The following is a 47,274-nucleotide window of genomic DNA, read 5'->3' on the forward strand; positions in this document are numbered from 1 at the left end:
GGGTGTCGAGCTTGTTGTTGGCCGCCGACGGTTTGACGGCTCCCGGGTCGGGCGCGGCCTGGGCGGTCGCGTCGCCCTTGTCGTCGCCGGTGAATCCGGTGACGGCGGCGGCGGCCACGGCGCACACGCCCATGGCGGCGACCGAGGGGACGGCGACGGTCAGCAGCGCCGACCGCTTCACCGGGCGCTTGCGGCCCCGGCCGCGGACGGCCTTGCCGGCGTCCGGCCCGGCGACCCGCCGCCCGGCGGGGGCCGCGGGGGTGACCGGCATGGCCTGCGTCATGGCCTCCGCCACGGCGGCGGCCTCGCCGTCCCCGGCGCCGGCGGCGTTGTCGAAGCCGCCGGTGTGGCCGAAGTGGCCGCCCTCGTCGGGGGAGTCGCCGTCGGTCCCGGGCCGGCCGGCCTCGAAAACGTCGGTGTCGAACTGCTCGCTGTCGTGCCGGCCGCCGTCGTGCCGGTCGGTGTCGGCGTGCGGGGTGTCGCCCCACGAAGCGGTGTCCCACAGGACGGTGTCCTCGGGCGGCGGGCCGGCCTGGGCCGGGATACCGGCGATGAGGTTCCGGTCCGTGGTCGTCCAGATCGCCGTGGCCTCGTGGTCGGCGGCCTCCTGGAGCGCGGTGGCCTGCTGGCCGCCGGTGTCGAAGGCGCCGGCGGTGTCGTACCCGACGGCGGCGTAACTCCCGGTGTCGTACGTGCCGGTGGGGTAGCTCCCGGTGTCGTACCCGCCGTGGCCGTAGGCGGTGGCTTCGTAGGCGGCCGTCTCGTACGCGGCCGCCGTGTCGTATCCGTGGGAGGCGTAGGCGGTCGCGTCCTGCGCCGGGGGCTCGTACGCGGTGTGCGCGTAGGGGTCGTAGCCCGCGGCGGCCGCGTGCGGGTCGGCGGCGGGGTAGGCGCCGCTGTCGTAGGCACCGGTCTCATAGGCGCCGGTGTCCCACTGCGCCGAGGCGTAGCCGCCGGTGTCGTAGGTGCCGGTGCCGTAGCCGGCGGAGTCGTACGCCCCCGTGTCGTACGCGCCGGTGTGGAAGGTGCCCGTGCCGTAGGCGCTCATGCCGTAGGCACCCGCGCCGTGCGTCCCGGTGTCGTACATCCCGGTGCCATAGGCGCCGGTGTCGTACATGCCGGTTTCGTACGAGCCGGGGAGCGAGCCGAAGAGCGGGTCGCCGTCGCCGTATTCGGCGCTGCCCGAGGGGGATTGCTGCTGCCCGTAGGTGTCGTAGGCCGGATAATGCGCATACGAGGCGTCGGAAGTGGATCCGGTCGGGAGCGGGGCCCCCGATGGGTGACGGTCGTTCACCAACTTCTCTTTCGCCTCGGCAGCAGGAGAATTAGCGGCGACTGTACCCGGCGGTACGCGGCGGCGACAATCTTCAACAGGTTTTGGGCTCGGCGAGACCGGGCATTTGGCCGCCTTTCGGCAGTCCCCATGCGAGCTCTTGGCACCCCGTTCGACGTTTGTTCGACAATGCGCCACGATCGGAACGGTCCCGCGGCGTCGTTCCGGCGGTGCGCGGGACCATGATCGGGCCGTCGTTCCGTGGCGGAGTCAGGCCACCGATATGACGTCCGCCGCTCCTTCCGCCGGATCCGCCGAGGCCAGCGCGTCGCGTATGCCCGCGGCGACGGTGCCGTTGACCGGCAGGGCGAGATGTCCGACACCGGCGACATGCACATTGAACGCATGCAAATCCGGGTGATTGATTCTGGCCGTAGTGGGGGGAACCATCACCCGGTCCTCCTCGCTCCAGAAAGCGACAAAGTGCGTCCGGCAATGCGGTGCCGGAAGCGACAACTCCGCAATCACGTCGGAATCCGGCCGCATCTGGCGGACGATCGGGTGCGCCGACATCAGGGGCGCGATGCCCGTGCCGGAGTGCGGGGTCCCGAGCGTGATCACCGTACGGACGCGGGCGTCGCCGCCGAGCCGCTGCACGTAATAACGGGCGATGAGACCGCCCAGGCTGTGGCCCACGATGTCCACCCGGCGGTGACCGGTCCGGGCGCAGACTTCCTCCACATGCCGGCGCAGCAGCTCGGCCGCCTTGCGCAGATCACAGGTCAGCGGGGAGTAGTTGAGCGCCTCGACATGACGCCAGCCGTGCCGGTGCAGCGAGCGGCGCAGCAGCAGGAAGACGGAGCGGTTGTCGATGAAGCCGTGGAGCAGGAGGACCGGTGGATGGGCCCGGCCCTCGGTCGGCAGCATCGACGGCGCGCCGGGCGCGGACGGCATGGACGGCACGGACTGCGGCGCCGGGTGCCCTTCCGGGGGGCCGGTCGCGGGGTGCGGGGCGGCCCCCGGTGCGGGGCGCTCCTGGGAGATGCCGGTGGGGTAGAGGAGGAGATGACCGGCGAGCACCGCCAGCTCCACGACCGTGCTGCGCACGAGCAGGGAAGAGGCACGGGTGGGGAGCCGGCGGGCGCGCCGGAGCGGCTCGGTGAAGAGGCGCGCGAACACCAGGGGTGCGGAGAGAAAGGGCAGGGCCTGCATGGCCGACCTCCCGAACGGCACGCGGGAGGCGGCTTCGACCCCCGTATGCCCTCGTGGGAAGCCATGCGCAGCGACGGCGGACATGCGGCGTGCCCGCCCTGATGCGCGCCCGGCGGCGCGGTGGCCCGGCTGCGACTCCCCGAGCGCCCGCCCCGCGCGTACGGATCCGCCCGGCCATGGCGTCACGACACGCGGAACACGGCGCGTAGCGAACGTGTCCCGTGTGTGATTTCCCCCTCCCCGGATGTCACGAAACGGCTGGGTACGGGATGCTGGCGATAACGTTCGTTCACGCTCGTGGCCGCCGGATCGCGGTCGCGCGATCGATTGTCGGCTCGGCGGCACCACAGTGCCGTGCATGGCTTGGAGGCAGTGATGAGTGTGGCTCGGCACGACGGAGCGCAAGCGGGGAACCAGGGCGCGGCGGGCAGGTCGGGTCCGATCCGTGTGGTCGTGGCCAAGCCGGGCCTGGACGGGCACGACCGGGGCGCCAAGGTCATCGCGCGGGCGCTGCGCGACGCCGGTATGGAGGTGATCTACACCGGGCTGCACCAGACCCCGGAGCAGATCGTCGACACCGCGATCCAGGAGGACGCCGACGCGATCGGCCTGTCCATCCTCTCCGGCGCGCACAACACCCTCTTCGCGAAGGTCATCGCCCTGTTGGAGGAGCGCGACGCGGCGGATATCAAGGTCTTCGGCGGCGGCATCATCCCCGAGGCCGACATCCCCCCGCTCAAGGCGCAGGGCGTCGCGGAGATCTTCACGCCGGGCGCGACGACGGCCTCGATCGTGGAGTGGGTCAACGCGAACGTCCGCTCGCTGGCGGTCTGAGGCATCCGGGACGCCTGAGACCGGCGCCGCGGCCGGCGGCGGCGCCGACGCCGGTGGGTCGGCTGCGGGAGCGGCCGGGGTGCGGGTCGGGCGTCTCCTCATGAGGCGGGCGGTCATGAGGCGGGCGGTCATGGGGCCAGGGGCTGTCGGGTGGTGCGGGGATGGGTAGCGGCCGCGCCGATGGCCTCACCGACTGCCCCGGCCCCGGCCCCGGCCCCAGCCCCGGCCTCGGCTTCGGTGTCGGTAGCGGTGCCCGCGTGGGCGTCGGCGGGGTCGGCAACCGGGCCGTGGAGGTCCGGGGCGTCCGGGCTGTGGTGGCCGGTGGGTGGTGGGGCGGCGAGTTCCGCGTGCATGGTGGCGCGCAGGCGCAGGGTGCCGACCAGGCGCTGGAACGCCTCTGCCCAGTAGCCGCCGGAGCCCGGTGAGGCGCCCTCGGGCTCGTCCGTGACGGCGGTGAGCATGTCGAGACGGTCCGCCGCGGCCGGGTCCAGGCAGCGTTCGGCCAGGCCCATCACCCCGCTGAAGCTCCAGGGGTAGCTGCCCGCGTCCCGGGCGATGTCCAGCGCGTCGACGACGGCGTCGCCCAGTGGCTCGGCCCAGGGGACCGCGCACACGCCGAGCATCCGGAACGCCTCCGACAGGCCGTGGGCCGCGATGAACTCCGCCACCCACCCGGCCCGTTCGGCATCCGGCAGCACCGTCAGCAGCTTCGTCAGGTCCCGCGACGAGCCGGCCGGTGCGACCTCGGCGGCCTGGGACGGTGCGCCCGGCGCGCCCAGCAGCGCCCGCGCCCAGTCGGCGTGGTGCTGGCGCACGGCGGCGCGGCACCAGGCGTCGTGCAGTTCCGTCCGCCAGTCGTCGCCCACCGGGAGTGCGACGATCGCCGCGGCGTCGCGGCCCCCGAACCGGTCGTACCAGCCGTCCAGCGGTGCCGCCTCCACCAACTGGCCCAGCCACCAGGACCGTTCGCCGCGTCCGGCGGGCGGTTTGGGTGCGACGCCGTCCCGCTGCATGCCCGCATCGCACTCGTGGGGAGCCTCCACGGTGATCGCCGGCGCACCCGCCGTACGGTCCGGGCCGACGCAGGTGTGCGCACGCTGTGCCATCCGGGCCGCGAGGGCGGACCCGGGGAGTGTGGAGAGCAGCTCGGCGGCCGTGGCGCGGACGTTGCGGCTGCGGTCGGACAGCGCCTGTTCGAGGAAGGGCTCATCGGCCGCGGAGAGGCCCTCGCGCAGCGAGTCGAGGAACATCAGACGGTCCTCGGCCCGTTCCGTGGACCAGGTCGTGGACAGCAGTGCCAGGCCGGTCCGCGGGTCCTGGCGGCGCAGCGCGGTCAGCAGCGCGACCCGCTCGGCGAACAGGCCCTCCTCCCACTGGCGTTGCACGCCGGCGGGGTCCTCGTCATCCGGGAGCCCGGCCGGGCCGCCGATCCCCCGGAGGGCGAACTTCCACTCGGCGTTGAGCCGGGACAGCCACAGGGCGCGCGGCCCCGCCAGCGCCAGCGCGGCGGGCCGCAGGTCCGTACGGGCACGGGCGGCGTCGAGGAGCGCGGGCAGCAGAGCCTCCGGGGCGCGGTAGCCGTACGCACCGGCGGCGGCCAGCCATTGGGGGAGCAGCTCGGTGAGGTCGGGGGCGGTGCCGCGGCGGCTGCCGCCTCCGGTGCCGCGGTCGGCGAGCAGCAGGGACAGCCGGCGGCGCGCGGCGGGCGGCAACGGGGGCCGCGGGTCCGCGGGGGCCGGGGCGGGGCGCTCACCGGCGGGTGCGGGGCGGAGCGCGGCGCGCCGGCGCACCGTGCTCACCGCGGCCGCGTCGAGCAGTGCGGCCGCGGCGCCCTGCCCGGAGCGCACCGCCACCGGCGGCGTCCGCCGCTCGGTCCCGAGGAGCGCGGCGCTCACGAGCTCGTCCCAGGGAGCCGGGGAGGTCGGGGCGGCCAGGGCAGTCGGGGTCGCCGCGGCAGTCGAGCCGGCCGGAGCGGGAGGAACGGGAGCAGTGGGGACGGAAGTGGCGGGAGCGGTCGGGTCGGTGGGGCCGGCGGGCGTGGGTGACGTACGCGTGGGTGACGTGGGCGTGGTGGTGGTCGTCATGCCCTTCCTCCGGGTTTCGGTGGTGGACGGCGTGCGCGGGTGGCGGGAGGTCGTGGCCGGCGGGGCGGCGGGGTCCCGGGTCACAGGGACACCGGGGACGGGTCCCATACGGTCAGCGGCAGGAAGCCGCGGTGGCCGCATTCGCCGAAGACCGTGATCGGCGCGCCGCCCGATATGGCGGCCAGCTGCCACAGGCCCGTACGGCCCAGGCAGCGCGGATCCAGCGGGAGCGCCGACTCGCCGTCCGCGTCGGCCAGTTGCCAGCTCTCGCCGTCGGGGCCCGGGACCGGGGTGACCTCGGAGAGCACCACCGGCCAGGAGTCCAGCCACGGGTCGTCGCGCAGCGCGTCGCCGTACGCGGCCAGGGCGGCATCGACGCCGCAGCCGGGCGGTACGGCCCCCGGGGCCGCCGGGGCGTGCCGCTCGCCCAGGACGGCGCGCAGCGGGCGGGCGCCCGGGTAGTAGGCGAGGTCCGCATCGAGCAGTAGACCGGGCGGCAGGGCCAGGTCCAGAGGGCGGTTGGCGGCGCCGAAGGAGAGGTGCAGCGCCATCCGGCCGGTCCGCTCGCCGCGCAGGAAGATCTTGCGGGTGATCAGCCTGCCGTCGTCGGTGTCCTGCTGGGCGAGCACCAGCCAGCGGTCCCGGACCGTGCTCGCCTCGGGGCCGGCCAGCAGATCCGCCGCTTCCGTGGTCAGCCCGACGCGCGAGCGGACCGTTGCCGCCAGGGGCGCCGGCAGCCGTTCGATACCGAGGAACCCCTGGTCGAGGAGGTGCAGCAGGGCGCACTCCTCCAGCAGCCGGGCCGGCCAGTGGGGACCGGAGGCCACCGCCGACCCCAGCTCCCGTACGCGCGAGGCGAGCCCGGGCGCCTGGGCGTCGACCATACGGGCGGCCGTCTCGTCCCAGGAGCCCCCGGGGCCGCCGCCCGGCCGGGAGAGTCCGCCGTCTGCGTGGCCGGCGGCGGCCAGGCCGGACTGCAGCAGGTCCTCCAGGCGCTGCTCCAGCTCCGTCGCACCGGCGCCGATCCGCTGCATCCGGCGCTCCGCCCGCCGCTTCGCCGCCTCCGGGTCGGCCGGCGTGCGCGCCGCGCCGCCGCCCGAGGCCGGGCCGGCGGAGCGTTCTTCGCGCGCACGGCGTCCCGCCAGCCACTCGCCCGCCCACTGCGCCGGTTCCCCCGCCGCCACCTCCGGGCCGCCGCCCGCCCAGAGCAGCAGCAGCCCCAGCGCGTGCTTGCACGGGAACTTGCGGCTCGGGCAACTGCACTTGAAGGCGGGACCGTTGAGATCCACGACCGTTTGATACGGCTTCTTGCCGCTGCCCTTGCACTGTCCCCACACCGCGCTCGCGTCCGCGCCCGATTCCGACCACGGTCCCGGCGCCGCGAGCTTGCCGCCCGCCTTGCGCGAAGCCTCGTCAGGCGCCAGTGCGAGCACCTGATCCGTCGTCCAGCGTTCCCCCTGCGGATTCATGTCATCGACGCTACGACGCCCCACTGACAATCGTCGTCGGCGGTGGTGAACTCGCAGCTCAGGATGGGTTTTTCGGGGGATTGTCAGTGGCGTGGTGCAGGCTTGTCCACGCAAGCGGCCGCAGGGATTTCGCCGGTCCCGGCCGCATACGTTGCGACGAGGGGGAACCATGTCCGAGAAGAGCTTCACGACGACGGACGACGAGATCGATCCGAGCGGTGGGACGACGCCGCACGCCGCGGGCGCCGAGGCGCTGCGGCCGCACGCCGAGGACAGTTTCGCGGACGAGCTGAAGGCCCTCGCGGCGGCCGACGACCGGCCGCGGCCCGAGCGCTGGCGGCTCTCGCCGTGGGCGGTCGCGACCTACCTCCTCGGCGGCACGCTCGCGGACGGCACGGTCATCACACCCAAGTACGTCGGCCCGCGCCGCATCGTCGAGGTCGCCGTGACGACCCTCGCGACGGACCGCGCCCTGCTCCTGCTCGGTGTGCCCGGCACCGCGAAGACGTGGGTGTCCGAGCACCTGGCGGCGGCCGTCAGCGGCGACTCCACCCTGCTCGTCCAGGGCACGGCCGGCACTCCCGAAGAGGCGATCCGCTACGGCTGGAACTACGCCCAGCTGCTCGCGAACGGCCCCAGTCGCGAGGCACTGGTGCCCAGTCCGGTGATGCGCGCGATGGCACAGGGCATGACCGCGCGTGTCGAGGAACTGACCCGCATCCCCGCCGACGTCCAGGACACCCTCATCACGGTGCTGTCCGAAAAGACCCTGCCCATCCCGGAGTTGGGGCAGGAGGTGCAGGCCGTCCGCGGGTTCAATCTGATCGCCACCGCCAATGACCGCGACCGCGGGGTCAACGAGCTCTCCAGCGCCCTGCGCCGCCGCTTCAACACCGTGGTCCTGCCGCTGCCCGCGACCCCGGACGAAGAGGTCGACATCGTCTCGCGCCGGGTCGAGCAGATCGGACGCTCGCTGGACCTCCCGGCCGGGCCGGAGGGGCTGGACGAGATCCGCCGCGTCGTCACGGTCTTCCGCGAGCTGCGGGCCGGGCTCACCTCCGACGGCCGCACCAAGCTCAAGTCGCCCTCCGGCACCCTCTCCACGGCCGAGGCCATCTCGGTGGTGACCAACGGGCTGGCGCTGGCCACCCACTTCGGTGACGGGGTGCTGCGCTCCGGGGACGTGGCCGCGGGCATCCTGGGAGCCGTGGTCCGCGATCCGGCGGCGGACCGGGTCGTATGGCAGGAGTACCTCGAAACCGTGGTGCGCGAGCGCGACGGCTGGAAGGACTTCTACCGTGCCTGCCGTGAGGTGAGCGCATGACCGGGCCGGTGCTGCTCGGGGTGCGGCATCACGGCCCCGGCTCGGCGCGGGCGGTGCGCGCCGCCCTCGACCAGTGCACGCCGGACGCGGTCCTGATCGAGGGGCCACCGGAGGCGGACGCGCTGGTGCCGCTGGCCGCCCGGGAGGACATGCGCCCGCCCGTCGCCCTGCTCGCCCATGCGCAGGACGACCCCGGCCGGGCGGCGTTCTGGCCGCTGGCCGAGTTCTCCCCGGAGTGGGTGGCGATGCGCTGGGCGCTGGAGCGCGGCGTCCCCGTCCGCTTCATCGACCTGCCCGCGGCGCACTCCTTGGCGACGGAGGAGAAGGACGACGGGAAGGGCAACGCGGCTGAGACGGAGGGGAAGGGACCAGGGGGAGCCGCGGGAGCTGCGGGAGCAGGGGGAGCGACGGGAGAAGACGAGAGGGCGGCCGATGCGGGACCGGTGACCGGTGAGGGGCCGGGCGGCGGGCGCCCGGGCGTCGGGCCTTCGGACGACGGGCCTCCGGCTGCCGGTCAGGAGCGGGACGCGGTTCCTGAAGCGGTTCCCGACGAGGCCGATGTGCGGGTCGATCCGATCCGGGTGCTGGCCGAGACGGCCGGGTACGACGATCCCGAGCGCTGGTGGGAGGACGTCGTCGAACACCGCGGGGGCGGGGCCGGAAGGGGGTCCGGGGCCGATGCGCTGGCCCCGTTCGCGGCGCTGGCCGAGGCCATGGGCGCGCTGCGCGAGGCGTACGGCGACGGCGGCCATGACCGTGACCCGGTGCGCGAGGCCCATATGCGGCTGCGACTGCGGGCCGCCCGGCGGGAGTTCGGGGACGGCATCGCCGTGGTGTGCGGCGCCTGGCACGTACCCGCCCTGGCGCGGCGCACCACCATGGCCGCCGACCGGCAGCTCCTCAAGGGCCTGCCGAAGGTGAAGGTGGCGGTGACCTGGGTGCCCTGGACGCACCGGCGGCTCTCCCGCCACAGCGGCTACGGCGCCGGCATCGCCTCACCGGGCTGGTACGGCCATCTCTTCAGCGTCCCCGACCGCCCCGTGGAACGCTGGCTGACCAAGGTCGCCGGGCTGCTCCGGGAGGAGGACTACGCCGTCTCGTCGGCGCATGTCATCGAAGCGGTGCGGCTCGCCGAGGGCCTGGCCACGGTACGCGGCCGCCCGCTGGCCGGGCTGACCGAACTCGACGACGCGGTCCGGGCCGTCATGGGGGACGGCACCGACGCGCCGTCCTCGCTGATCCACGACCGGCTGGTGGTGGGCGAGGTGCTGGGCGAGGTCCCGGAGGACGCCCCCGCGGTGCCCCTGCAACGGGACATCGCCCGCAGCCAGCGTACGCTGCGGCTCAAACCCGAGGCCCGGGAACGGGAACTGGAGCTGGACCTGCGCAAGGAGACCGACGCCGGCCGCAGCCGCCTGCTGCACCGCCTCCGGCTGCTCGGCATCCCCTGGGGCGAGCTGTGCCACTCCCGCGGCAGCACCGGCACCTTCCGGGAGACCTGGCGGCTGTGCTGGGAGCCCGAGCTCTCGGTGCGGGTCGCGGAGGCCGGCATCTGGGGCACGACCGTACGGGCGGCCGCCACGGCCAAGGCCGCGTCCGAGGCGTCGGAGGCGGCCGCGCTCGCCGAGGTCACGGCGCTCGCCGAGCACTGCCTGCTGGCCGAACTCCCCGACGCCCTCATGGTGGTGATGCGGGCACTGTCGGACCGCGCCGCACTCGACGCGGACGTGGGGCACCTCGCCCAGGCGCTGCCCGCCCTCGTCCGGTCCGTGCGCTACGGCGATGTGCGCGGCACGGACGCCGCGGCGCTGCGCGAGGTGGCGACGGGCCTGGCCGAGCGGGTCTTCGTCGGACTGCCGCCCGCCTGCCCGGGCCTGGACGCCGACGGAGCCGCCGAGATGCGCGGCCATCTCGATGCCACCCACCAGGCGGTCGGCCTCCTCGGCCGGCCGGAGACCGGGCAGCGGTCCGGACGCCAGGACCTGCGGACGCGGTGGACCGGGGTGCTGCGGGCGGTGAGCGCACGCGACGCCGTACCGGGCCTGATCCGCGGACGGGCGGCCAGACTCCTGCTGGACGAGGGGGAGTCGGGTGACGGGGGAGCCGAGCGCCTGATGGGGCTCGCCCTCTCGCCGGGCACCCCGCCCACCGATGCCGCCGGCTGGATCGAGGGGTTCGTCGGCGGCGGGGACGGCGGCATGCTGCTGGTCCATGACGAACGGCTGCTGGCGCTGGTCGACGGCTGGCTGACCGGGGTGCCGGACGCCGCGTTCACGGACGTCCTGCCGCTGCTGCGCCGGACCTTCGCGGAGTACGAAACCGGCGTGCGGCGCAGCCTCGGGGAACTCGTCCGCCGCAGCCCCGCGGCCCCCTCCGGCCACCCGGCCGGCGACCCGACGGACGCCGCCGCGCCCGGTTTCGGCCCCGGCCTGGACCGCGACCGCGCCGCCGCCGTCCTGCCCACCCTGCGCATGCTCCTGGGCATCGGGGCGCACGGCTTCGACGACGAGCCGGCCGCAGCGCCGGGCAACGCACCGGCCACCGCACCCCATTGCGCCGGCGGCGAGCCCGGCAACGCGCCGCATGACGCACACCCGGACACCATCCGACCGGCCGACGACCTCACGGGGGCACGGACATGACCCGCACGACACCGGACCCGACGGCACCGCACACGACCTCCGCCCCGGCGACGGCCCCCCATACGGCCCCCCATACGGCCTCCGTCCCGGCCACCACCGCCCCGGCGACGGCCACTCACACGGCCTCCGTCCCGGCCACCGCAGCCCGCACGGCCTCCGCCCCGGTGACCCCTGCGACCACCACCCCTGCGACCACCGCCGCGGACTCCACCCCCGCAACCACCCCTACGCCGTCCTCCACCCCCGCACCCACACCCACCTCCGAAGCCGAGCGGTTGCGGCGTTGGCGGCTGGTGCTCGGTGGGGGTGGGGCGGACGGTACGGGGTGTGAACTGCGGGGACGGGACGCGGCGATGGACGGGGCGCTGGCCTCGCTCTACGGCCGGGAGAAGGGCAACGGCGGCAACGGTCCCGGCGGCCGGCGGTCGGCGGGGCTCGGGGCCTCGGCGCCCGGGGTGGCCCGCTGGCTCGGCGACATCCGTACGTACTTCCCGTCCTCCGTGGTGCAGGTGATGCAGCGGGACGCCATCGACCGGCTGGGGCTGTCCGCGCTGCTGCTGGAGCCGGAGATGCTGGCGGCCGTCGAGGCGGACGTGCACCTGGTGGGCACCCTGCTCTCGCTCAACAAGGTCATGCCGGAGACCACCAAGGAGACCGCCCGCGCCGTCGTCCGCAAGGTCGTCGAGCAGCTGGAGAAGAAGCTGGCGCAGCGCACCCGCGCCACCCTCACCGGCGCCCTGGACCGCTCCGCCCGGATCAGCCGGCCGCGCCATCGCGACATCGACTGGGACCGCACGATCCGGGCGAACCTCAAGAACTACCTCCCGGAGTACCGCACGGTCGTGCCCGAGCGGCTGATCGGCTACGGCCGCGCGGCGCAGTCGGTGAAGAAGGACGTGGTGCTCTGCATCGACCAGTCCGGTTCGATGGCCGCCTCGGTCGTCTACGCCTCGGTGTTCGGCGCGGTGCTCGCCTCCATGCGGGCCCTCGACACCCGGCTCGTCGTCTTCGACACCGCGGTCGTCGACCTGACGGACCAACTGGACGACCCCGTCGATGTCCTCTTCGGCACCCAGCTCGGCGGCGGCACGGACATCAACCGTGCGCTCGCTTACTGCCAGTCCCGCATCACCCGCCCCACCGAGACCGTCGTCGTCCTCATCAGCGACCTCTACGAGGGCGGCATCCGGGACGAGATGCTCAAGCGGGTCGCGGCGATGAAGGCGTCCGGAGTGCAGTTCGTGACGCTGCTCGCCCTCTCCGACGAGGGGGCGCCCGCCTACGACCGGGACCATGCGGCGGCCCTCGCGGCCCTGGGCGCACCGGCGTTCGCCTGCACCCCGGACCTGTTTCCCGACGTGATGGCGGCCGCGATCGAGAAACGGCCGCTGCCCATACCGGACATGGCGGAGCAACGGTGACAGGACCCCCGGCGGGACTTGCGCGGCACCTGGCACCTCGTGCAAGGATCAGGCCATCGCTCGATCGCCCGCGACGCGCGTGACGCCGAGGCCGCATGGCCCGGCTGTCCCCGTCCGTAGGGGAAGGTCCCTCCGTGTCTGCTGTGTTCGTCCTGCCTGCCGCCGTGCGCCTGCCGCGCACGGTGGCCGCGCGGCGTGCGCTGCTGGCCGGGCTCTTCCTCGTGGGCTTCGTCGCCCTCGGCTTCGCCTTCGGTCCCGGCGCCCATGCCGCCGACCGCACGCGGAGTGCGGACCTGACCGGGGCGACCGCCCCGGCCAAGGCCGCGGCCGAGGCGTCCTCCCCGGACCGGGCCGCCACCCGGGACGGGGCGGCGACCCGCCTGCGCAGCTCCGGGTCCGCCCTCGAACAGCAGGGTGAGGCGTCCGGAGAGAAGCTCGCCGAGCGCACCCACGACGCGTCCGACGCGGTGGCGAAGGCCGTACGGCCCGCCGCGGAGCAGGCCGCTCCGGTCACCGGCCGGATCACCGAGCCGGTGAGCCGTGTCGTCCGGGAGGTCGGGGACTCGGCAGGCGCCGCGCTGCCCGTGCACCTGCCGTCCGGTGCGGGCACCGCACGCCCCGGAGACGGCGGGACGCATCACCACGGCCGTACGCCGGGCGACGCGCACAAGGCCGGCCGGCACACCGCCGACCAGGCTGCCGACGCGTCCGCCGTCCAGTCGTCGCACCTCGCCGGCGGCCTGCCCGAGCCGGCCGCCGAGCACCCCTCGGCCGCCGTCCACGAGCAGCACGCCCCGGGCCGCGACGGCCTTCCGGGCCCGTGCCCGCAGGCCCCGATGGCGCCTGCCTCGCACACCGCCGGTGACGGCCACGGTCCCCGTGCCGGGGACCAGCACGCCGCCTCCCCGGCGGACTCCCTGCGCTTCCGGCTGCTGCCCGGTGGCGTCCGCACGGCCGATGGCGCTCCGACGCGTCGGCGTGCCGAAGACATCCTCGAATTCCCGGGCTAGGGCAGACCGCTCCGCGTCTGTAACTGACCTGCCGCGCGGGGGCGGGACAGGTCTGCCCTTTCACCCCTCCTGAATTCGAAGGACTTCACCTCCATGCGCTCCAACATCCGCCGTTCCATCGTCGTTGCCGCTGCCGCCACCGGGCTGTGGGCCCTCGGCTCCGTCGCCGCCAACGCCGCCGAACTGCCCGTCGGTTCGGACCTGCCGGCCACCGGGACGGTCACCGACACCGCCGAGCAGCTGCCCGCCGGTGACGTGGCCGGCACCGTGACGAAGACGGCGAAGTCCGTCACCACGACCGCCAAGGAGACGGCGGGCAAGGCCACCGGCGCCCTCGGCGGCGACGTGTCCACCCAGGAGCTGCCCACCGGCAAGCTCCCGCAGGTCGGCGACGTGACCGGTGCGGTGGACGGCGTGCAGAAGCTGGCCCACGGTGCCGGCCTGCCGAAGACCGGTGAGGTGCAGAAGGCCGCCGGCCTGAAGAAGGCCAAGAAGGCCGTCAAGACCGTCAAGAAGGCCACGAAGGCCGCGGACCTCGGCACGGCCGGCCGCCTCACGAACGGCACGCTGCCCGCCGTTCCGTCGCTGCCCGCCACCCCGGGCGTCCCCTCCGCCCACCTCCCCGGCGGCCTGCCCACCACCCCGGCGCTGCCCAAGGCCCCCGCGCTGCCCAAGGCTCCGGGCTCGGTCGACAACCTGCTCGCCGGTCTCGCCGGTGCGGGCATCCGCCCCGAGCAGCTGACGAAGCAGGCGCAGGGTGCCCTGGCCACCGCCCGTCCGGTCGTGGACCAGGCGGCCTCCGACGTGCTGCCGCCCGTCGCCCGCCGGGTCGTCGTGAAGGTCGTGCCGGTCGCGCAGGGCGCGGTCGGCGGTGCCGGTCACCTCGCGGGTGACGCGGCCGGCCAGGCGACCCCGTTCGTGCTCACGGTCGGCGGCCAGGCGCAGCTGTTCGTGCAGGGTGCCGCCGCCGACGCGGTGCCGTTCGCCCAGGGTGTGGCCGCCGACGCGGTGCCGTTCGTGCAGGGCAAGGCGACCGACGCGGTGGCCTTCGCCGGGGGCGCCGCCGCCGACGCCACCCCGTTCGCGCAGGGCCTGACCGCCGTCGTGGCGACCGACGCCCAGGGCACCGCCGGCAAGGCCGTCGCCGGAGTGCGGGGCCTGGCCCCGGTCAAGTCCGTCCCGGCAGTCCCGGCCGTGCCCGCCGTTCCGGCCGTGCCCGCCGTTCCGGCCGTGCCCGCGGTTCCGGCCAACGTGACGGACGCGGTTCCGGCTGTGCCCGCCGTGCCGGCCCACGTGACGGACGCGGTCCCGGCCGTGCCCGCCGTGCCGGCCAACGTGACGGACGCCGTCCCGGCCGTTCCCGCCGTCCCGGCCCACCTGACCGACGCCGTCCCGGCCCACCTGGCCGACGCCGTTGCCGTCCCGGCCGTGCCCGCCAACCTGGCCGACCTGACCAACGCCGCCAACATCCCGGCGCTGCCGGCCCTCCCGGCCCTGCCGGTCCAGGCGGTCTGAGGCCTCAGGCCGACACCACCGGTTCATCGGCCGCGGCGGCGGCCGGTGCCGGAACACCCATGAACAGCCGGGCGGTCCTCTGTGGGGGAGGACCGCCCGGCCTTGGTGTTTTCCGGGCCATGGGTGCGGAGCAGCGTCCGCGTCGAGGCGAATCCGTACCGCGTCCGTGCCGGCGGTTCGGCCAACGCCGCGTACGGGCCACGGCCCCGCCCGCACCGTGTCCGCGCCGCAGTGCCGCCTGGCGCGAGCCCCATGCCGCCCGGCGCGAGCCCCTTGCCGGGCACCAGGAGCCCCATGCCGGGCGCCACGAGCCCCACGCCCTACCTCAACCCGGCACCACCACCTACGACTTGGGCACCCGCAAGCGGTCCCAGCTGACCTTCCCCGGCACCCCGTCCGCGTCGTTGCCGTGGAAGCCGAGCTTGCGCTGCCAGGCCGCGTACGACTTCCGGTCCGCCTCGGTCCACTCCGGGCCGGGGCCGACGTCGTAATGGCTGCAGCCCTCGGCCACCAGCCGCTCGCCCATCGCCGTGATCACCGGACTGCGGGCCCCGGTCCGGAAGAAGCCGTGGCCGGGGAACGGTTCGTACGCCGGCTGCTGCGGTTCCGGCGAGCCCTCCGCCGGCTTCGCCAGCCGCTTCTTGATCCGGCCCCGCAGGTCGTTCATCCCGACGCCGGCGCCCCGCGGATCGACCTTCCCCGGCTGCCATTCGAGGTGCCCGATCACCGAGCGTTCGCTCCAGCCGTGCGCCCGGCAGATCGCGGCCGCGGCCTTCTCCATGGCGACCTGCTGCTCCGTGGGCCAAGGGTCCTTGCCGTCGCCGAGGTTGATGCATTCGAAGCCGTAGAAGTAGCGGTTGCCGTCGGTGTCCGCGGCGTTGTCCGGCGGCAGCGGCGCATCCTCGTTGATCACCGCGCGCAGGACGTCGGCGTCACCGAGCCCGGCGTGGTTGGCGCGGCCGTTGCCGACGAGATGGATCTCGCCCGCTTTGTCGATCACGCCGTGGCACAGCGGCCCGGGCAGGTCGGAACGCCCGTCGTAACACAGGTTCACCGAGCTGTCGGTGCCCTGGGTGGCGGTGTGATGCAGCATCACGCCGTGCATCGGGCCCCAGGGGCCCTTGGAGTTCCGGTTGTGCTCGCGCCAGTCGCGGACCTCGTGGACCACCAGGCCCTCGTCGCGCAGCGCCGCGATCAGCTTGCTCGCGGTCAGGGGAGTGGCCATCGGCCCGTACCTCCTACGTCGACCGCGGCGTCGGCCGCCGCGGTGGTCTGTGCCCTGCTCGGCGCCGGACCCGCCGCGCCGTACACCGCTCCCGGCGCCGGGTGAGAGGGGGACCGGGGAACGAGAAAGGGGGAGCGGGACGAAGCCGGAAGTGCCTGAAGTGGGTGTGACTCCTGGTGCGTGTGTACCCGTAGATGCTCAAGACAGTGTCTGTAGCGGGAAGTTGAAGGGTCAAGGGGTCCTTCCGGTCCGCCCGCGGAGGCCCGGTGGGTGCGGGCCGAGGCGCCGCCCCCTGGATTCCGGTGCCCCACGATTCCGGCACGCCCTACGGATCCCCGCGTCCCCGCGTCCCCGGATTCCCGTGACCCCATGGATTCCCCTGCCCTTACGGATTCCCGCGCCACCGGAACCGGAATCGCCGGAGGCGGGGCGCACAGGGCGTACCGGGAGGAGGTCGCGGAGGATGCGCGACGTGAGCCCGCCCGCCGAGTGACAACGGGGCCGCGGCGCGGCGGGGTCCTCGCCCGGCGGGGCCGCCGGCCCACGGGCGCACGCACCGACGGCCCCCGCCGGGCACCGGCCGCAACCGCCCCCGCGCCGCCGAAGTCCCCCCGGACAATCCCGCCCCCGGCAATCCGGCTCACGGCAAACGGCCGACGACATGCAGAAATCGCGAGAAGGCGTAACTTGACCAAAAGATCTGTGATGGTAATCACCGCCGGAGTGTGATCTGCGATTTAGGGCCGCACGTCCTGCGGCGATAACCTGCGAGACGGACATGCCGCGTATCCGGTCACCGTGTACGCCTCCCTCAGTGACAGCGCCGTCACGTTGCCCTTCGCGGCACGCCCATCGCAGACGAACGAACCGCGATCACTACGGCGATTCTGAGAAGACAAGGGACGGACGCGCGTGGACCTGTTCGAGTACCAGGCGAGGGACCTCTTCGCCAAGCACGGTGTACCGGTGCTGGCCGGTGAAGTCATCGACACGCCTGAGGCGGCGCGCGAGGCGACCCAGCGGCTGGGCGGCAAGTCGGTCGTCAAGGCGCAGGTGAAGGTCGGTGGCCGCGGCAAGGCCGGCGGCGTGAAGCTGGCCACCAGTGAGGACGACGCGGTCGAGAAGGCCGGTCAGATCCTGGGCATGGACATCAAGGGCCACACGGTCCACAAGGTGATGATCGCCGAGACCGCTCCGGAGATCGCCGAGGAGTACTACGTCTCGTACCTCCTCGACCGCACCAACCGCACCTTCCTGGCCATGGCCTCCGTCGCCGGCGGCATGGACATCGAGGAGGTCGCGGCGACCCGCCCCGACGAGCTCGCGAAGGTCCCGGTCGACGCCAACGAGGGCGTCACGATCGAGAAGGCCCGCGAGATCGTCGCCCAGGCGAAGTTCCCGGCCGAGGTCGCCGAGAAGGTCGCCGACGTCATGGTGACGCTGTGGAAGACCTTCGTCGCCGAGGACGCGCTCCTCGTCGAGGTCAACCCGCTCGCCAAGGTCGCCAGCGGCGAGGTCATCGCCCTCGACGGCAAGGTGTCCCTGGACGAGAACGCCGAGTTCCGCCAGCCGGAGCACGAGGCCCTCGAGGACAAGGACGCGGCCAACCCGCTCGAGGCCGCTGCCAAGGCCAAGGGCCTGAACTACGTCAAGCTCGACGGCCAGGTCGGCATCATCGGCAACGGCGCGGGTCTCGTCATGAGCACCCTGGACGTCGTCGCCTACGCCGGCGAGAAGCACAGCAACGTCAAGCCCGCCAACTTCCTCGACATCGGCGGCGGCGCCTCCGCCGAGGTCATGGCGAACGGCCTGGAGATCATCCTCGGCGACCCGGACGTCAAGTCCGTGTTCGTCAACGTCTTCGGTGGCATCACCGCGTGCGACGAGGTCGCCAACGGCATCGTCCAGGCCCTGGAGCTGCTCAAGTCCAAGGGCGAGGACGTCAACAAGCCCCTGGTCGTGCGCCTCGACGGCAACAACGCGGAGCTCGGTCGCGAGATCCTGTCGAAGGCCAACCACCCGCTGGTGCAGCGCGTGGACACCATGGACGGCGCGGCCGACAAGGCCGCCGAGCTGGCTGCTAAGTAAAGGACGAGGACACAACAACCATGGCTATCTTCCTGACCAAGGAAAGCAAGGTCATCGTCCAGGGCATGACCGGTGCCACTGGCATGAAGCACACCAAGCTGATGCTCGGTGACGGCACCAACATCGTCGGCGGTGTGAACCCGCGCAAGGCCGGCACCAGCGTCGACTTCGACGGCACCGACGTGCCCGTCTTCGGCTCCGTCGCCGAGGCGATGGAGAAGACCGGCGCCGACGTGTCCGTCCTCTTCGTGCCGCCGGCCTTCGCCAAGGCCGCCGTCGTCGAGGCGATCGACGCCGAGATCCCGCTGGCCGTCGTGATCACCGAGGGCATCGCGGTGCACGACTCCGCCGCCTTCTGGGCGTACGCGAAGTCCAAGGGCAACAAGACCCGGATCATCGGCCCGAACTGCCCCGGCCTGATCACCCCCGGCCAGTCCAACGCCGGCATCATCCCGGGCGACATCACCAAGCCCGGCCGCATCGGTCTGGTGTCGAAGTCCGGCACGCTGACCTACCAGATGATGTACGAGCTGCGTGACATCGGCTTCTCCTCGGCCGTCGGCATCGGTGGCGACCCGGTCATCGGCACCACGCACATCGACGCCCTCCAGGCGTTCGAGGCGGACCCCGACACCGACCTGATCGTGATGATCGGTGAGATCGGCGGCGACGCCGAGGAGCGTGCGGCCGACTTCATCAAGGCCAACGTCTCCAAGCCGGTCGTCGGCTACGTCGCGGGCTTCACCGCGCCCGAGGGCAAGACCATGGGCCACGCCGGCGCCATCGTCTCCGGCTCCTCCGGCACCGCCCAGGCGAAGAAGGAGGCCCTGGAGGCCGCCGGCGTCAAGGTCGGCAAGACCCCGTCGGAGACCGCGCGGCTGGCCCGCGAGATCCTCGGCGGCTGACTGCCTCCCGGCGCCCGCGCCGAAGGGGACGTGTCCCGTCCCTGACGGCCGTCGCCGTCGACACCGCCGGACCCGCGCCCTCGTGGCGCCAGGGTCCGGCGGTGCGCGTTGTGGGGGCGGGCCCGGCCCGCCTACCTGACCTCGGGCGACAGGCGGGCCTCGCGGAGCCGCTTGTGTACGGCGGCAGTGCCGTGCTTCTTGAGGTTCGTCTTCTCGGCGCTCGTCTTCCTGACGTCCGTCTTCTTGGCGCTCGTCTTCCTGACGTCCGTCTTCTCGAGGTCCTTGTGGACGCCGCGGCGCCCGGACGGGGAGACGCGGATCTGGGGCGCGGTCGCCAGGGGCTTGTGCGGCGACGGCGTGTAGTGGTCCGGCGTCGCGACCATCATCACCAGCAGCACCAGCACGAACGCTCCGGCCAGCCCGAACCCCGCCCGCGTGGCCCGCAGACCGCTGCGTTCGGCGTCGCTCCGTACGCGCTCCGCGGGGGTGGGCGTCACCTGCTGCGCGGCCGTCAGCGCGGTGAACCGGGTTCGCAGCAGCTCCCCCTGACGCACCGGCGGATGCCCGTCGAGCCCCAGCTCCGGCAGCCGCCCCGCGATCCGCTCGCGCGCATGGGTCAGCCGCCCGGCCGCGGCCGGCGTACTCGCCTCGATCTCCGCGGCGGTCTCGTAGAGCCCCAGCCCGACCCCGTCGTGCAGCAGCAGCGCCCGCCGGTAGGGCGCGGGCAGGCTCAGCAGCGCGAGGAGCAGCGCCCGGTCCGCGGGGTCGCCGGTCTGTGCGAACTGCCGCGGCGTGCGGGCGGTCCGCAGCCCCGGGCACAGCCGGTGCCACGGCTTCAGCGCGTACTCGTAGGCGGCCGCCCGCACCCACCCGGCCGGATCGGGGTCCACCGCGACCTGCGGCCAGCGCTGCCAGGCCAGCCGGAAGCCCTGCTCCACGGCCCGCCGGGCGAGCCACGGCCGCCCGGTGAGCAGGTAGGTCTGCCGCATCAGCGCTGCTGCGTGCCGGGTGTGGAGGTCGTCGAAGGCGGCGGCGGCCTGCTCGCGCTGGGTCATACACAGCAGTGTGGAAAACCGCGTCACGGGATCCGGCGCGACACGTCGGGCATTTCGCCAGTGCGGGGATGAAACGTCAGTTATTGGCAGCATGGCCGCGTGAGCCAGCCGACCGATCGTGGCCCTACGTTCTCCTCGCACGGCCGAGCCGCCGCGCAGCGCTCCTCCGCGATCGGCGCCGCCTTCCTCGGCGGTGTGACGGCCGCCGGTCTCGGCCTCGGTGCGCTGGCGGTCGCCGTGCTGCTGCTGTGGGTCGCCTCCCCGGCCCCCGACAGCGGCCCCTCACGGGCCCTGCACCTGGCCGCCGACCTGTGGCTGATGGCGCACGGCGGCGACCTCGTACGCACCACGGGGAGCCTCGCCGCCCCGGTCGCCGTGACCCCGCTGCTGCTCGCCGTCCTCCCCGTCTGGCTGCTCCACCGGGCCGCCCGCCACACCCTGGCGACCGCGGGGGACGGCCGCACCGCCCCCGGTGCGGATCCCGGTCCCGGTGCGGGAGCCGTCCCGGCGGTCGTGCCGCGCACCCTGCTCGGTGCGCTGCTCACCGGCTATCTGCTGATCGCGGCCGGGGTGCTGATCTACGCCTCCGCCGGGCGGCTGAGCGCCGAGCCGCTGAGCGCGCTGGCGTTCGTCCCGGCCACCGCGGTCGCCACGCTCGCCGGGACGGGCTGGTACCTGCTGCGGCACCCCGGCGCCGATCTGCTGCCCGCCTGGGCCCTGCGGGCGGTGGCCGCGGTGCCGAGCGGCGTCCGGAGCCTCTTCGCCGGTCCCCGGTTCGCCGCCGCGCAGCGCGCCGCCGGCGCCGCCCTCGGCGCCCTGCTGGTCTCCGGCGCCCTGCTCACCCTGCTCTCCCTCGGCCTGCACGCGGGCCGGGTGCGTCAGGACCTGCTCCAGCTGGCGCCCGACTGGGCGAGCCGTTCCACCGTCCTGCTGCTGTGCCTGGTCCTGCTCCCGAACGCGGCCGTCTGGGGCGCCGCCTACGGCCTCGGGCCGGGGTTCACGGTCGGCGCGGGCAGCACGGTCGGCCCGCTGGGCACCTCGGCCCACCCGGCGCTGCCGCAGCTGCCGCTGCTCGGCGGGCTACCGGACGCCGGGCCGGGAAACCCGCTGACCTGGGCGGTGGTCGTGGTGCCCCTGGTCGCGGGGGCTCTGCTGGCCCGCTCGGTCGCCCGCTTCGTCACCCGTCCCGCGGCGGCGCCCGACGCCCCGGAACACCCCTGGACCTGGTGGACGACCGCCTGTGCGGCGGCCCTGGGAGCCGGCCTCTGCGGCGTGGTCGCGGCGGTGCTCGCCGGCCTCGCGGGCGGCGCGCTGGGCACCGGCGCGCTCGCCGATTTCGGCCCGAGCTGGTGGCGCACGGGCCTCGCGGCAGCGGCCTGGACCGCCTTGACCGGCATCCCCGGCGCGATCGGACTACGGGCCTGGCACCGGTGCACGGAACGGCGGGGACCGCAGGACGAGGACACCTGCCCCGGCAACGGCAGGAGCCGGGCCACGGGCGAGGGCGAGGGCAAGGGCGACCGTGCGGGCCGGGCCACGGGCGAGGGCAAGGGCAGGGGTAAGGCCGACCGTGCGGGCCGGGCCACGGGCGAGGGCAAGGCCGACCGCAAGGGCGACGGCCGGGGCGAAGGCGACGGCGTTGGCCGCCGCACCAAGGGTGCCGCCCCGGGAGCCGACGACGCCGCCCCGAAGGCCGGCAAGACCGCCCCCGGGACCGGCGGGACCACCTCCGGCGACGAAACCCTCCCGGCCACGGACCCGGCAGACACGGATTCGTCCGCCGCGGAACCATCCCCTCCGGAACCACCCGCCGCGGAACAGCCCCCGGCCGCCACGGAACCGGCCACCGAGAGACGGGCCACCGAGAGACCGGCCACCGAGAGACCGGCCACCGCCAGATCGTCGTCCACCGCGGAACCGGCCGTCCCCGAACCGTCCGCCGGGGAACCGGCCGCCACCCCCGTCACCCCGAACGGCTGACACCGGCCATCACGGCACCGCCGGGCCCGGGTGGGCCGGCAGCCACCACCGCCCCGCCGCTGCCCTGCGACAGCTCTCCGGCAGCCGGTCCTGCCGCTCTACTGCTCCGTGCTCAGCAGCGGTCGCAGTTCACGCGGCAGCAGCTGTTCGCAGGACTTGCCGGCGGACTGGGTGAGGGCGTCTTCCACACAGGTGAAGTAGTCGCGGTAGACGATCTGCACGGTGAAGGTCGCGGCGACCATCATCAGCGCCAGTGACGCGGTGACCAGGCCCGCGATCGCCGCGGTGACCTGTGGCCGGGTGCTGCCCGGCGAGGAGGGGGTGCCGGGCTGGGCCTCCGGGGCGGGGCGCCCCTCTATGGCGGCGGTGGTGGCCGCGGCGGTGGCCTTCGCGGTGTTCGGCTTGGCGCGCAGCGAGCTGATGCCCCAGTAGAGCGCCAGCACGCCCAGCAGCAGGGCGAGTTCCGGCAGGCTGAACAGCACGCAGAAGAACGCCCACAGTCCGGCGAGCAGCGCGAAGCGTGCCCGGCGCTGGGCGGGGTCGGTGGGGTCCCAGCGCAGCCCGCCGGAGTTGCCGGAGTTGCCGGTGTTGCCGGGGCCGCCGCCCTGCTGGCCGTTGCGGCCGCCCGGCCGGGTGCCGAAGCCGCCGCTCTGCCGGCCCGGCTGCCGGGGGCTCCACTGGCTGCCCCAGCGCGGCGTCGACTCGTCCTGCTGCGGCTCGCCCTCGTCGCCGTCGTGGTGCTCCGGCGTCCGGCCGGGGCGGCGGGGGCGCCACTCCTGGTCGGGGGCGTCGGGCGGCGGCGGGGCGAAGGGGTTGTCGTCCCGGTCGGGGTTCGCGGAGTCCGGGGAATCCGGGGCGGCGGGCTCCGGGGACGAGGACGACGACTTGCGGTCGCGCAGCAGCACCGCCCCGGGGGCGGTGGCGGGCTGAGGGAGCAGGAGGGCCGCGCGGCGGCGTCGGTCCGTCATCTGGAGTGCGTCTTCCCCTTGTCTCGTCCGTGCGCGGGCGTTCGCGCCGGCGCCGGGTTATCACGAACGGCATGCAGTCTTACGCCTGACGCTACCTCCCGTGCCCGCCCCCGTCCCGTGGGGGCCGCGCGGTGTGCCGGTATCGTTGCTGACGGTCGGCGCCTTCGTAGGGTTCCCCGGATCTGCGGTACCCGCAGTCTTGTACGACCACACAAAGCACGCGAGATCGGAAAAGAGCCCCGCCGTGGCTTCCTCCCCAGCCCCCGCCCAGCAGCCCTCCGTCCCCCAGGTACCGGGGGAGGCCCCGACGGGGCGGCCCGCCCGCATCGTGGCCCTCGTCTCCGGTTCCGGGACGAACCTGCAGGCGCTGCTGGACGCCATCGCCGACCTCGGTCCGGCGGAGTACGGCGCCGAGATCGTGGCCGTCGGGGCCGACCGGGGTGCCATCGCGGGCCTGGAGCGTGCCGCGGCCGCCGGGCTGCCCACCTTCGTCTGCCGGGTCAAGGACTACGGGAGCCGTGCGGACTGGGATGCGGCGCTCACCGAGGCGACCGCCGCGCACGAGCCCGATCTGGTGGTCTCGGCCGGCTTCATGAAGATCCTGGGCAAGGAGTTCCTCGCCCGCTTCGGCGGCCGCACCGTCAACACCCACCCGGCGCTGCTGCCGAGCTTTCCCGGTGCCCATGGCGTGCGCGATGCGCTCGCGTACGGCGCGAAGGTCACCGGATGCACCGTCCACTTCGTCGACGACGGGGTCGACACCGGCCCGATCATCGCCCAGGGCGTGGTCGAGATCCGGGACGAGGACGACGAATCCGCGCTGCATGAGCGCATCAAGGAAGTCGAGCGATCGCTGCTCGTCGAGGTCGTGGGGCGTCTGGCCCGGCACGGCTACCGCATTGAGGGACGAAAGGTACGTATCTCGTGACCGCCACCGAAGGTACGCAGCGGCCCATCCGCCGCGCGCTGGTCAGCGTCTATGACAAGTCCGGGCTGGAGGAGCTGGCGCAGGGGCTGCACGCGGCGGGCGTCCAGCTCGTCTCGACCGGGTCGACGGCCGCGAAGATCGCCGCGGCCGGGGTGCCGGTCACCAAGGTCGAGGAGCTGACGGGCTTCCCCGAGTGCCTGGACGGCCGGGTCAAGACCCTGCACCCGAAGGTGCACGCCGGCATCCTCGCCGACCTCCGCCTGGAGGACCACCGCCGGCAGCTGGCCGATCTCGGCGTCGAGCCGTTCGACCTGGTGATCGTCAACCTCTACCCGTTCCGGGAGACCGTCGCCTCGGGCGCCACCCCCGACGAGTGCGTGGAGCAGATCGACATCGGCGGCCCCTCGATGGTCCGCGCCGCCGCCAAGAACCACCCGTCGGTGGCCGTGGTCGTCAACCCGGCCCGGTACGCGGACGTCCTGGCGGCCGTCGCCGACGGCGGCTTCGCGCTCGCCGACCGCAAGCGGCTGGCCGCCGAGGCCTTCCAGCACACCGCGGCCTACGACGTGGCCGTCGCCTCCTGGTTCGCCGACGACTACGCCGCGGCCGACGACTCCGCCTTCCCCGAGTTCCTCGGTGCCACCTACGCCCGCAAGAACGTCCTGCGCTACGGCGAGAACCCGCACCAGGGTGCCGCGCTGTACGTGGACGGCAGCGGCGGGCTCGCGGAGGCCGAGCAGCTGCACGGCAAGGAGATGTCGTACAACAACTACACGGACACCGACGCCGCGCGCCGGGCCGCGTACGACCACGCCGAGCCCTGTGTGGCGATCATCAAGCACGCCAACCCCTGCGGCATCGCGGTCGCCGCGGACGTCGCCGAGGCGCACCGCAACGCGCACGCCTGTGACCCGCTCTCCGCGTTCGGCGGTGTCATCGCGGTCAACCGCCCGGTCACCGTGGCGATGGCCGAGCAGGTCGCCGAGATCTTCACCGAGGTCATCGTGGCCCCGGGCTACGAGGACGGCGCGGTCGAGATCCTCGCCCGCAAGAAGAACATCCGGGTGCTGCGCTGCCCCGACGCGCCGGCGAACCCCGTCGAGGTCAAGCCCGTTGACGGCGGCGCCCTGCTCCAGGAGGCCGACCGGCTGCAGGCCGAGGGCGACGACCCGGCCCGCTGGACGCTGGCCAGCGGTGCCGCGCTGTCCGACGACGAGCTGGCCGAGCTGGCCTTCGCCTGGCGCGCCTGCCGTGCCGTGAAGTCCAACGCGATCCTGCTCGCCAAGGACAGCGCCACGGTCGGCGTCGGCATGGGCCAGGTCAACCGCGTGGACTCGGCGAAGCTCGCGGTGCAGCGGGCGGGCGAGGAGCGGGCGCGCGGCTCCTACGCCGCCTCCGACGCCTTCTTCCCGTTCCCCGACGGCTTCGAGGTGCTGGCCGAGGCCGGCGTCAAGGCCGTGGTCCAGCCGGGCGGTTCGGTCCGCGACGAGCTCGTCGTCGAGGCCGCCGAGAAGGCCGGCGTGACGATGTACTTCACCGGGACCCGGCACTTCTTCCACTGAGCGGCCGGCACCAGCGCGAAGGGCCGCACCCCGCCGGGGGTGCGGCCCTTCGCGCTGTGCCCGACGCGTTCAGTAACGCGGCCGGTTGAACCAGGCGTTGCTCTCGTCCTTGGAGACGAAGGTCACGACCAGGATGCCCAGGACCGTGTGGACCAGGCCGACGGGGAAGGTGCACAGGCTCAGGATGATGGTGCCGACGCCGAAGACGATGGTGCCGACCCGCACCCCGCTGCCGCCGTTGGCGAACTGCAGCGCCAGCGTGATGGCGACGGCGGTGAAGACCACGATGAGCACGATCACCGCGATCAGCAGGCCCTTGCCGACGTTCATCGCCGTGACGTCCTCCGCGGCGGTGTACGGCGAGACGTTGTGCGAGGCCTTGCTGACGCCGCCCAGCCCCATCACGGCGAGGACCAGCCCGATGAGGTTCAGGCCGGAGAGCACGAACAGCATCACCCGGGCGGCCTTGGCCCCGCCGGGCATCACCGTCGGGTAGGGCATCTGGCCTCCGGGCGCCCCGCCGCCCGGGTAGGGGCCGTACGGCGACGGCTGCTGGGGCTGCTGCTGGGGGTAGCCGTAACCGGGCTGCTGGCCCTGCGGGTAGCCGTAACCGGGTTGCTGGTTCTGCGGTGAGCCGTAGGGGTTCTGGTTCGGGTAACTCACAAGCGGTGTCCTTCAAGCGAGTCGAGGGGGGTATCGGCGAGCGCCGCGAAGGCCCCCGGTCGCGGCTGCGAGGGGGCCTTCGTGGGCTGTTGAGGGCGTCCGTGCGGCCCGGAGCGGGCTTACTTGACGCTCACGACCACGGTGCCGACGATCTTGTCCGAGAAGGTCTGGTTCTTGTCGTCCCACAGCGGCCACAGCCAGCCGATGCCGCACAGCAGGCCGTTCAGGTAGCGGCAGATGTAGCGCACGAACGTCATGCCGAAGCCGAGGGGCTGTCCGGTGGTCTCCTTGATCACCTTGATGCCCAGCGCCTTCTTGCCCGGGGTCTGGCCGGTGCTGCCTTCCTTGGCCATGAGGAAGAAGCTTCCGCCGACGATGATCAGCCAGGCGATCGCCATCATGATGATGGCGCCGACCGGCGTGGCGCTGCTGGCGGCGGAGTTGTACGCGTCACTGACGCACTGGACGTCACCCGGCGCGCAGGACGAGGTGTCGGCCGTCGCGGTGGCGCTGCCCGCCATGACGGCGCCGATGATGTACAGGATGGTCGGCACGGCGCCGATCATCAGGCCGTCGAGCAGGAGGGCGCCGACCCGTGCGCCCCAGCTCGCGTAGCCCGTCGGCATGCCCATCCCCGGCATCCCGGGCTGGCCGTAGGGGGCCGCCTGCTGCGGGTAGCCGTAACCCTGCTGCGGGACCTGCTGCTGGGGGTAGCCGTACGGCTGCTGCTGCGGGGCCTGCTGGGGGTAGCCGTAGCCGGGCTGACCCTGCTGCGGGGCCGGGGGCTGCTGGCCGTACGGGCCCTGCGGCGGGACCGGGGGCTGCTGACCGTACGGGCCCTGCGGCGCCTGCGGCTGCTGGCCGTAGGGGTTGTTCGGGTCGCCGAAACTCATCTGCTGTTTTCCTCCGTTGGGTGACTGTCGCGCGACGCGGCGTGACGCGGAGGAAAAACAGGATTCACTGGCCACCCCCCGACATAGCCTGCGGCACTGTGCGTCAATCCTTCTAGTTGCGCATTCACTCTGTCCAGTCAAGGCCCCCAGCTGTTGTGCAAGTGCAATGATCAATTCCGGCCATGTGCACCCCGCATGCCCTGATTGGAACGCGGCCGCCCTCATCCGGGAAGATGGGGGCATGACTGCCCAGATCCTGGATGGCAAGGCCACCGCAGCCGCTATCAAGTCCGAGCTCACCACCCGCGTCGAGGCGCTCAAGGCCAAGGGCGTGCAGCCCGGTCTGGGCACCCTCCTGGTGGGTGACGACCCGGGCAGCCGCTGGTACGTCAACGGCAAGCACCGCGACTGCGCCCAGGTCGGCATCGCCTCGATCCAGCGGGAGCTGCCGGAGACCGCCACCCAGGAGGAGATCGAGGCGGTCGTCCGCGAGCTGAACGAGGACCCGGCCTGCACCGGCTACATCGTCCAACTCCCGCTCCCCAAGGGCATCGACGCCAACCGGGTCCTGGAACTGATGGATCCGGCCAAGGACGCCGACGGGCTGCACCCGATGAGCCTGGGCCGGCTGGTGCTCGGCATCGAGGGCCCGCTGCCGTGCACCCCGTACGGCATCGTCCAGCTGCTGCGGCACCACGACGTCGAGATCAAGGGCGCGCACGTGGTGGTCGTCGGCCGCGGCATCACCATCGGCCGGCCGATGCCGCTGGTGCTGACCCGCAAGTCCGAGAACGCCACCGTCACCCAGTGCCACACCGGCACCCGTGACCTGTCCGCGCACCTCAAGCAGGCCGACATCATCGTCGCCGCCGCCGGCGTGCCGCACATCATCAAGCCCGAGGACGTCAAGCCCGGCGCGGCGGTCCTGGACGTCGGCGTCAGCCGGGACGAGGCGGGCAAGATCGTCGGCGATGTGCACCCGGGCGTCGCCGAGGTGGCGGGCTGGGTGGCCCCCAACCCGGGCGGTGTCGGCCCGATGACCCGCGCCCAGCTGCTGGTCAATGTGGTCGAGGCCGCCGAGCGCGCGGCGGGCTGAGCGCGCGAGATCTGAGAGTCTGGTCCCAAGAGACATCCGGTCTCGAGAGACAGACGGAGCCGGACACCGGAAGGGACTGCCAGCCATGGGTGCCGAAGCGCATTCGGACGGGGCCTGCGAGCCGCAGCGCACGTCGCGCCGCTTCCCGACGCTGACCCGCGACACCGCCCGGCCGGAAGGCGGCGGGCGGGCCGCCTCGGGCGGCTTTCCCGCGCCCGCCCGGCAGTGGCCGCTGCTGAGCGTGATGAGCGGGGTCGCGTTCGGGCTGCTGCTGGAGGCGCTCGACGCCTTCCGCTGGGGGGCGATCGTGATCGGGCTCTCCCTGCTGGCCGGGGCGGTGCTGCGGTGGGCACTGCCGTCGGTGGGGATGCTGGCCGTGCGCTCCCGCTTCACCGATATGGCCACCTACGGGGGGCTCGGCTTCGTGATCGTGATGCTGGCGCTGATGGTGCAGCCCAAGCCGTGGATCCACATCCCGTTCCTGGACGACATCGTCCACTTCACCGTGCGGTAGCCACCCGGCTCACGGTGCCCGCGGGCGCCGGGGCGGCAGCCTGACGACGGCGGCCCGTCCGCTCCTCCGGGAGCGGGCGGGCCGCCGTCGTGCTGTGCCGGGCGCCGTACGGGGCGGGCGGCACAGCACGGGCCCGAGGGGCATCCGGCTGTGCCTGTGTCCGGCGGGCGGCGGGACACGGGAGAGCTCCGCACGGTAGGTCACCACGGGGGTCGCGCGGGCTGTTCTTGTCAGAACACGTACGGAACCCGTAAGGAGTCCGGTCGAAATGCGACACTGCAGGGGCCACGGCGTGTGCGGGCGGGTGACCTCTGCCCGGATGCCGCCGTGCGCCCGTGCACGGACCCTGCCGCCCTGACCGGGGGCAGCCGTGCGGGGAGCAAGGAGGGCGGGCCGGGGGAGCCGCGCTGTCGCACGTGAGCGGGGGGATAGGGGGAGGCAATGCCTCGCTGGAAGGCGCTGCCGGAGGAACTCGATCCTCAGGTGGGGGAGTTCACCGGTCAGCTGCGCAGGCTCGTGGACCGCAGCGGGCTGAGTGTGGCCACCGTCGCGGACCGCACGGGCTACAGCAAGACGTCCTGGGAGCGCTATCTCAACGGGCGGCTGCTGCCGCCGCTGCGCGCGGTGGTCGCGCTCGCCGAGACGACCGGCGCGAACCCCTCGCACCTCACCACGCTGTGGGAGCTGGCCGAACGGGCCTGGAGCCGGGCCGAGATGCGCCAGGACGTCACCATGGAGGCGATCCGCGTGGCCCAGGCGCGCGCCGCCCTGGGGGAGTTGGACACCGGTCCGGCGCAGACCGGGTCCGAGCAGAAGGCGGCGAAGGCCGGCAAGGGCGCGAAGGCCGGCACGGCCGCGGCGCCGGACGGGCAGCCGCCGCAGGAGCGGCTCCCCCACGCCCCGTCGAGCGCCGACTTCCCCGAGTGGCAGGCGGCCGCGGCCCCTTCCCCGGCCCCGCCCGCCGGCCCGCGTGCCCGCCGAGGCCGCGGCCGGACGGCCGTGTTCGTCGCCGGCGCGGTCGGCGCGCTGCTGGTGGCCGGCGGCGCCGTCCTGCTGCTGAAGCCGTCCACCGGGCCCGCGAAGAAGGTGTCGGCAGCGGCCGCCCCCGCGGCCGCGCCGAGCGCGAAGCCGACGCTGCCGACCGGCGTGCGCTGCACCGGCGACGGCTGTGTGGGCAAGGACCCGGAGAAGATGGGCTGCGGCGGAACGCACGCGACCACCCCGTCCCGCGGGGTGGCCGGCCGCTCGATGATCGAGGTCCGCTACAGCGCCGTCTGCCACACGGCCTGGGCGCGGATCAGCCGCGCGGCCCGGGGCGACCAGGCCACCATCAGCGCCGGCGGCCACAGCGCCACCGCGCGCGCCGAACGGGGCGGCGACGCCTACACCCCGATGGTCGCGGTGTCCGGGGACCCGGCGAAGGTCGCGGCCTGCCAGACGACCATGGCGGGGGCGAAGAGCTGCGCCCGTCCGGTTCCGGCCACGCCCGCCGCCGGCCAGGCCACCCGGACGGTCCGCTAGGCGGACGGGTCGGTGCCGCCGGGAAGCGGGCGGCACCCCTTGGGGCGGGCGGCTACCGGCCGGGTGCCGGGGTCCCGCCCGGCCCGCTGCCGGCCCTCGGTCGCCCTCCCCGGAGAGTGTCCGAAATTCAGGGGGCATGCCCCTCGGTATCTCGGGCAGACGACGGTTACCCCCCCCCACGGGTGTGGCACAACCTGGCGGCCGCCCGCACTCCCCCCTCCTTGAGTGGGCGGCCGCCGCCCCTTCCTGCGAAACCCGCGCGGAGCGCGTACCGGACCGGGCGGCGCGGCGCGTGCGAGGGCAGGACGGACGGCCGTACGGACGCCCCGGAGGCACCCGGTGAGGTGTTCCACACCGGCCCGGCGCCTTGGGCGGTCGGGGGTCCGATAGCCTGACGGCCGGGTCTCTCGATACCAAGAGACCCGGATAACTGGGCAGGGACACCCACCGCCACCCATGGTGGACCAGGGGCTTGCCCCCGGAAAACACCGCGCAGGAGATCGCCATGACCCGCACTCCCGTCAATGTGACCGTGACCGGCGCCGCCGGCCAGATCGGTTACGCACTCCTCTTCCGCATCGCTTCCGGTCATCTGCTCGGCGCGGACGTGCCGGTCAAGCTGCGCCTCCTGGAGATCCCCCAGGGTCTGAAGGCCGCCGAGGGCACCGCCATGGAGCTGGACGACTGCGCCTTCCCGCTGCTGCAGGGCATCGACATCTCGGACGACCCGAACGTGGCCTTCGACGGCGCCAACGTCGCGCTGCTCGTCGGCGCCCGCCCCCGTACGAAGGGCATGGAGCGCGGCGACCTCCTGGAGGCCAACGGCGGCATCTTCAAGCCGCAGGGCAAGGCCATCAACGACCACGCCGCGGACGACATCAAGGTCCTGGTCGTCGGCAACCCGGCCAACACCAACGCCCTGATCGCCCAGGCCGCCGCGCCGGACGTACCGGCCGAGCGCTTCACCGCGATGACCCGCCTGGACCACAACCGCGCGCTGTCGCAGCTCTCGAAGAAGACCGGCACCCCGGTCTCCGAGATCCGCAAGCTGACGATCTGGGGCAACCACTCCGCCACCCAGTACCCCGACATCTTCCACGCCGAGGTCGCCGGCAAGAACGCCGCCGAGGTCGTGGGCGACCAGAAGTGGCTGGCCGACGACTTCATCCCGACCGTCGCCAAGCGCGGCGCGGCGATCATCGAGGCCCGTGGCGCGTCCTCCGCCGCGTCCGCCGCCAACGCCGCCATCGACCACGTCCACACCTGGGTCAACGGCACCGCCGCCGGCGACTGGACCTCGATGGGCATCCCCTCGGACGGCTCCTACGGCGTCCCGGAGGGCCTGATCTCCTCCTTCCCCGTCACCACCAAGGGCGGCACGTACGAGATCGTCCAGGGCCTGGAGATCAACGACTTCTCCCGCGAGCGCATCGACGCGTCGGTGAAGGAGCTCACGGAGGAGCGCGAGGCCGTCCGCGGTCTCGGCCTCCTCGGCTGACCCACCGCCGCGGCCGCCCCGCACGGTCGGCACCGCAGCACCGACGAGCCCGCACGGTCCGCAACGGCCGTGCGGGCTCGGCCGTTCGGGCCCGGCCGGGAGGCGGCGAACCGGCGGCCCGTCACCCCCGGCGTAAGTCCGCCTCGTGCGCGCCGTCCCTCACCGGCAGCCGCGCGCCCCGGCTGTCGGCGACGCGCAGCACATTGCCGAAGGCCTGCGTGGTCGCCCGCAGCGCCAGCCGCAGCGCATGTTCCCCGGCCCTGCCGTCGTCCAGTACGGCCACCGCGCCCTTGAGGACATCGGCACCGTCGCACAGCTGCTCCGCCTCGATCTCATCGGCCAGCCGCGACAGCACGCCCCCGGTCCCGTCCGTCCCGCCCGCCGACAAGAAGCAGGGCTTCCCGCCCTCGCCCTCCCACGGCAGCAGACGCAGCCCCGGTACGAGCGCGGGGACGGCGTCCCGGTCGTAACTCATGCTCAATGACTCCCAGAAGTTGGTTGCGCAGGAACGCGGCGCAGACGGCCGAACGACCCGTTACGTTGGGTGTGTTCAGCGTTGCGCCCCGTAGTGCGGGGTGCAACGTCGGACGCGTGACACTCACCATCTGGCACCAAGGGGGATGCGGTGAGCCGACGACGACGCAATGCGGAGAGCGGACCGGCAGCCACCAATGCCGCCGTGTTCGGGGAGGTGTTGCGGCACTTCCGGGAGGCGGCGGGGTTCACCCAGGAGGAACTCTCGAACAAGATCCCGTGCGACCGCTCGCAGGTGGCCCGCGTGGAGGCGGGCACCCGCGTGCCGCAGGAGTCCTTCGCCAAGCAGTGCGACGAGCTGCTGCGGACGGGGGGAGTGCTGCTGCGGTTATGGGGCCGGATCGACTGGTACCCGGAGGTGCAGCATCCGGACTGGTTCGAGCGACGGGCGAGGATGGACGCAGAGGCGGTGGCGCTGCGGGCGTATCAAGAACAGCTCATTCCAGGGCTGTTGCAGACACCTGATTACGCGCGCGTGCTGTTCAGCCGCCGCAGCGCGGATACTGACGAGGTCGAGTCACGTGTCCGGGCTCGACTGAGTCGGCAGCCGCGCTTTCTGATGGAGGGTGGCCCGTTGTACATCGCGATCTTGGACGAGGGCTGTCTGCGCAATGCGGTGGGGAGTCCGGACATCATGCGGGACCAGTGTGCGCATCTGCTGAGCGTCGGGCAGCGCTCCAACATCCGTATCCAGGTGGCTCCGGCCGACCTCTTCGGGCTCGTTCGCCCCCTCAGTTCTGTGTCGCTGATCGAACTTGTCGACGAGCGCTGGGTGTACTCGGAATCGCTGGACCGTGGCCATTTCAACAACGATCCGGCCGTCTACGCTCGTCACGCCCAGACCTATGATGTGCTCAGGGCGGACGCTCTGTCAGCCCGCGAGTCCGCCGCTCTGATCAGCGAAGTGATGGAGGGGTACGAGCAGCATGGACGGGCACGAACTCGGCGCGGTGACCTGGACCAAGAGCAGCTACAGCGGCGACAACGGCGGCGACTGCATCGAAGTGGCGCTCACCTGGATGAAGAGCAGCTACAGCGACAACAACGGCGGCAACTGCATCGAAATAGCCCCCGGTATCCCCGACGCCGTCCCCGTCCGTGACAGCAAGGACCCCGACGGCCCGGTGCTGGTCTTCCCGACGGGTGGCTGGTCGTCGTTCGTCGGCGCGCTCCAGCGCGGGGAGTTCCCCGCGGCCGTCTGACCCGCGCGGCAACCTTGGGTTATCGCGCTGACACGGAACGCTCGGCTCCCCTATGCTGCGGTTTCCGCACGCCGTGGCCGGAACCGCAGCTCGTCCGCCCAACAGGCCCGCGGAAGTGACTCGTTGGTGTGGTGATGGGGGAAGCCGATGACTCGGACGGATGTGCCTGCCCAGCCCGGTGATCCAGGCGGTTCGCAGCGGTTACGGAAGGAGGCCGGCGGCTCCCCGCCCCCGGCGCAGCTTCCCCCCACCCCGCCGGGCGCCAGCGAGGCCACCCGGCTGCTGTGCGCCGGCACGTACATGGACGACGCCTTCCGTGACGCGGTCATCGACGAGCTGTACGTCCACGAGCAGCGGTTCGCCGCGCCCTCCCTGGGCATCGACGCCGCCCGCGTCCTCGCCCACGCCCTGCGCGCCCGGCGTCTCCAACTCGGATGGGCTGCGGGCATCCTGGGGCTGTGGTTCGTCGCCCTGCCGCTGACCTCCGGTCTCGCGGTGTTCTACCTCTTCCCCGTCGTCCTCATGGCGCTGGGCCGTCTGGTCCGCCGGGCGCCGGTCCCGCGCTGGATGGCCATGGCGGCCGCCTTCGTCCTGCGCTGGTACGGACGGCTGGCGCTGACCCTGTTCTGCCTGTCGCTGCTGTTCCTGGCGTTCGGCGGGATCGATCTCGTGAGCCCGGACTGGCTGTTCTCGCCGTTCCCGGACGCCCTCAACCCCCTGACGGGCGGCTCCTCGGACGGCTACGGCTCGGCCTACGGCAGCGCGCCGTGGGACGGCCTCGGCCAGGGAGCGGGGTCCTCGTACCTCGGGAGCGGCGGGCAGGGCGGCGCCCTGGTGCGGGTGTGGATCACGCTGCTGCTGCCGCTGGGCGTGGCCGTGCTGGTCGGCCTGCAGCGCGGGCAGTTCGCCCGGGTGCTGGCGCGCGAGCTGTCCCGGGAGCGCTTCCCCGACGTCATGTCCGACCCCGCCGAACGGTCCGAGGGCTACCGCTTCCGGCGGCTGCGGGACCGGGTGCGGATCGAGCAGCACGGGCCGCTGGTGATGTACCGGGCGGCCGATCCGTTCTGCGGCGCCGGCTACCCGTACAAGACCTGGTCGCTGTCGGTGGAGCTGAACCCCCGGGAGGACCGGGAGGCCGAGCCGTTGGACAACGGCGCCATCCTGGCCCGGATCGTGCCGCTGGTGGCGGCGCTGCGGGTGCCGTCCCCGCACGGTTCGCCCGAGGTGGCGGCCGCGGTGCGCGACCGGCTGCGCGCGATGGAGATCGACGAGTGCGTGTTCCTGCCGGCCGAGGGGCTGCCGAGCCGGGAGGCGGCGCCGTACGCACCGGAGGCGTTCGAGCAGCACCGCGCGCGGGCGGTGGAGGAGGGCGGCGAGACCCGCAGGCACTTCCTGCGCATCCGGGTCGGCGGCTGGAACGAGGGCGTGGTGACCACGCTGTTCGTCCGGGTGCACACGCAGGGCGGGATGCTGATGCTGGAGGTCGCGCCGCATGTGCTGTGGCCGCTGCGGCAGCTCTTCCAGGACGCCGACCGGATCGCCCACCAGTACCGCCACCATCACCACTTCGGCAAGGCGGTGTGGGCGCTCGCCCGCACGCCCCGCTCCGTGGGGCACGCCCTCGTCACCCTGGCGAGCGGCCTGTTGTCGGCCTGGCGGCTGGCCACCGCGGGACACGGCGCGGCGCTGCCCGAGGGCCCCGGCGCCTCCGTGCGCGAGCTGGGCTCCTACGGGGAGTCCTCGCTCTTCCAGGACATGGACGCCGCCCGCTATCTGAAGACCATTCAGCAGCGGGTGGCGGCCGGGGTGACCACGGCACTGCGCGAGGCCGGCTACCAGACCGACGAGTTCGAGCAGCGGATCGTGCATGTCGCCGAGGGCGGCGTCTATGTCGAGTCCGCCCAGGGGGCCGTCGGCATCGGCGACCACAACACGATCACCCACCACTCCGGCCCCCGGCGCGGCGGCGAGGCGAAGGGAAGTAGCAAGCGTGGCAACGGCTGACGGCCGCGGCAACGGCATCCACATCGGCAGCGTCCGGGGTGCCTTCGCCATCGGCGACCACAACACGGTGACCCACCACGAAGGCCCGGCCGCGCCCGCCGCGGACCCGGCGCAGGAGGAACTGCTGCGCGCCGTCCGCGCCCTGCGCGACGACCTGTCCCGGGCGGTGGAGAGCCCGCAGATCACGGCCCTGAGCGGGGAACTCGCCGAGACCGAGGCGGAGATCGCGGACAGCGGGGCGGCGGGCGCCGGCCGGCTGGCCCGGCTGCGTACGGCGCTTGCGGACGCCGGCGCCGTGGTGGGCCTGCTGGCCTCCGGCACGGCGGTGAGCCAGGCGGTCGCGGCCCTGGTGGGAGGCTGACGATGAAGCGCGGCGGCCAGGCCCGCTGGAACGACGAGACCCAGAGCTGGGAGGACGGCACCCCGCCGCCGGCGCCCTACACGGGCCCGATGCCGCCGCGGCCGGCCTTCGCGCCGTCGGCGGGCGGTACGCCGACCGGTGCCGTCCCCCGGCCCGCCACCGAACCCCCGTCCGCCGCCTCCCCGCCCGCCACCGACCCGCCGCCCGCGCCCGGCCCGCCCTTCGGCCCCGCACGCGGCACCGACCCGCACTCAGCCGTCCCCGAGCCTGCCGCGGACTGGTTCCACGACCCCGGCACGTACGACCCCGGCACGTACGCCGAGCCCGTAACCGGTGTCCGGCGCCGCAGCACGGGGCTGGTCGCCGGTGCGGCGGTGGCCGTGATCGCGGCGGCCGTCGGCGGCGGCTATCTGCTGTGGGGCCACTCCGGCGACGACCCGGCCGCCGCGCGTCCCGCGGCCCGCACCAAGACCTCCGCCGCTGACCACACGACCACCGCCGCACCCACCGGCGCCACGGCCACCACGTCCCCCGGCCCCCTCTCCACCGAAATCCCCAGCGGCTACCGCCTCGTCCACGACACCAAGGGCTTCACCCTCGCGGTGCCCCGCCCCTGGAAGCGCAGCGAGCGCAGGACCGGGGTCTTCTACACCTCGCCGGACGACCGCCGGCTGGTGCAGATCTTCGAGATCAGCGAACCCGACACCACCCCGTACGAGGCGTTGGAGACGGCGTCGCGGGGACTGTCGGGCAACCCCGGCTACAAGGAAATAAGCCTCGGGCCGCTGGGCTTCCCCGGACCGGGCACCGACGCCACCCAACTGGTCTACGCCTATGACAGCGAGCGTCTCGGCGAGCGCGTCAAGGTCGTCGACTGTGCCTTCACCGTCGGCGACGGCCGCCAGTTCGCGGTACTCGTCCTGGGCCCCGAGGCCGACTGGCCGGACCAGGAGTGGATGCAGCAGAACATGCTGCGGAGCTTCGTACCCGGCAGCTGAGTGCGCGCTGCTCGGCCGGGCCCGGCCCTCGGGGGCGGTCCCTACCCGGGCAGCTCCGTGCGCTCCCACCACTCGTAGACGGGCAGGGGTCCCTCGGCGGTGTGCTTCTGCCGGCTGGTGGCCCGGAAGTGCTCGTAGCCGTTCCGGAACGGGATCTTGAGCTCGCCCCCGGGCGGATCGACCGGCACGATCCGCTCGGGAAGCTCCTCGGGACCGCCTTCGAGCACCGCTTTCACCGCTGTGTCAGCCATGCCTGCATTCTCGTCCGCCCCACCGCCCCCGGCCCCTCCGGTTCGGCAGCGCGGGTGACGCCGCCGGGCGGTCGCCGGCGCCAGTCGCGGGGGAATTCTCCGGTGGAACGGGCGGTTCGTCCGACGGTCGCCGTGCCGCTCCTCCCCGCCGCCGCGCGGGCGCGCTACGCAGGTGCGAACGGTTACGTACCGTGGCCGCGGGTCAGGTGCCCTGCGACCCCTTCATCAGGTCGTCCAGCGCCGAGATGTCGGCCGTCTCGCCGGGGGCGGGGGTCTTGGTGGACACCGGGGTGTCGTAGTTGCTCAGGAGGATGGTGCCGGTCTCGTGGTCGACCTCGGCGGTGAGTTTGCGGGGGTAGTGCTTGCCGTCGATGGCCACGTAGAGGGTCTGGACGGCGCCGTGGGCCTTCTTGACGACCGGGAGGACGCGGGTGCCGTCCTCGGTGGTCGGCCGGCCCTTGGTGAGGGAGACGGAGTGCGAGGGGGAGGGGGTGCCGGACGAGGGCTTCTTGGAGCCCGTGGCCGAGCGCTGGAACGCCTTGAGGTCGCAGGCGGCGGTCACGCCCCGGAGGAACGCGTTCTTGGTGGTGCCGTGCAGGTAGGTGTCCTTGTACCTCGACGCGGCGTCGTCGCCCTTCTTCCCGGGGAACTGGGTCTTCCAGAAGGCCGCGTCCGGCTTCATCCAGACCTGGTCGCCGCGCTTGACGAGGTCGACGCGGCCGAACTCGCCCTTGCTGACGGCGCCGGTGCAGTTGCCGGCGCGGTCGAGGGTGAGGTCGAGCTTGGTGGGATCGGCACTGGTCTCGGTGCGCAACCGCAGGGACTGCGCGGCGAGCAGTTGCCGGAGGGACTCGTCGGAGATCTGCTGGGCCGATTTGTCCGCGAGGTCGCCTTCGCCGCCGTCGGAGGCGCCGGCCGCCGCCGCGGCTGGTCCTGCGATCCCGGCGAGCAAGGCGACGCCGCAGGTCAGGGCCGCCGTGGTGGCGGCAGCCCGCCGTCTGCTGGTCATCTCGGTACCTCCGGTCCCGAGGGGACAGTCCGGCAAGTACATACGGCTATTCAGGGTACGTTCCGGGACATTCCGCCGCACATTCAGTGAGTCGAGTCACTTTCCATGAATGTTTGGGCATAGATACGCGGCTTCAGGGGAGGGGTCCCCGTTGCTGGTGGCACCAGTGGTTGCACCAGTGGGAACGAGATCGGTAACCGGAAGGCAGAACGACGTGTCGTCAATCGAGACCATTCACGTAGACGGGGTGTGGCTCCCGGCCGCATCCGGCGAAACGCGGGAGGTCCTCGACCCCGCCGACGCGACGACGCTCCAGCTGGTCTCCGAGGGCGGTGCGAAGGACGCCGACGCCGCGGTCGAGGCGGCCCGCCGGGCCTTCGACGGTGGGGCGGGCGCCTGGCCCCGTACGGCCGTCGCCGAACGCTCCGCGCTGCTGCGCCGGGTCGCCGACCTGCTGCAGCGCGACCGCGAGGAGATCGCCCTCATCGAGAGCCGGGACACCGGCAAGACGCTGGAGGAGGGCCGGGTCGACGTCGACGACGTCACCAACGCCTTCCGCTACTTCGCCGACCTGGTGATGAACGAGAGCGGCGGCCGGGTCGTGGACGCCGGATCGCCCGATGTGCACAGCATCGTCGTGCACGAGCCGGTCGGTGTCTGTGCGCTCATCACGCCCTGGAACTACCCGCTGCTGCAGGCGAGTTGGAAGATCGCGCCGGCCCTCGCGGCCGGCAACACTTTTGTGATCAAGCCCAGCGAGGTCACCCCGCTGTCGACCGTGCACCTGATCAAGCTGCTGGTCGAGGCCGGACTGCCGGCCGGTGTCGCCAACCTCGTCACCGGCGCGGGCCTGCCGGTCGGCCAGCGGCTGGCCGAGCACCCGGACGTCGACCTGTTCTCCTTCACCGGCGGCCTGGTCAGCGGGACCAAGGCGGGCGCGGCCGCGGTGTCCGGCGCCAAGAAGATCGCGCTGGAGCTGGGCGGCAAGAACCCCAACGTGGTGTTCGCCGACGCCTGCGCCACCGACGAGGGCTTCGACACCGCCGTCGACCAGGCGCTGAACGCGGCCTTCATCCACAGCGGGCAGGTCTGCTCGGCCGGTGCCCGGCTGATCATCGAGGAGTCGGTGCGCGACCGTTTCGTCGCCGAACTCGCCCGCCGCGCCGAGAAGATCAAGCTCGGCCGCGGCACCGAGGACGGCGTCGAGTGCGGCCCGGTCGTCTCCCAGCAGCAGCTCGACAAGGTCGAGGCGTACGTCGCCTCCGCGCTCGCCGAGGGTGCCCAGCTGCGGTGCGGCGGCGCCCGCCCCGAGCCGTCCGACGTCCGCCCGGCCACCGGCTACTTCTACGCACCGACCGTGCTCGACGGCTGCCACCGCGAGATGAAGGTGATCCGCGAGGAGACCTTCGGGCCGATCCTGACGGTGGAGACCTTCACCACCGAGGACGAGGCCGTGGCGCTCGCCAACGACACCGAGTACGGCCTGGCCGGCGCCGTCTTCTCCGGCGACACCGCGCGTGCCCGCCGGGTCGCCGCGAGGCTGCGGCACGGCACGATCTGGATCAACGACTACCACCCCTACCTCCCGCAGGCGGAGTGGGGCGGCTTCGGCAAGTCCGGCATAGGCAGGGAACTGGGCCCCGCAGGTCTGGACGAGTACCGCGAGAGCAAGCACATTTACGAAAACCTCCGGCCGGAGCCGGTGCGCTGGTTCGCGGGCTGACACCCGCCCCTGTCACAGCACCACCCGCACCACGCACGTTGTAAGAAGGAGCACCCCCAATGCCTGTGTATGACTATGTCGTTGTCGGCGGTGGCACCGCCGGTTCCGTCATCGCCTCCCGCCTCACCGAGGACCCGGACGTCACGGTCGCCGTCATCGAGGGCGGTCCCTCCGACATCGACCGCGAGGACGTCCTGACGCTGCGCAAGTGGCTCGGCCTCCTCGGCGGCGACCTCGACTACGAGTACACGACCACCGAGCAGCCGCGCGGCAACTCGCACATCCTGCACAGCCGCGCCAAGGTGCTCGGGGGGTGCTCCTCCCACAACACGCTGATCTCCTTCAAGCCGCTGCCGTCCGACTGGGACGAGTGGGAGGCGGCGGGCGCCACCGGCTGGAACGCCCAGGAGATGGACCCCTACTTCGGCAAGCTGCGCAACAACATCGTGCGGGTGGCCAAGAAGGACCAGAACCAGATCGCCACCGACTGGATCGAGGCCACCAAGACCGCCCTCGGCGTCCCCGAGGTCGTCGGCTTCAACGACCGGCCCTTCGAGGAGGGCGTCGGCTTCTTCGACCTCTCCTACCACCCGGAGAACAACAAGCGCTCCTCCGCCTCCGTCGCCTACCTCCACCCGCACATCGAGGCCGGCGACCGCCCGAACCTCACGCTGATGCTGGAGACCTGGGCGTACAAGCTGGAGCTGGACGGCACGACCGCCAAGGGCGTCCACGTCCGCACGAAGGACGGCGAGGAGGTCTACGTCGAGGCCGCCCGCGAGGTGCTGGTCTGCGCCGGCGCCGTCGACACCCCGCGGCTGCTGATGCACTCCGGCATCGGGCCCCGTAAGGACCTCGAGGCGCTGGGCATGGAGTGCGTGCTCGACCTGCCGGGCGTCGGCGAGAACCTCATCGACCACCCCGAGTCGGTCATCGTCTGGGAGACGAACGGACCGATCCCGGGCAACTCCGCGATGGACTCCGACGCGGGCCTCTTCGTCAAGCGGGACCCGGAGCACAAGGGCCCCGACCTGATGTTCCACTTCTACCAAATCCCGTTCACCGACAACCCCGAGCGGCTGGGCTACGAGCGCCCCGAGCACGGGGTGTCGATGACGCCGAACATCCCCAAGTCGCGCTCCCGCGGCCGGCTCTACCTGACCTCCGCCGACCCCGAGGTCAAGCCCGCCCTCGACTTCAAGTACTTCGAGGACGAGGGCGACTACGACGGCAAGACCCTCGTCGACGGCATCAAGCTGGCCCGCAAGGTCGCCCAGGCCGAGCCGTTCAAGAAGTGGCTCAAGCGGGAGGTCTTCCCCGGCCCCGAGGTCACCGACGACGCGGAGATCAGCGAGCTGGTGCGCAAGGCGGCCCACACCGTCTACCACCCGGCCGGCACCTGCAAGATGGGCGCCGCCGACGACCGGCTCGCCGTCGTCGACCCCGAGCTGAAGATCCGCGGCCTGTCCGGCATCCGCATCGCCGACGCCTCCGTGTTCCCGACGATGCCCGCCGTCAACCCGATGCTGGGCGTGCTCATGGTGGGGGAGAAGTGCGCCGAACTGCTCCACAAGGCTCCGACCCAAGGAGGTGATGCGTGATGGCTACCACCGCCGCCGGCGCATCCGAGATACCCAACGCCCGCACGCCCGAGTCCGCTTCCGCAGCGGACGGCCGCGAGGTCGTCTTCTCCGTCCGTCACCTCTGGAAGGTCTTCGGCCCCAAAGCCGAGCGCATACCCGAGGACACCTCGGTCGCCAAACTGAGCGCCCAGGAGCTGCGCGAGCAGACCGGCTGCGTGGCCGCCGTCCGCGACGTCTCCTTCGACGTCCACAAGGGCGAGGTCTTCGTCGTCATGGGCCTGTCGGGCTCCGGCAAGTCCACCCTCGTGCGGTGCCTGACCCGGCTGATCGAGCCGACCAGCGGTGACGTGGAGATGGACGGCGAGGACGTCCGCGCCATGGACCGCACCGCGCTGCGCGAACTGCGCCGCCGCCGCGCCGCCATGGTCTTCCAGCACTTCGGCCTGCTGCCGCACCGCACCGTCGTCGACAACGTCGCCTACGGCCTGGAGATCCAGGGCATGGGCAAGGCGGAGCGCCGTGAGAAGGCCAACGAGATGGTCGACAAGGTCGGCCTGGCCGGCATGGAGAAGCGCCGTCCCGGCCAGCTCTCCGGCGGTCAGCAGCAGCGCGTCGGCCTGGCCCGTGCGCTCGCCGCCGACCCCGAGATCCTGCTCTTCGACGAGCCGTTCAGCGCGCTCGACCCGCTCATCCGGCGCGACATGCAGGAGGAGGTCGTCCGCCTGCACCGCGAGGAGGGCCGGACGATGGTCTTCATCACCCACGACCTCGCCGAGGCGCTGCGCATCGGCGACCGCATCGCCCTGATGCGCGACGGCGAGATCGTCCAGCTCGGCACCCCCGAGGAGATCGTCGGCTCCCCGGCCGACGACTACGTCCGCGACTTCGTCCGGGACGTCCCGCGCGAGCAGGTGCTGACCGTGCGCCGCGCGATGCGTCCGGCCAAGGACGGCGAGGCCGACGAGGGCCCCGCGCTGGGGCCCGACACCCTGATCTCCGACGCCATCGAGGCGGTCGCCCGCTCCGGCGGTGCGGCCCGCGTCGTCGACGGCGGCCGCTGCCTGGGCATCGTCGACCACGCGTGCCTGCTGAACGTGGTCGCCCGGCTCGACGGTGCGCAGCACGGTGAGGTGGCCGCCTGATGTACGCCGCCACCACCCACCGCGGCGCCGTGCGCGCCGTCGGCTCCAGAGCTCCCGCGGCCACCCCGCGGGCCCGGCTGCGCGCCTGCCTGCTGCGCCACTGGCGCGAGGCCCAGCGCTGCGCCGCCCTGAACATGCCCACCGGCACCGTGAAGCGGGGGCGCGCATGAGCACCACCGCCCCCGCCACCACGCCCCGGCCGCTCGGCGCCGACACCAAGACCGGACCGGTGCAGGCCCTGCTGCGCCGCCGCGGCCTCGCCAAGCTCCTGCTGCTCGCCGTCGTCGCGGCGGTCCTGGTCCCGCTGGTCCACGCCCAGTGGCCCAGCACCCTGTGGCCCTCCGACCTGACCGTCGACCTCTCCGGCCCGCTGGGCAAGGCCAGCGACTGGATCATCGACAACCGCGACAGCCACTGGCTGTTCCTCTACTTCCTCGGTCACCTCAGCAACGCCGTGGTGATCTCCGTACGCGCCGTCTACCTGGTGCTGCTCGCGCTCGGCTGGGCCGGTGTCGTGGCCGGCGCCGCGCTGATCGCCTGGCGGGTCGCGGGCGTGCGGCTCGCGGCCCTGACCGTGGCCTCGTTCGGCCTGTGCGGGCTGCTCGGCATGTGGGTGCCGACGATGCAGACGCTGGCCCTGATGGTCGTGGCCGTCGTCGCCGCCGTCGTGCTCGGCATGCTCATGGGGCTCGCCGCCGGTCTCAGCGACCGGGTCTTCCGCATCCTGCGGCCGGTCCTCGACACCATGCAGGTCCTGCCGGCCTTCTCGTACCTGCTGCCGGTCGCCCTGATCTTCGGCGTCGGCGTCCCCGCGGCGGTCTTCGCCACCGTCATCTACGCCGCCCCGCCGATGGCCCGGCTCACCGCGCTCGGCCTGCGCGGTGCCGACGCCGGCGTGATGGAGGCCGTGACCTCGCTGGGCACCACCGCCCGCCAGCGGCTGTTCTCGGCCCGCCTCCCGCTGGCCCGCAAGGAGCTCCTGCTCGGCCTCAACCAGACGATCATGATGGCGCTGTCCATGGCCGTCATCGCCTCGATGATCGGTGGCGCCGGTCTCGGTGACCGCGTCTACCAGGCGCTCGGCACCGTCGACGTCGGAGCCGCCCTCGCGGCCGGCATCCCGATCGTGCTGCTCGCCGTGGTCCTCGACCGCGTGACGGGCGCCGCCGGTGAGCGCCTCGGCGCGAACGCCGAGGACACCTCGGTGCTGCGCGGCTGGCGCGGCTGGTCCCTGGCCGGCCTCGGGACCGTCGTCGTGGCGCTCGCCGTGCGGTTCGCCGGCCTCCTGGACTGGCCGGCGAGCTGGACGGTGGACATCGTCGAGCCGGTCAACACCGCCAAGGAGTGGATGGTCGACCACCTCTACACCGGCGTGCCCGTCGTCGGCGGCACGGCCGACTGGGCCGCGCACTTCACCACCTGGGTCCTCAACCCGGTCCGCGACGGCCTGCAGGGCCTGCCCTGGTGGTCGGTGCTGCTCGTGGTCGCGGCCCTGGCCTGGCTGATCGGCACCTGGCAGACCGCCCTGACCGCCGTCCTCGCCATGGCCGGCATCGGGGTCCTGGGCGTGTGGGACAAGTCCCTCGACACCCTCGCGCAGGTCCTCGCGGCCGTCGCCGTCACGGTCGTCCTCGGCTTCGCGATCGGTATCGCGACCGCCCGCAGCGCCCGTCTCGAACGGCTGCTGCGCCCGGTGCTCGACATCTTCCAGACGATGCCGCAGTTCGTGTACCTGATCCCGGTCGTCGCCCTCTTCGGCATCGGCCGGGCCCCCGCGGTCGCCGCGGCCGTCGTGTACGCGCTGCCCGCCGTCATCCGCATCACCACGCAGGGCCTGCGCCAGGTCGACGCCGGCGCGATGGAGGCCTCGAGCTCGCTCGGTGCCACCAGCTGGCAGCAGCTGCGGCAGGTCCAGCTCCCGCTGGCCCGCCCCGCGCTGCTGCTCGCCCTGAACCAGGCGGTCGTCCTGGTCCTCGCCGTCGTCGTCATCGGCGCTCTGGTCGGCGGTGGCGCGCTCGGCTACGACGTCGTGTTCGGCATCGCCCAGGGCGACCTGGCGACGGGCATGGTGGGCGGCGTCGCCATCGTCTGCCTCGGTCTGGTGCTGGACCGGGTGACGCAGCCGACGGCCCGCCGCGAATCCGGCTCGACGAAGGGAGCGTGACATGCGAGTGAGCACGCGTGCGGTGAGCACCATGACCGCGGTCGGTGCCCTGCTGGCCCTCTCCGGGTGCGGCGCCGCCGACATGACCAAGCAGGCCTCCCCGTACGCGAACGCGGCGGGCGCCAAGACCGTGACGCTCTCCGTCCAGAGCTGGGTGGGAGCCCAGGCGGACGTGTCGGTCGCCGAGTACCTGCTCAAGCACGAGCTGGGCTACCGCGTCGACCGGGTCCAGATCGACGAGGTCCCGGCCTGGGACGCCCTCAGCCAGGGCCGCGTCGACGCGATCATGGAGGACTGGGGCCACCCGGAGCAGGAACAGCGGTACGTCAAGGACAAGAAGACGATCACCGCCGGCGGTGGTGTCGGCGTGACCGGCCACATCGGCTGGTACGTCCCCACGTACTTCGCGAAGAAGCACCCGGACATCACCAACTGGAAGAACCTCGACAAGTACGCGAAGCAGTTCCGTACCGCGGAGAGCGGCGGCCAGGGGCAGCTGATGGACGGCTCCCCGTCGTACGTCACGAACGACAAGGCGCTCGTGAAGAACCTCGACCTGGACTACAAGGTCGTCTTCGCGGGCTCCGAGGCGGCGCAGATCACCCAGATCAAGCAGTTCGCCAAGGCGAAGAAGCCGTTCCTGACGTACTGGTACAAGCCGCAGTGGCTCTTCGACAAGGTGCCGATGACGGAGGTGAAGCTGCCCGAGTACAAGGAGGGCTGCGACGCCGACCCGAAGAAGATCAAGTGTGGGTACCCGCACACGCCGCTGCAGAAGTACTTCAACTCCAACTTCGCGAAGCACGGCGGCAAGGCCGCGGCCTTCCTGAAGAACTTCAAGTGGAGCCAGGCCGACCAGAACGAGGTCGCCCTCGACATCGCCGACAAGAAGATGTCCCCCGAGGACGCGGCGAAGAAGTGGGTCGAAGGCCACAAGTCGACGTGGCAGGCCTGGCTGCCCAAGTAGCCGGCCCGGCCTGACCCGCCACCCGTGAGGGGGGTGCCGCACCTGGTGCGGCACCCCCCTTTCTCTCTGCGTCACTGCCCCTAGGCGATCGCTACTTGAGCGTGTGGCACGCCTTCTTCGCGACATGCGCCCACTGCACGCAGACGAGCGTGCCCTTGCGGAGCTTCGGTCCTCCGGTCGCCCCCGCCTTGCCCCACTCGACCTCGGCGGCGTTGCCGCGCGGAACCTGGTGGGCCCTGCGCCAGCTCTTGCCGACGTGGGTCGTGCCGCCCGGCTGCTTGTACAGCCAGCGGGCCTTGCCCGCCTTGTACGGGGACCGGGCCGACTGGAGGTAGTTCAGGCCGCGAGAGCCGGAGCCCTTCTTGTTCCAGTAGAAGAAGGAGGCCGAGTACGAGCAGGTCCTGCCGCTGTGCGTGACGCAGCGGACCTCCTGGTGCTTGCTGATCTTCGCGGCCGCGGCCCGGGGCCCGCCCTGGGGCCCGGCGTGGGCCGGCGCCGCGGTCGTGACGGCGAGTGCCGCGGTGGCGCCGACGAGGAGCGCCTTCCCCGTTTGGTTCAACACGTGCTGACTACCTCCGGTGAGCGTGGCGTGTCTGTGTTCCTGCAACCAACTCCCGCAGACAGTAAGGCACTTGACCGCCCGCCGATATTGTACGAAGGGGTGGGACGGACCCCCGGGCCGACGCTCCGCGGAGGGCTCGGCGTTGCCCTTTCGGCCAATAGCGGGGCCTGATCGCGCGCCCTACTGTGAGCGGTGTTCATGACAGACCTGAAAGAGATTGGACGTGTATGGGACTCTCCCGTCGAGTGGTGACGTCGGCGTGTGCGCTCGCCGTCGGTGCCGCTGTCCTGACGCCGGTGCTGGGCAACGAGTCGGCGCAGGCCAGCTCCGTGAACGCGGCCCCGGTCGCCGCGAAGCAGTCCGCCGCGGTCGTCAAGGCCGGTGGCTTCCACTCGAAGAGCGGCACGCTCAACTGCCGCAAGAAGGGCGAGACCGCCTGGATCTGGGACTCGGCGGCCGGTGCCTCGCGGGTGTCGTGGAAGCCCAAGGGCGGTCACCTGGTGTCCCGGGTGTGGCGGCACACGCCCGACGGCATCTCGACGCGTACCGTCCCCACCTGGCGCAAGTCCGTCAAGTGGAAGGTCACGTCGACCTACGGGAACGGCAAGAACCTGAGCAAGGTGTACGGCTACTGCAGCACGCAGGGCTGGCGGGTCGGAAAGGCGTCGGACAAGCTCAGCCAGAAGAAGTCCGGCACCAAGCGCTGCCCCGCGGGCAAGACGGTCTACATCTCCTCCGGCGGCATCGGCAACATCAAGCACCGCTTCAAGTCGACGAGCGGCGGCGCGCTGCACACGCACAACTTCGGCGGCTCCCAGCAGGTCCTGGTGACGGACCGTGCGACGCCGACCGAGATGCGTTCGGTGAAGTGGCGGGTGGAGGCCTGGAGCATCAAGCACAGCATCCCCAATGCCCAGACCGGGCGGGTCACGCTCTCCTGCATCAGCAAGTACTGACATCGCGTGACCGACGAGGTCCTGTCGTCATGCTGCCGCCGTCGCTCCAGGGCGGCGGGGGCGAGGACTGCCGAAGTCCGCGCGAGTTGGGCACTGGAGGACCCACACGCTGAACACAATGGCGCAACAAGATATAAA

General features: G+C 72.9%; 39 protein-coding genes and 1 pseudogene (1 of these 40 cut by a window edge). 27 read left to right on the forward strand and 13 right to left on the reverse strand.

The window, feature by feature from the left end:
- Together AB0411_RS31930 and AB0411_RS31935 are read right to left on the reverse strand one after the other, a co-directional pair.
- A protein-coding gene (locus tag AB0411_RS31930) for a M23 family metallopeptidase (protein ID WP_366420754.1) crosses the window boundary here: on the reverse strand, window positions 1-1,294 show its 5' portion. The gene continues 536 nt to the left of window position 1, outside the view; the window shows 1,294 of its 1,830 coding nt (coding positions 1-1,294); its start codon is at window positions 1,292-1,294; its stop codon lies off the left edge, out of view.
- A 249-nt stretch (window positions 1,295-1,543) separates the two neighbouring features.
- Complete coding sequence (locus AB0411_RS31935; protein ID WP_366420755.1) at window positions 1,544-2,485, reverse strand: lipase family alpha/beta hydrolase; 942 nt, start codon at window positions 2,483-2,485, stop codon at window positions 1,544-1,546.
- A 375-nt stretch (window positions 2,486-2,860) separates the two neighbouring features.
- On the opposite strand from AB0411_RS31935, the gene AB0411_RS31940 reads away from it, so the two are divergent.
- The gene (locus AB0411_RS31940) at window positions 2,861-3,319 is read left to right on the forward strand and encodes a cobalamin B12-binding domain-containing protein (protein WP_086719975.1); all 459 of its coding nucleotides are present in this window, start codon (window positions 2,861-2,863) and stop codon (window positions 3,317-3,319) included.
- A 128-nt stretch (window positions 3,320-3,447) separates the two neighbouring features.
- On the opposite strand, the gene AB0411_RS31945 is transcribed toward AB0411_RS31940, so the two are convergent.
- Window positions 3,448-5,403: a DUF5691 domain-containing protein gene (locus AB0411_RS31945; RefSeq protein ID WP_366420756.1), complete on the reverse strand. Its 1,956-nt coding sequence runs from the start codon at window positions 5,401-5,403 to the stop codon at window positions 3,448-3,450.
- 80 nt (window positions 5,404-5,483) lie between these two features.
- Entirely contained in the window at window positions 5,484-6,872 is a 1,389-nt protein-coding gene (locus AB0411_RS31950; RefSeq protein WP_366420757.1) for an SWIM zinc finger family protein, read from the reverse strand.
- Between the two features lie 169 nt (window positions 6,873-7,041).
- Between AB0411_RS31950 and AB0411_RS31955 the strand changes: the two genes are divergently transcribed.
- The 5 genes from AB0411_RS31955 (at window position 7,042) to AB0411_RS31975 (ending at window position 14,784) form a co-directional block, all read left to right on the forward strand.
- Window positions 7,042-8,196 (forward strand): ATP-binding protein, encoded by a 1,155-nt coding sequence (locus tag AB0411_RS31955; protein WP_366420758.1) that lies wholly within the window; start codon window positions 7,042-7,044, stop codon window positions 8,194-8,196.
- Window positions 8,193-10,838 carry a DUF5682 family protein gene (locus AB0411_RS31960; RefSeq protein WP_366420759.1) on the forward strand — a complete coding sequence of 882 codons (2,646 nt, stop codon included), beginning with the start codon at window positions 8,193-8,195 and terminating at the stop codon, window positions 10,836-10,838. Before AB0411_RS31955 ends, AB0411_RS31960 begins: the two co-directional genes overlap by 4 nt.
- Window positions 10,835-12,259, forward strand: coding sequence for a VWA domain-containing protein (locus AB0411_RS31965; protein WP_366420760.1), 1,425 nt, complete (start codon window positions 10,835-10,837; stop codon window positions 12,257-12,259). Before AB0411_RS31960 ends, AB0411_RS31965 begins: the two co-directional genes overlap by 4 nt.
- Before the next feature lie 134 nt (window positions 12,260-12,393).
- Window positions 12,394-13,269 carry a hypothetical protein gene (locus AB0411_RS31970; RefSeq protein WP_366420761.1) on the forward strand — a complete coding sequence of 292 codons (876 nt, stop codon included), beginning with the start codon at window positions 12,394-12,396 and terminating at the stop codon, window positions 13,267-13,269.
- A 93-nt stretch (window positions 13,270-13,362) separates the two neighbouring features.
- Window positions 13,363-14,784 carry a hypothetical protein gene (locus AB0411_RS31975; RefSeq protein WP_366420762.1) on the forward strand — a complete coding sequence of 474 codons (1,422 nt, stop codon included), beginning with the start codon at window positions 13,363-13,365 and terminating at the stop codon, window positions 14,782-14,784.
- A gap of 343 nt (window positions 14,785-15,127) precedes the next feature.
- Here AB0411_RS31975 and AB0411_RS31980 read toward each other — a convergent pair whose 3' ends face one another.
- Window positions 15,128-16,009 (reverse strand): peptidoglycan-binding protein, encoded by an 882-nt coding sequence (locus tag AB0411_RS31980; protein WP_366420763.1) that lies wholly within the window; start codon window positions 16,007-16,009, stop codon window positions 15,128-15,130.
- A 912-nt stretch (window positions 16,010-16,921) separates the two neighbouring features.
- On the opposite strand from AB0411_RS31980, the gene sucC reads away from it, so the two are divergent.
- Window positions 16,922-18,097, forward strand: coding sequence for an ADP-forming succinate--CoA ligase subunit beta (gene sucC / locus AB0411_RS31985; RefSeq protein ID WP_129294605.1), 1,176 nt, complete (start codon window positions 16,922-16,924; stop codon window positions 18,095-18,097).
- 20 nt (window positions 18,098-18,117) lie between these two features.
- Window positions 18,118-19,002, forward strand: a complete 885-nt coding sequence (gene sucD / locus AB0411_RS31990; protein WP_311624746.1) for a succinate--CoA ligase subunit alpha — start codon at window positions 18,118-18,120, stop codon at window positions 19,000-19,002.
- 131 nt (window positions 19,003-19,133) lie between these two features.
- On the opposite strand, the gene AB0411_RS31995 is transcribed toward sucD, so the two are convergent.
- Window positions 19,134-20,057 (reverse strand): RNA polymerase sigma factor, encoded by a 924-nt coding sequence (locus tag AB0411_RS31995; RefSeq protein WP_366420764.1) that lies wholly within the window; start codon window positions 20,055-20,057, stop codon window positions 19,134-19,136.
- Window positions 20,058-20,156: 99 nt separating this feature from the next.
- On the opposite strand from AB0411_RS31995, the gene AB0411_RS32000 reads away from it, so the two are divergent.
- Complete coding sequence (locus AB0411_RS32000) at window positions 20,157-22,037, forward strand: cell division protein PerM (RefSeq protein WP_366420765.1); 1,881 nt, start codon at window positions 20,157-20,159, stop codon at window positions 22,035-22,037.
- A 98-nt stretch (window positions 22,038-22,135) separates the two neighbouring features.
- Here AB0411_RS32000 and AB0411_RS32005 read toward each other — a convergent pair whose 3' ends face one another.
- The gene (locus AB0411_RS32005) at window positions 22,136-23,005 is read right to left on the reverse strand and encodes a hypothetical protein (protein WP_366420766.1); all 870 of its coding nucleotides are present in this window, start codon (window positions 23,003-23,005) and stop codon (window positions 22,136-22,138) included.
- A 244-nt stretch (window positions 23,006-23,249) separates the two neighbouring features.
- Between AB0411_RS32005 and purN the strand changes: the two genes are divergently transcribed.
- Together purN and purH are read left to right on the forward strand one after the other, a co-directional pair.
- Window positions 23,250-23,933 (forward strand): phosphoribosylglycinamide formyltransferase, encoded by a 684-nt coding sequence (purN, locus tag AB0411_RS32010; RefSeq protein ID WP_437044036.1) that lies wholly within the window; start codon window positions 23,250-23,252, stop codon window positions 23,931-23,933.
- The gene (gene purH, locus AB0411_RS32015) at window positions 23,930-25,495 is read left to right on the forward strand and encodes a bifunctional phosphoribosylaminoimidazolecarboxamide formyltransferase/IMP cyclohydrolase (protein WP_366420767.1); all 1,566 of its coding nucleotides are present in this window, start codon (window positions 23,930-23,932) and stop codon (window positions 25,493-25,495) included. Before purN ends, purH begins: the two co-directional genes overlap by 4 nt.
- Before the next feature lie 69 nt (window positions 25,496-25,564).
- On the opposite strand, the gene AB0411_RS32020 is transcribed toward purH, so the two are convergent.
- Both AB0411_RS32020 and AB0411_RS32025 read right to left on the reverse strand, forming a co-directional pair.
- Complete coding sequence (locus AB0411_RS32020; protein WP_366420768.1) at window positions 25,565-26,158, reverse strand: hypothetical protein; 594 nt, start codon at window positions 26,156-26,158, stop codon at window positions 25,565-25,567.
- Between the two features lie 119 nt (window positions 26,159-26,277).
- Entirely contained in the window at window positions 26,278-27,051 is a 774-nt protein-coding gene (locus tag AB0411_RS32025; RefSeq protein WP_366420769.1) for an RDD family protein, read from the reverse strand.
- A 241-nt stretch (window positions 27,052-27,292) separates the two neighbouring features.
- Here AB0411_RS32025 and AB0411_RS32030 point away from each other — a divergent pair, with 241 nt between their 5' ends.
- The 4 genes from AB0411_RS32030 (at window position 27,293) to AB0411_RS32045 (ending at window position 31,680) form a co-directional block, all read left to right on the forward strand.
- On the forward strand, window positions 27,293-28,147 hold the full coding sequence (locus AB0411_RS32030) for a bifunctional methylenetetrahydrofolate dehydrogenase/methenyltetrahydrofolate cyclohydrolase (protein ID WP_366420770.1): 855 nt from the start codon (window positions 27,293-27,295) through the stop codon (window positions 28,145-28,147).
- Window positions 28,148-28,232: 85 nt separating this feature from the next.
- The gene (locus tag AB0411_RS32035; protein WP_366420771.1) at window positions 28,233-28,661 is read left to right on the forward strand and encodes a DUF3017 domain-containing protein; all 429 of its coding nucleotides are present in this window, start codon (window positions 28,233-28,235) and stop codon (window positions 28,659-28,661) included.
- Between the two features lie 441 nt (window positions 28,662-29,102).
- Window positions 29,103-30,182, forward strand: coding sequence for a helix-turn-helix domain-containing protein (locus AB0411_RS32040; RefSeq protein ID WP_366420772.1), 1,080 nt, complete (start codon window positions 29,103-29,105; stop codon window positions 30,180-30,182).
- A 505-nt stretch (window positions 30,183-30,687) separates the two neighbouring features.
- Window positions 30,688-31,680 carry a malate dehydrogenase gene (locus tag AB0411_RS32045; RefSeq protein ID WP_366420773.1) on the forward strand — a complete coding sequence of 331 codons (993 nt, stop codon included), beginning with the start codon at window positions 30,688-30,690 and terminating at the stop codon, window positions 31,678-31,680.
- A gap of 121 nt (window positions 31,681-31,801) precedes the next feature.
- Here the strand turns inward: AB0411_RS32045 and AB0411_RS32050 are convergent, their stop codons facing one another.
- On the reverse strand, window positions 31,802-32,155 hold the full coding sequence (locus AB0411_RS32050) for a hypothetical protein (protein ID WP_366420774.1): 354 nt from the start codon (window positions 32,153-32,155) through the stop codon (window positions 31,802-31,804).
- A 216-nt stretch (window positions 32,156-32,371) separates the two neighbouring features.
- On the opposite strand from AB0411_RS32050, the pseudogene AB0411_RS32055 reads away from it, so the two are divergent.
- The 5 genes and pseudogenes from AB0411_RS32055 to AB0411_RS32075 all read left to right on the forward strand — a co-directional run.
- Window positions 32,372-33,058: pseudogene (locus tag AB0411_RS32055) on the forward strand (helix-turn-helix domain-containing protein); the annotation flags it as partial.
- 82 nt (window positions 33,059-33,140) lie between these two features.
- A complete protein-coding gene (locus AB0411_RS32060; RefSeq protein ID WP_366420775.1) occupies window positions 33,141-33,416 on the forward strand; it encodes a DUF397 domain-containing protein in 276 nt (91 codons plus the stop codon).
- 147 nt (window positions 33,417-33,563) lie between these two features.
- The gene (locus tag AB0411_RS32065; RefSeq protein ID WP_366420776.1) at window positions 33,564-35,420 is read left to right on the forward strand and encodes a hypothetical protein; all 1,857 of its coding nucleotides are present in this window, start codon (window positions 33,564-33,566) and stop codon (window positions 35,418-35,420) included.
- The gene (locus tag AB0411_RS32070) at window positions 35,407-35,781 is read left to right on the forward strand and encodes a hypothetical protein (protein WP_366420777.1); all 375 of its coding nucleotides are present in this window, start codon (window positions 35,407-35,409) and stop codon (window positions 35,779-35,781) included. Before AB0411_RS32065 ends, AB0411_RS32070 begins: the two co-directional genes overlap by 14 nt.
- A gap of 2 nt (window positions 35,782-35,783) precedes the next feature.
- Window positions 35,784-36,779: a hypothetical protein gene (locus tag AB0411_RS32075; RefSeq protein WP_366420778.1), complete on the forward strand. Its 996-nt coding sequence runs from the start codon at window positions 35,784-35,786 to the stop codon at window positions 36,777-36,779.
- A 41-nt stretch (window positions 36,780-36,820) separates the two neighbouring features.
- Here AB0411_RS32075 and AB0411_RS32080 read toward each other — a convergent pair whose 3' ends face one another.
- Together AB0411_RS32080 and AB0411_RS32085 are read right to left on the reverse strand one after the other, a co-directional pair.
- On the reverse strand, window positions 36,821-37,030 hold the full coding sequence (locus AB0411_RS32080; RefSeq protein WP_366420779.1) for a DUF5988 family protein: 210 nt from the start codon (window positions 37,028-37,030) through the stop codon (window positions 36,821-36,823).
- A 202-nt stretch (window positions 37,031-37,232) separates the two neighbouring features.
- Window positions 37,233-38,039, reverse strand: a complete 807-nt coding sequence (locus AB0411_RS32085) for a hypothetical protein (RefSeq protein WP_366420780.1) — start codon at window positions 38,037-38,039, stop codon at window positions 37,233-37,235.
- A gap of 214 nt (window positions 38,040-38,253) precedes the next feature.
- Between AB0411_RS32085 and AB0411_RS32090 the strand changes: the two genes are divergently transcribed.
- Genes AB0411_RS32090 through AB0411_RS32115 form a run of 6 tightly spaced genes read left to right on the forward strand, consistent with a single transcriptional unit; the run spans window position 38,254 to window position 45,618 of the window.
- Window positions 38,254-39,762, forward strand: a complete 1,509-nt coding sequence (locus tag AB0411_RS32090; RefSeq protein WP_366420781.1) for an aldehyde dehydrogenase family protein — start codon at window positions 38,254-38,256, stop codon at window positions 39,760-39,762.
- 59 nt (window positions 39,763-39,821) lie between these two features.
- Window positions 39,822-41,363, forward strand: a complete 1,542-nt coding sequence (locus AB0411_RS32095; RefSeq protein ID WP_366420782.1) for a GMC family oxidoreductase — start codon at window positions 39,822-39,824, stop codon at window positions 41,361-41,363.
- Window positions 41,363-42,487, forward strand: a complete 1,125-nt coding sequence (locus AB0411_RS32100; RefSeq protein ID WP_366420783.1) for a quaternary amine ABC transporter ATP-binding protein — start codon at window positions 41,363-41,365, stop codon at window positions 42,485-42,487. Before AB0411_RS32095 ends, AB0411_RS32100 begins: the two co-directional genes overlap by 1 nt.
- Window positions 42,487-42,657 (forward strand): hypothetical protein, encoded by a 171-nt coding sequence (locus AB0411_RS32105; protein ID WP_366420784.1) that lies wholly within the window; start codon window positions 42,487-42,489, stop codon window positions 42,655-42,657. The genes AB0411_RS32100 and AB0411_RS32105 overlap by 1 nt, the downstream gene beginning before the upstream one ends.
- Window positions 42,654-44,651: an ABC transporter permease gene (locus AB0411_RS32110; protein ID WP_366420785.1), complete on the forward strand. Its 1,998-nt coding sequence runs from the start codon at window positions 42,654-42,656 to the stop codon at window positions 44,649-44,651. The genes AB0411_RS32105 and AB0411_RS32110 overlap by 4 nt, the downstream gene beginning before the upstream one ends.
- Before the next feature lies 1 nt (window position 44,652).
- Complete coding sequence (locus tag AB0411_RS32115) at window positions 44,653-45,618, forward strand: ABC transporter substrate-binding protein (protein ID WP_366420786.1); 966 nt, start codon at window positions 44,653-44,655, stop codon at window positions 45,616-45,618.
- A gap of 91 nt (window positions 45,619-45,709) precedes the next feature.
- Here AB0411_RS32115 and AB0411_RS32120 read toward each other — a convergent pair whose 3' ends face one another.
- Window positions 45,710-46,180 (reverse strand): hypothetical protein, encoded by a 471-nt coding sequence (locus AB0411_RS32120; protein WP_366420787.1) that lies wholly within the window; start codon window positions 46,178-46,180, stop codon window positions 45,710-45,712.
- Window positions 46,181-46,407: 227 nt separating this feature from the next.
- Here AB0411_RS32120 and AB0411_RS32125 point away from each other — a divergent pair, with 227 nt between their 5' ends.
- Window positions 46,408-47,136 (forward strand): hypothetical protein, encoded by a 729-nt coding sequence (locus AB0411_RS32125; RefSeq protein ID WP_366420788.1) that lies wholly within the window; start codon window positions 46,408-46,410, stop codon window positions 47,134-47,136.
- The last annotated feature ends 138 nt before the right edge of the window (window positions 47,137-47,274 follow it).

This window comes from Streptomyces angustmyceticus, assembly GCF_040701845.1.
Classification (GTDB): domain Bacteria; phylum Actinomycetota; class Actinomycetes; order Streptomycetales; family Streptomycetaceae; genus Streptomyces; species Streptomyces angustmyceticus_A.

Bases quoted from the DNA above. Each gene is read 5' to 3' on its own strand.
- AB0411_RS31935 (WP_366420755.1), bottom strand. From the start codon at position 2,485: ATGCAGGCCCTGCCCTTTCTCTCCGCACCCCTGGTGTTCGCGCGCCTC.
- AB0411_RS31940 (WP_086719975.1), top strand. From the start codon at position 2,861: ATGAGTGTGGCTCGGCACGACGGAGCGCAAGCGGGGAACCAGGGCGCG.
- AB0411_RS31945 (WP_366420756.1), bottom strand. From the start codon at position 5,403: ATGACGACCACCACCACGCCCACGTCACCCACGCGTACGTCACCCACG.
- AB0411_RS31950 (WP_366420757.1), bottom strand. From the start codon at position 6,872: ATGAATCCGCAGGGGGAACGCTGGACGACGGATCAGGTGCTCGCACTG.
- AB0411_RS31955 (WP_366420758.1), top strand. From the start codon at position 7,042: ATGTCCGAGAAGAGCTTCACGACGACGGACGACGAGATCGATCCGAGC.
- AB0411_RS31960 (WP_366420759.1), top strand. From the start codon at position 8,193: ATGACCGGGCCGGTGCTGCTCGGGGTGCGGCATCACGGCCCCGGCTCG.
- AB0411_RS31965 (WP_366420760.1), top strand. From the start codon at position 10,835: ATGACCCGCACGACACCGGACCCGACGGCACCGCACACGACCTCCGCC.
- AB0411_RS31975 (WP_366420762.1), top strand. From the start codon at position 13,363: ATGCGCTCCAACATCCGCCGTTCCATCGTCGTTGCCGCTGCCGCCACC.
- AB0411_RS31980 (WP_366420763.1), bottom strand. From the start codon at position 16,009: ATGGCCACTCCCCTGACCGCGAGCAAGCTGATCGCGGCGCTGCGCGAC.
- sucD (WP_311624746.1), top strand. From the start codon at position 18,118: ATGGCTATCTTCCTGACCAAGGAAAGCAAGGTCATCGTCCAGGGCATG.
- AB0411_RS31995 (WP_366420764.1), bottom strand. From the start codon at position 20,057: ATGACCCAGCGCGAGCAGGCCGCCGCCGCCTTCGACGACCTCCACACC.
- AB0411_RS32005 (WP_366420766.1), bottom strand. From the start codon at position 23,005: ATGACGGACCGACGCCGCCGCGCGGCCCTCCTGCTCCCTCAGCCCGCC.
- AB0411_RS32025 (WP_366420769.1), bottom strand. From the start codon at position 27,051: ATGAGTTTCGGCGACCCGAACAACCCCTACGGCCAGCAGCCGCAGGCG.
- AB0411_RS32030 (WP_366420770.1), top strand. From the start codon at position 27,293: ATGACTGCCCAGATCCTGGATGGCAAGGCCACCGCAGCCGCTATCAAG.
- AB0411_RS32035 (WP_366420771.1), top strand. From the start codon at position 28,233: ATGGGTGCCGAAGCGCATTCGGACGGGGCCTGCGAGCCGCAGCGCACG.
- AB0411_RS32040 (WP_366420772.1), top strand. From the start codon at position 29,103: ATGCCTCGCTGGAAGGCGCTGCCGGAGGAACTCGATCCTCAGGTGGGG.
- AB0411_RS32045 (WP_366420773.1), top strand. From the start codon at position 30,688: ATGACCCGCACTCCCGTCAATGTGACCGTGACCGGCGCCGCCGGCCAG.
- AB0411_RS32050 (WP_366420774.1), bottom strand. From the start codon at position 32,155: ATGAGTTACGACCGGGACGCCGTCCCCGCGCTCGTACCGGGGCTGCGT.
- AB0411_RS32060 (WP_366420775.1), top strand. From the start codon at position 33,141: ATGGACGGGCACGAACTCGGCGCGGTGACCTGGACCAAGAGCAGCTAC.
- AB0411_RS32065 (WP_366420776.1), top strand. From the start codon at position 33,564: ATGACTCGGACGGATGTGCCTGCCCAGCCCGGTGATCCAGGCGGTTCG.
- AB0411_RS32075 (WP_366420778.1), top strand. From the start codon at position 35,784: ATGAAGCGCGGCGGCCAGGCCCGCTGGAACGACGAGACCCAGAGCTGG.
- AB0411_RS32080 (WP_366420779.1), bottom strand. From the start codon at position 37,030: ATGGCTGACACAGCGGTGAAAGCGGTGCTCGAAGGCGGTCCCGAGGAG.
- AB0411_RS32085 (WP_366420780.1), bottom strand. From the start codon at position 38,039: ATGACCAGCAGACGGCGGGCTGCCGCCACCACGGCGGCCCTGACCTGC.
- AB0411_RS32095 (WP_366420782.1), top strand. From the start codon at position 39,822: ATGCCTGTGTATGACTATGTCGTTGTCGGCGGTGGCACCGCCGGTTCC.
- AB0411_RS32100 (WP_366420783.1), top strand. From the start codon at position 41,363: ATGGCTACCACCGCCGCCGGCGCATCCGAGATACCCAACGCCCGCACG.
- AB0411_RS32105 (WP_366420784.1), top strand. From the start codon at position 42,487: ATGTACGCCGCCACCACCCACCGCGGCGCCGTGCGCGCCGTCGGCTCC.
- AB0411_RS32110 (WP_366420785.1), top strand. From the start codon at position 42,654: ATGAGCACCACCGCCCCCGCCACCACGCCCCGGCCGCTCGGCGCCGAC.
- AB0411_RS32115 (WP_366420786.1), top strand. From the start codon at position 44,653: ATGCGAGTGAGCACGCGTGCGGTGAGCACCATGACCGCGGTCGGTGCC.
- AB0411_RS32125 (WP_366420788.1), top strand. From the start codon at position 46,408: ATGGGACTCTCCCGTCGAGTGGTGACGTCGGCGTGTGCGCTCGCCGTC.